At 71.3% G+C, this 46323-nt stretch carries 40 protein-coding genes and 1 tRNA gene; 23 read left to right on the top strand and 18 right to left on the bottom strand.

The features are described from left to right. Positions 1–85: 85 nt before the first annotated feature. Positions 86–2833, bottom strand: coding sequence for a pyruvate dehydrogenase (acetyl-transferring), homodimeric type (gene aceE / locus ABZT74_RS33180; RefSeq protein ID WP_356175287.1), 2748 nt, complete (start codon positions 2831–2833; stop codon positions 86–88). A 466-nt stretch (positions 2834–3299) separates the two neighbouring features. Between aceE and ABZT74_RS33175 the strand changes: the two genes are divergently transcribed. The 6 genes from ABZT74_RS33175 (at position 3300) to ABZT74_RS33150 (ending at position 7913) form a co-directional block, all read left to right on the top strand. After that, positions 3300–3728 (top strand): DUF3052 domain-containing protein, encoded by a 429-nt coding sequence (locus ABZT74_RS33175; protein WP_081217087.1) that lies wholly within the window; start codon positions 3300–3302, stop codon positions 3726–3728. 217 nt (positions 3729–3945) lie between these two features. Further along, entirely contained in the window at positions 3946–4404 is a 459-nt protein-coding gene (locus ABZT74_RS33170; protein WP_356175290.1) for a peroxiredoxin, read from the top strand. A 115-nt stretch (positions 4405–4519) separates the two neighbouring features. Continuing rightward, on the top strand, positions 4520–5095 hold the full coding sequence (locus ABZT74_RS33165; RefSeq protein WP_351427918.1) for a TerD family protein: 576 nt from the start codon (positions 4520–4522) through the stop codon (positions 5093–5095). A gap of 100 nt (positions 5096–5195) precedes the next feature. Continuing rightward, positions 5196–5771 carry a TerD family protein gene (locus ABZT74_RS33160; RefSeq protein WP_081217084.1) on the top strand — a complete coding sequence of 192 codons (576 nt, stop codon included), beginning with the start codon at positions 5196–5198 and terminating at the stop codon, positions 5769–5771. 134 nt (positions 5772–5905) lie between these two features. Then, positions 5906–7054, top strand: a complete 1149-nt coding sequence (locus ABZT74_RS33155; RefSeq protein WP_356440973.1) for a DUF475 domain-containing protein — start codon at positions 5906–5908, stop codon at positions 7052–7054. 121 nt (positions 7055–7175) lie between these two features. Continuing rightward, complete coding sequence (locus tag ABZT74_RS33150) at positions 7176–7913, top strand: Tellurium resistance (protein WP_356175293.1); 738 nt, start codon at positions 7176–7178, stop codon at positions 7911–7913. A gap of 43 nt (positions 7914–7956) precedes the next feature. Here the strand turns inward: ABZT74_RS33150 and ABZT74_RS33145 are convergent, their stop codons facing one another. Next, a complete protein-coding gene (locus ABZT74_RS33145; RefSeq protein ID WP_356175296.1) occupies positions 7957–8862 on the bottom strand; it encodes a TerD family protein in 906 nt (301 codons plus the stop codon). Between the two features lie 194 nt (positions 8863–9056). On the opposite strand from ABZT74_RS33145, the gene ABZT74_RS33140 reads away from it, so the two are divergent. Genes ABZT74_RS33140 through ABZT74_RS33130 form a run of 3 tightly spaced genes read left to right on the top strand, consistent with a single transcriptional unit; the run spans position 9057 to position 13626 of the window. After that, on the top strand, positions 9057–10226 hold the full coding sequence (locus tag ABZT74_RS33140) for an HpcH/HpaI aldolase/citrate lyase family protein (RefSeq protein ID WP_356175299.1): 1170 nt from the start codon (positions 9057–9059) through the stop codon (positions 10224–10226). A 44-nt stretch (positions 10227–10270) separates the two neighbouring features. Continuing rightward, positions 10271–12814 carry a phosphoribosyltransferase gene (locus ABZT74_RS33135; RefSeq protein ID WP_356175302.1) on the top strand — a complete coding sequence of 848 codons (2544 nt, stop codon included), beginning with the start codon at positions 10271–10273 and terminating at the stop codon, positions 12812–12814. Beyond that, entirely contained in the window at positions 12814–13626 is an 813-nt protein-coding gene (locus ABZT74_RS33130) for an HAD family hydrolase (RefSeq protein ID WP_356440970.1), read from the top strand. Before ABZT74_RS33135 ends, ABZT74_RS33130 begins: the two co-directional genes overlap by 1 nt. 231 nt (positions 13627–13857) lie before the next feature. Here ABZT74_RS33130 and ABZT74_RS33125 read toward each other — a convergent pair whose 3' ends face one another. Continuing rightward, positions 13858–14085: a zinc ribbon domain-containing protein gene (locus tag ABZT74_RS33125; RefSeq protein ID WP_356175308.1), complete on the bottom strand. Its 228-nt coding sequence runs from the start codon at positions 14083–14085 to the stop codon at positions 13858–13860. 447 nt (positions 14086–14532) lie between these two features. Between ABZT74_RS33125 and ABZT74_RS33120 the strand changes: the two genes are divergently transcribed. Both ABZT74_RS33120 and ABZT74_RS33115 read left to right on the top strand, forming a co-directional pair. Beyond that, a complete protein-coding gene (locus ABZT74_RS33120; RefSeq protein WP_356175343.1) occupies positions 14533–16500 on the top strand; it encodes a transglycosylase domain-containing protein in 1968 nt (655 codons plus the stop codon). A 177-nt stretch (positions 16501–16677) separates the two neighbouring features. Further along, a complete protein-coding gene (locus ABZT74_RS33115; RefSeq protein WP_356175346.1) occupies positions 16678–17895 on the top strand; it encodes a hypothetical protein in 1218 nt (405 codons plus the stop codon). Positions 17896–18262: 367 nt separating this feature from the next. Here ABZT74_RS33115 and ABZT74_RS33110 read toward each other — a convergent pair whose 3' ends face one another. Both ABZT74_RS33110 and ABZT74_RS33105 read right to left on the bottom strand, forming a co-directional pair. After that, entirely contained in the window at positions 18263–19600 is a 1338-nt protein-coding gene (locus ABZT74_RS33110; protein WP_356175311.1) for a hypothetical protein, read from the bottom strand. A gap of 464 nt (positions 19601–20064) precedes the next feature. Then, positions 20065–20853 carry a DUF4097 family beta strand repeat-containing protein gene (locus ABZT74_RS33105; protein ID WP_355877147.1) on the bottom strand — a complete coding sequence of 263 codons (789 nt, stop codon included), beginning with the start codon at positions 20851–20853 and terminating at the stop codon, positions 20065–20067. A 224-nt stretch (positions 20854–21077) separates the two neighbouring features. Between ABZT74_RS33105 and ABZT74_RS33100 the strand changes: the two genes are divergently transcribed. Further along, positions 21078–21152, top strand: a tRNA-Val gene (locus tag ABZT74_RS33100). Positions 21153–21267: 115 nt separating this feature from the next. Here the strand turns inward: ABZT74_RS33100 and ABZT74_RS33095 are convergent. Next, complete coding sequence (locus ABZT74_RS33095; protein ID WP_356175314.1) at positions 21268–21474, bottom strand: hypothetical protein; 207 nt, start codon at positions 21472–21474, stop codon at positions 21268–21270. A 238-nt stretch (positions 21475–21712) separates the two neighbouring features. Further along, entirely contained in the window at positions 21713–22162 is a 450-nt protein-coding gene (locus ABZT74_RS33090; RefSeq protein ID WP_356175317.1) for a hypothetical protein, read from the bottom strand. Between the two features lie 385 nt (positions 22163–22547). On the opposite strand from ABZT74_RS33090, the gene lepB reads away from it, so the two are divergent. Continuing rightward, positions 22548–23264, top strand: a complete 717-nt coding sequence (gene lepB, locus ABZT74_RS33085) for a signal peptidase I (RefSeq protein ID WP_356175319.1) — start codon at positions 22548–22550, stop codon at positions 23262–23264. A gap of 351 nt (positions 23265–23615) precedes the next feature. Here lepB and ABZT74_RS33080 read toward each other — a convergent pair whose 3' ends face one another. After that, entirely contained in the window at positions 23616–24740 is a 1125-nt protein-coding gene (locus tag ABZT74_RS33080) for a lipase (protein ID WP_356175322.1), read from the bottom strand. A 570-nt stretch (positions 24741–25310) separates the two neighbouring features. Next, positions 25311–25649, bottom strand: coding sequence for a hypothetical protein (locus tag ABZT74_RS33075; protein ID WP_355877175.1), 339 nt, complete (start codon positions 25647–25649; stop codon positions 25311–25313). A gap of 172 nt (positions 25650–25821) precedes the next feature. Here ABZT74_RS33075 and ABZT74_RS33070 point away from each other — a divergent pair, with 172 nt between their 5' ends. From ABZT74_RS33070 to ABZT74_RS33060, 3 genes are read left to right on the top strand one after another with little or no spacing between them, the layout of a single operon-like run. Then, entirely contained in the window at positions 25822–26286 is a 465-nt protein-coding gene (locus ABZT74_RS33070) for a MarR family transcriptional regulator (RefSeq protein WP_356440967.1), read from the top strand. After that, positions 26283–27776, top strand: coding sequence for an MFS transporter (locus ABZT74_RS33065; protein ID WP_356440964.1), 1494 nt, complete (start codon positions 26283–26285; stop codon positions 27774–27776). The genes ABZT74_RS33070 and ABZT74_RS33065 overlap by 4 nt, the downstream gene beginning before the upstream one ends. Before the next feature lie 2 nt (positions 27777–27778). After that, complete coding sequence (locus ABZT74_RS33060; protein ID WP_356440961.1) at positions 27779–28366, top strand: hydrolase; 588 nt, start codon at positions 27779–27781, stop codon at positions 28364–28366. An 85-nt stretch (positions 28367–28451) separates the two neighbouring features. On the opposite strand, the gene ABZT74_RS33055 is transcribed toward ABZT74_RS33060, so the two are convergent. Beyond that, positions 28452–29366, bottom strand: a complete 915-nt coding sequence (locus ABZT74_RS33055) for a 2-dehydropantoate 2-reductase (RefSeq protein WP_356440958.1) — start codon at positions 29364–29366, stop codon at positions 28452–28454. Between the two features lie 144 nt (positions 29367–29510). On the opposite strand from ABZT74_RS33055, the gene ABZT74_RS33050 reads away from it, so the two are divergent. Next, on the top strand, positions 29511–29741 hold the full coding sequence (locus tag ABZT74_RS33050; RefSeq protein ID WP_355877186.1) for a DUF2277 domain-containing protein: 231 nt from the start codon (positions 29511–29513) through the stop codon (positions 29739–29741). A 12-nt stretch (positions 29742–29753) separates the two neighbouring features. Here the strand turns inward: ABZT74_RS33050 and ABZT74_RS33045 are convergent, their stop codons facing one another. The 5 genes from ABZT74_RS33045 to ABZT74_RS33025 form a co-directional block, all read right to left on the bottom strand. Next, positions 29754–30386, bottom strand: coding sequence for a VTT domain-containing protein (locus ABZT74_RS33045; protein ID WP_355877188.1), 633 nt, complete (start codon positions 30384–30386; stop codon positions 29754–29756). A 248-nt stretch (positions 30387–30634) separates the two neighbouring features. Next, a complete protein-coding gene (locus tag ABZT74_RS33040; protein WP_356440955.1) occupies positions 30635–31090 on the bottom strand; it encodes a DoxX family protein in 456 nt (151 codons plus the stop codon). Between the two features lie 85 nt (positions 31091–31175). Next, positions 31176–33041 carry an FAD/NAD(P)-binding protein gene (locus tag ABZT74_RS33035; protein ID WP_356440977.1) on the bottom strand — a complete coding sequence of 622 codons (1866 nt, stop codon included), beginning with the start codon at positions 33039–33041 and terminating at the stop codon, positions 31176–31178. A gap of 264 nt (positions 33042–33305) precedes the next feature. Then, entirely contained in the window at positions 33306–34976 is a 1671-nt protein-coding gene (locus ABZT74_RS33030; RefSeq protein ID WP_356440952.1) for an alkaline phosphatase D family protein, read from the bottom strand. 147 nt (positions 34977–35123) lie between these two features. Beyond that, complete coding sequence (locus ABZT74_RS33025) at positions 35124–35768, bottom strand: HNH endonuclease family protein (protein WP_355877195.1); 645 nt, start codon at positions 35766–35768, stop codon at positions 35124–35126. Positions 35769–36405: 637 nt separating this feature from the next. Between ABZT74_RS33025 and ABZT74_RS33020 the strand changes: the two genes are divergently transcribed. Continuing rightward, positions 36406–36987 (top strand): TMEM165/GDT1 family protein, encoded by a 582-nt coding sequence (locus tag ABZT74_RS33020; protein ID WP_355877198.1) that lies wholly within the window; start codon positions 36406–36408, stop codon positions 36985–36987. A gap of 832 nt (positions 36988–37819) precedes the next feature. Beyond that, entirely contained in the window at positions 37820–38482 is a 663-nt protein-coding gene (locus ABZT74_RS33015) for an HAD-IA family hydrolase (protein WP_356166120.1), read from the top strand. Positions 38483–38646: 164 nt separating this feature from the next. Here ABZT74_RS33015 and ABZT74_RS33010 read toward each other — a convergent pair whose 3' ends face one another. Next, entirely contained in the window at positions 38647–39846 is a 1200-nt protein-coding gene (locus tag ABZT74_RS33010; protein ID WP_356440949.1) for a peptidoglycan-binding domain-containing protein, read from the bottom strand. A 166-nt stretch (positions 39847–40012) separates the two neighbouring features. Between ABZT74_RS33010 and ABZT74_RS33005 the strand changes: the two genes are divergently transcribed. The 3 genes from ABZT74_RS33005 to ABZT74_RS32995 all read left to right on the top strand — a co-directional run bounded on the left by ABZT74_RS33005 (position 40013) and on the right by ABZT74_RS32995 (position 44292). After that, positions 40013–42250, top strand: a complete 2238-nt coding sequence (locus ABZT74_RS33005) for an MFS transporter (protein WP_356440946.1) — start codon at positions 40013–40015, stop codon at positions 42248–42250. A 223-nt stretch (positions 42251–42473) separates the two neighbouring features. Further along, complete coding sequence (locus ABZT74_RS33000; RefSeq protein ID WP_355877210.1) at positions 42474–43169, top strand: hypothetical protein; 696 nt, start codon at positions 42474–42476, stop codon at positions 43167–43169. 163 nt (positions 43170–43332) lie between these two features. Beyond that, positions 43333–44292 carry a hypothetical protein gene (locus ABZT74_RS32995; RefSeq protein WP_356440943.1) on the top strand — a complete coding sequence of 320 codons (960 nt, stop codon included), beginning with the start codon at positions 43333–43335 and terminating at the stop codon, positions 44290–44292. A gap of 119 nt (positions 44293–44411) precedes the next feature. Here the strand turns inward: ABZT74_RS32995 and ABZT74_RS32990 are convergent, their stop codons facing one another. Further along, the gene (locus ABZT74_RS32990) at positions 44412–44858 is read right to left on the bottom strand and encodes a DUF1992 domain-containing protein (protein WP_356166109.1); all 447 of its coding nucleotides are present in this window, start codon (positions 44856–44858) and stop codon (positions 44412–44414) included. A gap of 121 nt (positions 44859–44979) precedes the next feature. On the opposite strand from ABZT74_RS32990, the gene ABZT74_RS32985 reads away from it, so the two are divergent. Then, a complete protein-coding gene (locus ABZT74_RS32985) occupies positions 44980–45375 on the top strand; it encodes a hypothetical protein (RefSeq protein ID WP_355877219.1) in 396 nt (131 codons plus the stop codon). Between the two features lie 81 nt (positions 45376–45456). On the opposite strand, the gene ABZT74_RS32980 is transcribed toward ABZT74_RS32985, so the two are convergent. Next, the gene (locus ABZT74_RS32980; RefSeq protein ID WP_356166106.1) at positions 45457–46128 is read right to left on the bottom strand and encodes an O-methyltransferase; all 672 of its coding nucleotides are present in this window, start codon (positions 46126–46128) and stop codon (positions 45457–45459) included. Between the last annotated feature and the right edge of the window lie 195 nt (positions 46129–46323).

Here is a 46323-nt window from a genome sequence, read left to right as displayed (position 1 = left end):
GTCGTGCCCTCCCGTATGTTTGTAATATCTGGGTGGGGGGGGCGGCGGCCCCCCCCCCCCCCGCCCCTCCCGTGCCTACGGACGCCTACGCGTCCCCGCCCGCCGCCCCCGGGTCCGCCGCGGAGACGTCGAGGAGCTGGTAGCGGTCGACGGCCTGCTTCAGGACCGACCGGTCCACCTTGCCCTCACGGGCCAGCTCGGTCAGCACCGCGACCACGATCGACTGCGCGTCGATGTGGAAGAACCGCCGGGCCGCGCCGCGCGTGTCCGCGAAGCCGAAGCCGTCCGCGCCGAGGGACTGGTAGGTGCCGGGCACCCAGCGCGCGATCTGGTCCGGAACCGAGCGCATCCAGTCCGAGACGGCCACGAACGGGCCCTGGGAGTCGGACAGCTTGCGCGTCACGTACGGGACGCGCTGTTCCTCCTCGGGGTGCAGCAGGTTGTGCCGCTCCACGTCGACGGCCTCGCGCCGCAGCTCGTTCCAGGAGGTCGCCGACCACACGTCCGCCCGGACGTTCCACTCCTCGGCGAGGATCCGCTGGGCCTCGACGGCCCACGGGACGGCGACACCGGAGGCGAGGATCTGCGCCGGGATGGTGCCCGACGTGCCCGCGGCGTAGCGGTGGATGCCCTTGAGGATGCCCTCGGCGTCCACGTTCTCCGGCTCGGCCGGGTGCTGGATCGGCTCGTTGTAGACGGTGAGGTAGTAGAAGACGTCCTCGCCGTGCGGTCGCTCCTCGGTCGATCCGTACATGCGGCGCAGGCCGTCCTGCACGATGTGCGCGATCTCGAATCCGAACGCCGGGTCGTAGGCGACACAGCCCGGGTTCGTCGAGGCGAGCAGCTGCGAGTGGCCGTCCGCGTGCTGCAGGCCCTCACCGGTCAGGGTCGTACGCCCGGCGGTCGCGCCCAGGACGAAACCGCGCGCCAACTGGTCGGCCATCTGCCAGAACTGGTCACCGGTGCGCTGGAAACCGAACATCGAGTAGAAGACGTAGACCGGGATGAGCGGCTCGCCGTGGGTCGCGTACGCCGAGCCCGCCGCGATCAGCGAGGCCGTGCAGCCGGCCTCCGAGATGCCGTCGTGCAGCATCTGGCCGGTCGGTGACTCCTTGTAGGCGAGCAGCAGTTCACGGTCCACCGACTCGTACTGCTGGCCGAGCGGGTTGTAGATCTTCGCACTCGGGAAGAACGAGTCCATGCCGAAGGTGCGGTACTCGTCGGGCGCGATCAGCACGAAGCGCTTGCCGATCTCCTTGTCCCGCATGAGGTCCTTGAGCAACCGCACAAAGGCCATGGTCGTCGCGATGGACTGCTGACCCGAGCCCTTCTTCACGCTCGCGTACGTCTTGTCCTCGGGCAGCGCCAGTGGCTTCGACCGCACGACACGCGTCGGGACGTACCCGCCGAGCCCCTTGCGCCGGTCGTGCATGTACTGGATCTCCTCCGAGTTCCGGCCCGGGTGGTAGTACGGCGGCGCGCCGTCCTCCAGCTCCTTGTCGGAGATCGGCAGGTGCAGCCGGTCGCGGAAGCCCTTGAGGTCGGCGACCGTCAGCTTCTTCATCTGGTGCGTGGCGTTGCGGCCCTCGAAGTTCGGCCCGAGCGTCCAGCCCTTGACCGTCTGCGCGAGGATCACCGTCGGCTGGCCCGCGTGCGTCTTGGCCGCCGAGAACGCCGCGTAGATCTTCTTGTGGTCGTGCCCGCCGCGGCCCAGGTGCAGGATCTGGTCGTCGGTCATGTTCTCGACCATGGCGCGCAGCCGGTGGTCGTCGCCGAAGAAGTGGTCGCGGATGTACGCGCCCGTCTCCGTGGCGTACGTCTGGAACTGGCCGTCCGGCGTGGTGTTCAGCCGGTTGACCAGCACGCCGTCGCGGTCCTGCGCGAGCAGCGGGTCCCAGGTGCGGTCCCAGACCAGCTTGATCACGTTCCAGCCGGCGCCGCGGAACTGCGACTCCAGCTCCTGGACGATCTTGCCGTTGCCGCGCACCGGGCCGTCGAGGCGCTGGAGGTTGCAGTTGACGACGAAGGTCAGGTTGTCCAGGCCCTCGCGTGCCGCGATCGACAGCTGGCCGAGCGACTCCGGCTCGTCCATCTCGCCGTCGCCGAGGAACGCCCAGACGTGCGACTTGGAGGTGTCGGCGATGCCGCGCGCCTCCATGTAGCGGTTCATCCGCGCCTGGAAGATCGCGCCGAGCGGGCCGAGGCCCATCGAGACGGTCGGGAACTCCCAGAAGTCCGGCATCAGCCGCGGGTGCGGGTACGAGGACAGCCCGTAGGGCGCCTTCGACTTCTCCTGGCGGAACGCGTCGAGCTGCTGCCCGGAGAGCCGGTCCAGGAGGAACGCGCGGGCGTAGATGCCCGGCGAGGCGTGCCCCTGGAAGAAGATCTGGTCGCCGCCGTCGCCCTCGTCCTTGCCGCGGAAGAAGTGGTTGAAGCCGACGTCGTAGAGCGACGCGGAGGAGGCGAAGGTCGCGATGTGGCCACCCACGCCGATCCCGGGGCGCTGGGCGCGGGAGACCATCACGGCCGCGTTCCAGCGGGTCGCGTTCAGGACCTTGCGCTCGATCTCCTCGTTGCCGGGGAAGAACGGCTCGTCCTTGGTGGCGATCGTGTTGACGTAGTCCGTGCTGCGCATCTCGGGCACGGCCACGCGCTTCTCGCGGGCCCGCTCGATCAGCCGAAGCATCAGATAGCGGGCGCGCTCACGGCCGCGCTGGTCGACGGCGGCGTCGAGGGAGTCGAGCCACTCCTGAGTCTCCTCAGGGTCGAAGTCCGGGACCTGGCTGGGAAGGCCGCCAATGATGACCGGGTTGCGATCGGATCCGGAAGCCACGCTGTTCCTTCGCTGTCGGAGGGCTGTCTGCGGTGGGTTTCCCCTGTATCCGCACCGTTCCCCATCGTGTACCTCGGGAACGCGTACGTCATCTCTACTTAGGGGTAACCGAGACGCTCGTGCGGACCGCGGGACGGGCTCGACCAAAACAGAACGATACGCTCAGTACGTGACGCGTTCCGCAAAGCCGTTCGGTTCTCGTAGGCTCCAAGGGTTCCGAAGTTCATAAAAGGGGCAGAAGGGTGTGGTGCGCGTCACGCGGCCTGATGAAGGCCCACCGGGAGTTGCGTCGGCACTGCCAGGATCGTCACCGTTTCGGCGGTCTCGACGGCCGGGTACTTGCGCGATCCGCTCCGCCCGTGTGGACTACGGCCAATGCTTCGCGCACGCGCGTGGCTGAGACTCCCCCGAGCTCTGGACGAGCGGGGGGAGACCCCAATCCCGAAACATGATCAGGAGGCAAGCCGTGAGCGCGACCGCGGACCACGCGGAGGAGCGGACCAACCCGGCCGCCAGGCTGGGGTTCGAGCCCGGACAGGTGGTCCAGGAGATCGGCTTCGACGACGACGTTGACCACGAGCTCCGTGAAGGCATCGAATCGCTGATCGGCCAGGATCTGGTCGACGAGGACTACGACGACGTCGCTGACGTGGTGCTGTTGTGGTTCCGGGACGAGGACGGCGATCTCACGGACGCACTGGTGGACGTCATCGGTCTCCTTGAGGACGGCGGCATGATCTGGCTGCTGACTCCGAAGACCGGCAGGGACGGTTACGTCGAGCCCAGCGACATCAGCGATGCCGCACAGACAGCCGGCCTCTCCCAGACGAAGAGCATCTCCGTCGGCAAGGAATGGTCGGGCACCCGCCTGGCCACCCCCAAGTCGAAGCGCTGAGCTGCAGCCCCGTCTGCAAGCAGAGCATCCGTGAGGCCCCCGCCGAGCCACCTCGGCGGGGGCCTCACGCTTGCCCCGGACCACCCGGGCGGCCGCCGACCGTCCGCGCCGCCGGCCGTCCCGAGGGTCACCCCGCGGGCCGCACCGGGGCCGCGCGGCGATCACTGCGTAGGCTGGTCGTCACCCGAACGGACCCTTGGAAGGGAAGCGAGTGAGCATGAGCGTCGACGTCGGCACCAAGGCCCCGGACTTCGAGCTGAAGGACAACCACGGCGCCACCGTGAGGCTCTCCGACTTCCGTGGCGAGAAGAACGTGGTGCTGCTCTTCTACCCCTTCGCCTTCACCGGGGTGTGCACCGGCGAGCTGTGCTCCCTGCGTGACAACCTGCCGCAGTTCACGGAGCGCGACACCCAGCTGCTCGCCGTGTCCAACGACTCCATCCACACCCTGCGCGTCTTCGCCGAGCAGGAGGGACTGGAGTACCCGCTGCTGTCGGACTTCTGGCCGCACGGCAACGTCTCGCGCGCGTACGGCGTCTTCGACGAGGACAAGGGCTGCGCGGTGCGCGGCACGTTCGTCATCGACAAGGAGGGCGTGGTCCGCTGGACGGTCGTCAACGCCCTGCCCGACGCGCGGGACCTGAACGAGTACGTCAAGGCGCTCGACACCCTGTGATTCTTCGGTTCCAAGCCCTGCGGCGCACGGGAACCCGTCACTAGGATCGAATCGTTGATCCGATACCGACGCATCTACGGGGCATCACCGCCCCCGAACACCATTGGGAGGACTCGTGGGAGTCAGCCTCAGCAAGGGCGGCAATGTCTCGCTGTCGAAGGAAGCCCCAGGACTGACCGCGGTCATCGTGGGTCTGGGATGGGACGCCAGGACCACCACCGGCGTCGACTTCGACCTCGACGCCAGCGCCATCCTGACGAACGATGACGGCAAGGTCAGCAGTGACCAGAACTTCGTCTTCTTCAACAACCTGAAGAGCCCGGACGGCTCGGTCGAGCACACCGGCGACAACACCACCGGCGAGGGCGAGGGGGACGACGAGCAGATCAAGGTCAACCTCGCCACCGTCCCGGCCGAGGTCCAGAAGGTCGTGTTCCCGGTCTCGATCTACGACGCCGAGAACCGCCAGCAGTCCTTCGGCCAGGTCCGCAACGCCTACATCCGCGTGGTGAACCAGGCGGGCGGCGCGGAGATCGCGCGCTACGACCTCTCCGAGGACGCCTCGACGGAGACCGCGATGGTCTTCGGCGAGCTCTACCGCAACGGCGCGGAGTGGAAGTTCCGCGCCATCGGCCAGGGCTACGCCTCGGGCCTGCGCGGCATCGCGCAGGACTTCGGCGTCAACGTCTGAGCCCTCGGGCCTCAGCCGTACGGCCCGGCGCCGCACCTCTTCGGTGCGGCGCCGGGCCTGCTGTACCAAGTGAAGATCGACCTCGGGGAGGACCAGCATCATGGGTGTCACGCTCGCCAAGGGGGGCAATGTCTCCCTCTCGAAGGCCGCGCCGAACCTCACACAGGTGATGATCGGGCTCGGCTGGGACGCACGCTCCACTACCGGAGCCGACTTCGACCTCGACGCCAGCGCCCTGCTGTGCAACGGCGGCCGGGTGCTCGGGGACGAATGGTTCATCTTCTACAACCAGCTCAAGAGCCCGGACGGCTCGGTCGAGCACACCGGTGACAACCTCACGGGTGAGGGCGAGGGCGACGACGAGTCGATCCTGATCGACCTCTCCAAGGTCCCGGCCAACGTCGACAAGATCGTCTTCCCGGTCTCCATCCACGACGCGGACAACCGCGGCCAGACGTTCGGCCAGGTCAGCAACGCCTTCATCCGCGTCGTCAACCAGGCCGACGGCCAGGAGCTCGCCCGCTACGACCTGTCCGAGGACGCCTCGACGGAGACGGCGATGATCTTCGGCGAGGTCTACCGCTACAACGCCGAGTGGAAGTTCCGCGCGGTCGGCCAGGGGTACGCGTCGGGGCTGCGGGGCATCGCCCTCGACTTCGGGGTGAATGTTTCCTAGGCCCACCTGCGTCGGTCGAAGGCGGCCCTCTACACTTCGTGGTCAACAGTAGGTAAAGACGAGTGCGGCGCGGGGGAAGCCCTCCTCCGAGCGACCGCTGGGGGTGCCCCCACGACACGATGATTGGGTAGCCAGTGCTTCTGAAAACCTTCGGCTGGTCGTTCGCGATTACCGCGCTCGGTCTGGTCGCAGCGGCCTTCTACGGGGGGTGGACCGCCTTCGGGATCGTGGCGATCCTGGCCGTCCTGGAGATCTCGCTGTCCTTCGACAACGCGGTGGTCAACGCCGGAATCCTGAAGAAGATGAGTGCCTTCTGGCAGAAGATCTTCCTCACGATCGGTGTCCTGATCGCCGTCTTCGGCATGCGCCTGGTGTTCCCCGTCGTCATCGTCGCCATCAGCGCCAAGATCGGCCCGATCGACGCGGTCGATCTCGCGCTGAACGACAAGGACCAGTACCAGCAGCTGGTGACCGACGCGCACCCGTCGATCGCCGCCTTCGGTGGCATGTTCCTGTTGATGATCTTCCTCGACTTCATCTTCGAGGACCGGGACATCCAGTGGCTGCGCTGGATCGAGCGGCCGCTGGCCAAGCTCGGCAAGGTCGACATGCTGTCGGTCTGCATCGCGCTGATCGTCCTGCTCATCACCTCCTTCACCTTCGCGGTCCACGCCCACCAGCACGGCGGCGGTCACGTCGACAAGGCGCAGACGGTGCTGATCTCCGGCATCGCCGGCCTGATCACGTACATGGTCGTCGGCGGCCTCTCCGGCTACTTCGAGGACCGTCTCGAAGACGAGGAGGAGCGCGCCCACGAGGAGGAGGAGCAGGCCGAGCGGAGCGGCAAGAAGAAGCCGGCCGTCGTCCTCGCCGGCCAAGCGGCGTTCTTCATGTTCCTGTACCTGGAAGTGCTGGACGCGTCCTTCTCCTTCGACGGTGTCATCGGCGCCTTCGCCATCACCAACGACATCGTGCTGATGGCGCTCGGTCTCGGTATCGGCGCCATGTACGTCCGGTCGCTCACCGTCTACCTGGTCCGCCAGGGCACCCTCGACGACTACGTCTACCTGGAGCACGGCGCGCACTACGCGATCGGCGCGCTCTCGGTGATCCTCCTCGTCACCATCCAGTACCAGATCAACGAGGTCATCACCGGCCTCGTCGGCGTCGTCCTCATCGCGCTGTCGTTCTGGTCGTCCGTGCGCCGCAACAAGGCCCTCGCCGAGGCCGAGGGAAAAGCCCCGGCCTCGGGCGAGAAGACTGAGGTCTCGTCCGGGGTGTGACACCCCTCCGCCATCCGGGGTGTGACAGACCCCCGGTTGAGGAACGCTCTGAGCGGGGCGGCCGTAGAGGACAGGTCCTCACGGCCGCCCCGTGGCACACCGAGGAACGTGGGGGGCGGAAATGGGCATCTGGCAGGACCTGTGGCGGGGGCGCTCGGCGGACTTCGACTCCGGCAGCGCGGCCACCAACTCCATCGAGCTGACCAAGCGCAACCACACGGTCTCGCTCACCAAGCAGGGCGCGGCCACCGGCAACCTGCGCATCAACCTCTCCTGGCGGATGCGCACCTCCGACATCGGCGGGCCGCACCGCGAGAGCCTGCTGCGCCACCCCTTCCGCACCTTCAAGCCGGAAGTGGTCCAGGCACACACCCAGAGCATGGTGAACGTCGACCTCGACCTCGGGGTCATGTACGAGCTGACGGACGGCACCAAGGGCGTCGTCCAGCCGCTCGGCGGCTTCTTCGGCGAGCTCAACGGCCCGCCGTTCGTCAAGCTCAGCGGCGACGACCGCTTCGGCTCCGGCTCGGGCGAGACGGCCTTCGTCAACCTCGACCACCGCGACGACATCAAGCGGCTGCTGGTCTTCGTCTACATCTACGACCAGACCCCGGCCTTCGACCGCACCCACGCCATCATCACGCTCTACCCGAGCAACGGCCCGCGTATCGAGATCGGCCTCGACGAACGGCATCCGCAGGCCCGCTCCTGCGCCGTCGTCATGATCGAGAACAACAAGGGCGAGGTGACCGTGCGCCGCGAGGTGAAGTTCGTGTACGGCTTCCAGGCCGAACTCGACCGTCTCTACGGCTGGGGCCTCCAGTGGGGCCGCGGCTACAAGTCGAAGGTCGAGCGTTAGGGCGCTCCGAGCCCCCTGCGGAGCCCGGCGGGCCGTGCCGGGCTCAGCGGCCGATGAACTGCGGTCCCTGCGGGGGCAGCCGGAAGTCCGGGTCCGGCCCCGCGCCCACGGCCTGCGGGAAGCCGTACGCGGGCGGCGCGGCGGGCGCGGTCTGGGGCTGCGGATACCCGTAGGCGGACTGGCCGCCCTGCTGTCCCGCAGGCTGCGGGTAGCCGTACGCCGGCTCCGTCAGGGCCGCCGCGGCCGGCTGCGGATAGCCGTACGCGGGCTGCTGCGGCACCGGGGCCGGCTGCTGGGGGAGCGGCGGGACCTGCTCCGGCGGCAGCGGCACCGAGGTCTCCGGCGTGCCGGCGGGCGTCGCCCACGTACTGGCCTCCGGGGCGGAACCGGCAGCGGCCGCCGCCTCGGACTCGTCCACCGAGATCCCGAAGTCGGTCGCGAGACCGACCAGACCGTTCGAGTAGCCCTCACCGAGCGCGCGGAACTTCCAGCCCTCGCCACGCCGGTACAGCTCGCCGCAGATCAGCGCGGTCTCCGCGCCCGTCTCCGGCCTGACATCGAAGTACGCCAGCGGTTCACCGTCCGTGACGGCGGCGTCGTACAGCAGAATGCGCAGATCACGTACGCGATCGAAGGTGACGTCATCCGCCGATGCGACCAGGAGAATCTGTCCGACTCCGGACTCGACACCCGCCAGATCTGTCTGGATCGTGTCGGTGAGGCCCTCGACGCCACGCTTCTTGCCGAGCCGCCACACCTTGCCCCCCGGATGGCGGGGCTGGTTGTAGAAGACGAAGTCCTCGTCGGATCGCACACGACCGTCGGGGCCGAGGAGCAGCGCCGAGACATCGACATCGGGGACGCCCTGCCCGGGCGTCCAGCACAGCACGGCGCGCACCGCTGTGGCGTCCAGCGGGACGTTCGACCCCTTCGGCATGGCGTGCGTCATACGGCCATCCTGCCCTCTCGGTCCTGGTCACGACAATGCGGGGTCGACCCGGAACCGGCGAGTGTTGGACACGGCCGAGTTACCTGAACTTCACGCCGGGTGGGAACCCCTGACATTGATCCATACGTACTATTACCGGCCACATCACATCCGGCCCAGCAGCCGCAGCCCACGAGCCGCCACGGGGGAGTCTCATGCGTCATTTCGGTCACATCACCCCGGAAGAGCGGCAGCGCCTCTTCCACCGGGAGCCCGGCGTCTTCACGGCCGACTCGCCGGCCCGCGTGCTCGCCACCGCCCTCGGGGCGACGCTGTACAGCCCGGCCACCCGGCCGCAGCTCGCCGACGACATCGTCAAGCAGACCGCGCGGGGCGTGGTCTCGATGGTGCTGTGCCTGGAGGACTCGATCGACGACTCCGAGGTCGTGGGCGCCGAGGAGAACCTGGTCCGCCAGTTCACCGACCTCGCCGCGCGCCCCGACGCCGGAGAGACCCCGCTGCTGTTCGTGCGGGTCCGCCACCCCGAACAGATCCCCGATCTCGTGCAGCGCCTCGGGCCCGCAGTCCGGCTGCTGTCCGGATTCGTGATGCCGAAGTTCACCGAGGAACGCGGCATGCCGTTCCTGGAGGCCCTCGCCTCCGCCGAGGCGTCCAGCGGCCGGCGGCTCTTCGCCATGCCGGTCCTGGAGTCCCCCGAGCTGCTCTACCGGGAGTCGCGGGTGGAGACCCTGGAGGGCATCTCCCGCGCCGTCGACAAGTACCGCGACCGCGTCCTCGCCCTGCGCCTCGGCGTCACGGACTTCTGCTCCTCGTACGGACTGCGCCGGGCCCCCGACATGACGGCGTACGACGTGCAGGTGGTCGCCTCTGTGATCGCCGACGTGGTGAACATGCTGGGCCGGGCCGACGGCACCGGCTTCACGGTGACCGGACCGGTGTGGGAGTACTTCCGGGTCCAGGAGCGCATGTTCAAGCCGCAGCTGCGCCGCAGTCCCTTCCTGGAGGGGCAGGCCGAGGAGCTGCGCGCGACACTGATCGAGCACGCCATGGACGGTCTGCTGCGCGAGATCGCTCTCGACCAGGCCAACGGCCTGATGGGCAAGACCTGCATCCATCCGTCGCACGTGCTTCCCGTGCACGCGCTGTCCGTGGTCAGTCACGAGGAGTTCAGTGACGCGCAGGACATCCTGCGGCCGGAGCGCGGCGGCGGAGGCGTCCTGAGGTCGGCGTACACGAACAAGATGAACGAGGTGAAGCCGCATCGCGCCTGGGCGGAGCGCACCCTGCTGCGCGCCGAGGTCTTCGGGGTCGCCCACGAGGACATCGGCTTCGTCGAGCTGCTCACCGCCGGACTGCCGGAGTGAGGTCGCCCGGCCGGGCGACGCGGAAACCGATCACCGAGGACTCGATGAACACCCCTGAGCAGGACCCGAACGACCCCGCACGCCCGAACGACCCGGACGTGCCGCCGTCCGGGGCGAGCGCCCCGGACGGCACACCGGGCCCGGGCGCCGCGCCCGACGCGCCCTGGACGGGCTCCTGGGTCGCCGAGCGGCTCGGTGTCGAGCTGGTCGGCGACGAGAGGCTGAGCGGGCTGCTCGGCCTCGCGCTGCGGCGCAACCCCAAGCGCGCCCATCTGCTCGTGTCGAACGTGCTGGGCAAGCACGTGCCGCAGTCACCCTCCGTCGTGCACGGTCAGGGCGTCGCCCTGGGCCGGCGCGTACGCGACCTGCTCGGCACCGAGGAGGCCCGCGAGGCCGTCGTCCTCGGGTACGCCGAGACGGCCACCGGGCTCGGCCACTCGGTCGCCGACGGGGTGGGCGTCGCCCCCTACCTCCACTCCACCCGCCGCCCCGTCCCGGGCGTCGCGCGGGCCGGCGGTTTCGAGGAGGCCCACTCGCACGCCACCTCGCACCTGCTCCTTCCCGAGCACCCGGACCTGCTCGCGGGCCCCGGACCGCTGATCCTCGTCGACGACGAGTTCTCCACCGGCAACACCGTCCTGAACACGATCCGCGATCTCCACGAGCGCTACCCGCGCGAGCGCTACGTCGTCGTCGCGCTCGTCGACATGCGCTCGCAGGCCGATCTGGCCCGCTTCGAGCGGTTCGCCGCCGAGATCGGCGCCCGCGTCGACCTGATCGCGGCCGCGTCGGGCACGGTGCGCCTGCCCGAGGGCGTCCTGGAGAAGGGGCAGGCCCTGGTCGCCGAGCACGAGCGGAAGGCGTCGGACGCCCCCGCCGCGGAGAGCGCCGGCCGGGCCGTGCGCGTCGAGCTGGGCTGGCCCCGCGGACTCCCGGACGGCGGACGGCACGGATTCACGCCGGGACAGCGAATACGCCTGGACGGCGCCCTGCCCGCCATGGCCGCCCGGCTCGCCGAAGCCCTGCCGGGCGATGCCCGCCGCGTGCTGGTGCTCGGCTTCGAGGAACTGATGTACGCGCCGCTGCGCCTCGCCCGTGAGCTGGAGCAGGTGGTGCCCGCCGACGTGCGCTTCTCCACGACGACCCGGTCCCCGGTCCTCGCGCTCGACGACCCCGGCTACGCGATCCGCAGCCGCATCGTCTTCCCGGCGCACGACCACCCGGACGACGGGCCCGGCCCACGCTTCGCCTACAACGTCGCAGGCGGCGGCTTCGACGCCGTCGTGGCGGTCGTCGACTCCACGGCCGACACCCCCGAACTGCACGCCCCCGACGGCCTGCTGGCCCGGCTCGCGGCGCACACTCCGAGCGTCCTGCTCGCCGTCGTCCCGTCGTACGTCCCCGCACGGCCGTCCACCGAAAGGCCCTCCATGCTGCCCGAGCCCCTCCGCGGCCCCGCCTTCTCCTCGTACGCCCCCGACGAGGTCGGCTGGCTGCTCCAGGACCTGTCGGACGTGACGCTGGAGGCGCCGACCGAGGAGCGCGAGGAGGCCATCCAGAGCGGCGGCGCCCACTACGCGGAGTCGCTGCCGGTGGAGTACCAGCCCAGCACCGGGTACCAGGAGTTGTTCCACGCGGCCCTCACCACCTCGGCCGCCCGGATCGCCGAGGCCGTCGGCGCGGTCACCGAGGTCGTCCTCGCCGAGCGCACCCCGAGGCCCGTCCTCGTCTCGCTGGCCCGCGCCGGCACGCCCGTCGGTGTCCTGATGCGCCGCTGGGCCCAGCACCAGCACGGCCTGGACCTGCCGCACTACGCCGTCTCCATCGTCCGTGGCCGCGGCATCGACGCCAACGCGCTGCGCTGGCTCGCCGCCCACCACGACCCGGCCGACGTCGTGTTCGTCGACGGCTGGACGGGCAAGGGCGCCATCACCCGCGAACTCGCGGACGCCGTCCGGGAGTTCGAGCAGGCCGAGGGGGTATCCGGCTTCGACCCGGAGATCGCGGTGCTCGCCGACCCCGGTTCGTGCGTCCGGACGTACGGCACCCGCGAGGACTTCCTCATCCCCTCCGCCTGCCTCAACTCCACGGTCTCCGGGCTCATATCGCGAACGGTGCTGCGCTCCGACCTGGTCGGCGAACACGACTTCCACGGCGCGAAGTTCTACCGCGAACTCGCCGGATCCGACGTCTCCGTCGAGTTCCTGGACGTCGTCGCCGCCCACTTTCCCGACGTCGCCGAGTCGGCCCGCGACCGGGCGAAGGAACTGCTCGCCGCCGACCGCACCCCCACCTGGGAGGGCTGGGCCGCGGTCGAGCGCATCAGTGAGGAGTACGGCATCCACGACGTGAACCTCGTCAAGCCGGGCGTCGGCGAGACCACCCGGGTCCTGCTGCGCCGGGTGCCCTGGAAGATCCTGGCGCGCGCCGGAGCGGGCGCCGACCTCGACCACGTCCGGCTGCTCGCCGGACAGCGCGGGGTGCCCGTCGAGGAGGTCGGCGAACTCCCGTACACCTGCGTGGGGTTGATCCACCCGAAGTTCACGCGCGGCGCGACCGGTGCCGACGGCAAGGCGGTGACCGCCTGATGTCCGCGCCCAAGGTGCTCGTCGCCAGCGACCTCGACCGCACGCTCATCTACTCCTCGGCCGCCCTCGCGCTGACCATGCCGGACGCGCGGGCGCCCCGGCTGCTCTGCGTCGAGGTGCACGAGAGCAAGCCGCTGTCCTACATGACGGAGACGGCCGCCGGGCTGCTCACCGAACTCGGCGACCTCGCGCACTTCGTGCCCGCCACGACCCGCACCCGCAAGCAGTACCAGCGCATCAACCTGCCCGGCCCGGCACCCGAGTACGCGATCTGCGCCAACGGCGGACACCTGCTCGTCGACGGGGTCTCCGATCCCGACTGGCACCGGAGCGTCACCGACCGGCTCGCCTCCGAGTGCGCGCCGCTCGCGGAGATCCGGGAGCACCTCGAGAACACCGCGGACCCGGTCTGGGTGCGCAAGCACCGGATCGCCGAGGACCTGTTCGCCTACCTGGTGGTCGAGCGGGAACTGCTCCCCGAGCAGTGGGTGAAGGACCTGGCCGTCTGGGCGGAGAACCGCGGCTGGACGGTCTCGCTGCAGGGCCGCAAGATCTACGCCGTGCCGAAGCCGCTCACCAAGAGCGCGGCCGTGCGCGAGGTCGCCCGCCGCACCGGCGCCGTCCTCACCCTGGCCGCCGGTGACTCGCTCCTCGACGCGGACCTGCTGCTCGTCGCGGACCGCGGCTGGCGCCCGGGCCACGGCGAACTCGCCGAGGCGGACTGGACCGCCCCGGCGATCACCGCGCTGCCCGAGCGGGGCGTCGCGGCGGGGGAGCGGATCCTCCGCGAGTTCGTGCACGCCTGCGTGTAACCCGAATTCGCCTGATACGTACCTGACGCGACAGGGGTGTGCCCCGGACCGTCCGGTCCGGGGCACACCCCTGTCGTCGTCGGCGTTCCCGGGGGGCCGTCGGTGTCCGGACCGTCGACAGTGTCCGGATCGCCCTGCTCCGGCAGGTTTCTCGCATCCGAACGTGCCGCGTCTCACACCATGGCGCACGCTTCGGGCATACCTGAAGATCTCCTGAGAAATCTCCCCGGATCAGCCGCAGCAACCTCCCCCGCAACAACCGCCTCCGCCGCCGCCCGCACTGGGCGAGGGAGCCGGCGCGGACGCCGAACCGCCGGTGGCGACGGAGACCGTCGACAGGAGTTTGACGGTGTCGTCGTGACCGGCCGGGCAGTCCGCCGGAGCGGCCGATTCGGCCATCGGACGGCTGAGTTCGAAGGTGTCGCCGCAGGTCCGGCAGCGGTACTCGTAGCGAGGCATGCCGACAGATTAGCCGGAAGCGGTCCGCTTCCGGGGTGTCTCGCGGCCCTGGTTCCGCGCGATCGCGCGGGCCCGCGACCGGCCGTCCGCGACCGGAACCGAGTCGATTCGTGCCCCGTCCGTCACTTGGCTCCGTTGGCCCTTGCGTTTTTTTGTCTGGTCGCTGATCGAAGCGATCCCTGAGGTCGCTGATAATTTAATAGTGCCGCGACGAGCCGCAAGGTCGGGGATGGGGGGCTCGCAGCCGCGTGAGCGGCCGCTGCATCTACCCGCGCGCGCAATTCAGAAGTGCGGAGGGAGACGCAGTCGTGACCCAGACTTGGCATCGCAACGATGCCCGGCATCCCTTGTCCTCGGGCCGGCCTCGCACCGGAGCGCGCCGTGGTTGACCCGATCGGAGCGCACCGTGCCGGCGGCACCCGCCGCAAGCCCCCGCAGCCCACCAAGGTGTCCCGGCTGGCCGGCCGTCTCGCACCCCTGGGCCGCCGCCTCAGGCCCGCCTACCCGCGACCGGGCCGGGCGGGCTGGCGACGCTGGCTGCCCTCCTGGCGCCAGTGGCTCGGCGCCCTCGCGCTCTCCATCGGCCTGAGCGGCTCGCTGCTGGTCATCGCCTACGCCGCGACGGACATCCCGCAGAACCTGAACACGTACGCGACCCAGCAGGACAACGTCTACTTCTGGGCCGACGGCACCCCCATGGCCCGTACCGGCTGGGTGCGCCGCCAGGCCATGCCGCTCAAGGACATCCCCCCGGACGTCCGCTCGGCCGTCCTCGCCGCGGAGAACGAGAGTTTCTACTCCGACCCCGGAATCTCCGCCAAGGGCATCACCCGCGCCCTGGTGCGCACGGTCGGCCAGGGCGACACCCAGGGCGGCTCCACGATCACCCAGCAGTACGTCAAGAACGTCTACCTGAACCAGAACCGTTCGGTGAGCCGCAAGTTCACCGAGGCCATGATCTCCCTCAAGCTCGACAACAAGATGAGCAAGGACAAGATCCTGGAGGGCTACCTCAACACGAGCTGGTTCGGGCGCGGCACCTACGGCCTCCAGCGGGCCTCCCAGGCCTACTACGGCAAGGACGTGAGCCGCCTCAACGCGAGCGAGGGCGCCTTCCTCGCCTCGCTCCTCAAGGGCGCGGGCCTCTACGACCCCACCCTGAGCACCGCCAACCACAAGCGGGCCGTGGAGCGCTGGTCCTGGATCCTCGACCGGATGGTCAAGACGGGCAAGCTGTCGGCCTCCGAGCGGGCCACGTACACGAAGTTCCCCGAACCGCTCAAGCAGGGCCGGGCGTTCGACACCGGAAAGCAGAGCGACTACCTCGTCGAGCTGGCGACGCAGTACGCGAAGAAGTCCGGGCACATCTCCGACCGGGACTTCGACCTCGGCGGCTATCAGATCTACACGACCTTCGACCGCAAGCGGGAGAAGGCACTCACCGACACCGTCACGACGGCCCGCGCCAAGGCGAAGGAGGACGACCCGGACAGCGCCAAGAACGCCCACTACGGCGCCGCCTCGATCGCCACCGACGGAAGGATCCTCGCCGTCTACGGCGGACCCGACCACCGTACGCAGGGCTACAACGAGTCCAACGCGACCACCGTGCCCGCCGGTTCGGCCTTCCTGCCGTTCGTCTACGCGGCGGGTCTCGAGCACGGTGTCCACAAGACCCGCGAGGGACCGGCCACACCGGTCACCCCCGCGTCGGTGTACGACGGCAACGACGGCGTCCCGGTCAGCACCCCGGAGGGCCCCTACTGGGACCGCAGCGGCAAGAAGGTCGCCGCCCACAACGACGGCAACAAGGACTACGGGCAGGTCACGCTGCGCCAGGCACTCGCCTCGTCCGTGAACACCCCCTTCATGCAGCTCGGCATGGACACCGGCCTGGACAAGCTGCGCGCGACCGCCGAGGCGTCGGGCCTGCTCTCCTCCAGCATCGGACCGCAGGTGCCCACGCTGTCCCTGGGCAACTCCACTCCCAGCGCGATCCGCATGGCCAACTCGTACGCCACCTTCGCCGCGGGCGGGACGCACACCGAGCCGTACTCCGTGCGCCGCATCACCCGCAACGGCTACCGCGTCACCCTGGACACCCCGGCGCCCCATCGCGCGATGCGCGCGGAGGTGGCCCGCGAGGTCACGGAGGCGCTCTCCGACTCCTTCCGCACCGCCCACCCGGGCGCGGCACCCGCGACGGCACAGGTGGCGGGCAAGAAGGGCACCACACAGGACGACAAGGCGGCCTGGTATGTCGGCACGAACCGCTCGGTCTCGACCGCGGTGGTCCTCTACCGCATCGACCTGTCCAAGAGCCTCGAACCGCTTCCCCTCGAAGGGATCGCCGGCACACCCGAGACCGACGTCCCGTACGGCATCTGGTCCGGCGCGATGAGCCCGCTGCGCTGACCCCGTCGGCCGGCCGTCCGGACCGGCCCCCTCCGACGGCCGCCGTCCGGCCGCGCCCCCTTCCTCAGACCCCCCTCGCAGAATGTGCCCCGTATGAACTCGAAGCACAGCCGGCGCCGACGCCGGGAGCCCGAACAGCCTTCTGCCGCCGCCTCGGCACGCCAGGGCTTCGCGGCCATGACGGCGTTCCTCGTCGTCACGTCCCTGACCGCCACCTACCTGGCCCTGAACACCGACAGCACCACACCGGCCGGCTCCACCCGCGCGCACGCCTCCGACGACGCCTCCAAGGCGAAGAAGGAGCCGGTGTGGGACGGCAGGACGAAGATCCTCGGCGACGGATCCACGTCCTACACCGGCCCGCAGAAGGGCGAGTTGAAGGCCGTACCGCTCAAGCCCGGTGAGAAGCCTCCCCAGTTCGTCGTGTTCTCCTGGGACGGCGCCCTCCAGGGCGACGACAAGCTCTTCTCGCACTACCGGGAGATGGCCGAGCAGTACAACGCCCACATGACGTTCTTCCTGACCGGCATCTACCTGCTGCCCAAGGACAAGAAGACGTTCTACGAGCCTCCGATGCACGATCCGGGCGCGGCGGCGATCAGCTACCCGACCGACGAGCACATCCGCACCACGCTCGCCGAACTCGGCAAGGCGTGGAAGGAGGGCAACGAGATCGGCACCCACTTCAACGGCCACTTCTGCGGCGACAAGGGCGGCGGGGACTGGAGCGTCGAGGAGTGGGAGAGCGAGATCAACCAGTTCTTCTCCTTCGTCGAGAAGTGGAAGACCAACACCGGCTACAGCGATCTGCCGGCGCTCCCCTTCGACCCGGCGAAAGCCATCAGCGGCGGGCGCGCGCCCTGCCTCGAAGGCCAGAAGAACCTGCTCAAGGCGATGAAGGCCACGGCGAAGAAGTACGACTGGCGCTACGACGCCAGCTCGGCCGGGGACTTCCAGATATGGCCCGCCAAGAAGGAGGGCGTCTGGGACTTCCCGCTCCAGATGCTCCCCTACGAGAACGGCAAGTACCAAGGCCTGTCCATGGACTTCAACTTCCTCTACAACCAGTCCGACGGCGAGACCGACGGAGATCCGGCCCAGTACCCGCAGTGGGAGCAGGAGACCGTCAAGTCGTACATGGCGGGTTTCGACCGCGTCTACTACGGCAGCCGGGCACCGCTGTTCATCGGCAACCACTTCGAGGACTGGAACGGCAGCATCTACATGAAGTCCATCGACCAGGTCATCAAGAACGTGTGCCCGAAGAAGGGCGTTCGCTGTGTGTCCTTCCGTGAACTGACCGACTGGCTCGACGTGCAGAAGCCGGAGACCCTGGAGCGCCTGCGCAGCCTCGACCCGGCTCAGTCACCGGACTGGTCGACGGTCGTGAAGTAGCTGGTCGCAACGGCATCCGCGGGGTCGCCGTGGCGATGTGAACATCAACTTACCTCGGACATAAGGGACTCGGTTGCACTGCAGCCCAAGTCTTCGCCAACCCGACACAGTTGCGGAGAATGTGTAAAGGGACACGTGGGGGTGACCCGTCGAGGAACGGGTGCGGGCCCCCACGGCGGGCGGTCGGGGAGCATCCCGCGCGCGGCGGGCCGAGGGCCTACGGAGTCACGGGTGGGGCCAGGGGCGGGGTGAGGATCGCCCCCGTGAGGACTGCCCCCGCCCACAACAGGGGCGGGCAGCGGTGCGGGGGCATCGGGCTGCCCGCAGGATGCGACCGGTGTCCCGGGACTGACCGGTCCCGGCTTCCTCAGACGCCGCCGCGCTCCTCACGGATCTGGGAGACGACCCCCGCCACCGTCTGCCGCACGGCCTCCGTCTCGGTCAGGAAGTGCCAGTAGTCGGGGTGCCGCCCCTCCAGCGTGGCGACGGCCCGGTCGAGCCGGGCGACGGACTCGTCCAGCGGGCGCGCCTGCCGCGGATCCGGCGTGCTGCGCCCCGCCATCGCCAGCCGCTGCGCGTCCCGGATCGCGAAACGGGTCCGGTCGATCTCCGCCTGCGGATCCTTCTGCACGGCGTTCAGCCGCCGCAGCCGGTCACCCGCCGCCGAAACGGCCTCGTCCGTGTTGTTCAGCAGCGCGCGCACCGTCGCCAGCAACGCCGTCGCGTCCGGCCAGCGCTGCGCGTCCCGCGCCGCCCGGGCCTCCTTCAGCTTCGCCTCGGCCTGCCGTACGTTCTCCTCGGCCGCGTCCGGCACATGCTGGAGGTCCTGCCAGCAGGCCGCCGAGAACCGCCGCCGCAGCTCGCTCAGTACCGGTTCCACCTGGCCCGCGCGGGTCGTCAGCGACTGGGCGCGGGTCCGCAGCGACACGAGCCGGTGGTCGATCTCCGCGGCCCGCTCCGGCAGCCGCTCCGCCTCCGCTCGTACCGCTCCGGCCTCCCGGGAGACCCGCTCAGCGCGTTCCAGCGTCTCCGGCACACCGTGCTGCCCCGCACCCTGGTTGAGCCGGGTCAGCTCGGGGCCGAGCGTGGCGAGCCGGGCGGCGAGATCGTCGGCCCTGAGCCCCGACTGCCGTACCGCGTCCAGGGCGTTCGACGCGGCGAGGAGGGACTGCCGGGCGCGCTCGACGGCCGGGGCGAGCCGGGCGAGCTGGGTCTCGGCCTTGCCGAGCAGCGGCCCGAGACCCTGCTCGAACCGGTCGAGTTCGGTCTTCACCCGGCCCAGCTCGTCCTTGGCGGCCGTCAGCTCGGTGCGGGCCCGGGCGGCGACCGACGCCTCCAGCTCGTCCCGGTCCAGATCGTGGGCGTCGACGGCGGTGATGTACTTCTGGCTCGCGTCGTCGATGCGCCGCCCCAGCGCCTCGAAGTCCGAGACCACGCGCCGGGCTGCCGGGGAGTCGTCCACGGCCGTGATCGTCTCGATCGAGATGCGCAGGTCGCGCTGGGCCGTGTCGAGCTCGTAGAACGCGGCGGCGGCGGCGTCCTTGGCCGCCTGCGCCTCGGCCCGCTGCCCCTCGGACCGCCCGCCGAACCACCGCCGCGTCCCGCCCCCGGCGAAGGCCGCGGGCAGCACCAGGGCGGCGAGCAGGGGGAGGGCGACGAGGGTGAGCACGTCACGGGCGACGGCGTACGGACGCGGAGAGCCCACGTGGCGCCGCGAAGCGGGGCTCCTCCGGAGGGGAGGGAGGCGACGCGAGGAGACCGCCGTGCGGCGGCCGGGCCGCCGGAGGGGCGCGGAGGCGTCCACCCGCGCACTGTCGTCGAGGCCGGCCGCGGAGCCCTCCGCCGGCGCGCTGTCGTGCGTGCCCGGCAGGGAGCCGGCCGTCGAGGCGCCGGGCTGCCGTCCGAGCGCAGCGCGGACGTCCTCTGGGCGGCCTGCGACGACGTCCTCTGGACGGCCGCAGCCGGCGTCCTCCGCGCGGTCGCGCTGCGCGGGCACCGGCCCGCTCGGCGCGGGGCCCTGCCTGACGGGAAGGGGGTGGGCCGGCCGCGCTGATCGCGCGAACGGCGCGTACGGCTGCGAAGGTGTCGCCGTCACATCCCTCTCCCGTGCTGTCATCCGCTTGCCCGGCTGTCATTCTCCCACCGGTTAGGGACGAACACACGGGCCGGTCAGTTCGCGGTTCGCACCGTGATCTTTCCATCACCCGTGTGAGCCGAGACACGGTGCGTGCTGGAGGCGTCACGCGGCACGTCCACGTGGACCGAGCCGTCACCGCTCCCCGTCGCCACGCGGTAGCCCGCGCGGGGCAGCACGATCGACACGGAACCGTCGGCGGTCCGGGACTCCACCAGGTCCGGCACGGTGCCGAGTTCGAGCCGTACGGAGCCGTCCTCGGTACGGGCGCGCACGTTCCGCGCGTCCACGCCGAGCGCCTGGATGGAGCCGTCGGCGCTGCGCAGGTCGAGGGGCCCCGAGGAGTCGCTGACCCGCACCGATCCGTCGGCCGTACGGATGGTCAGTGCCTCGGCGAAGCCCCGGGCGCTCACACCGCCGTCCCCGTCCCGCACCGTCACGGCGACGCCGCGCGGCACGACGATCCGGTGGCGGGCGGAACAGTCGGCGATCACGCCCGAGCACTTCATCCGCAGGACCAGCCGGTCGTCGTCCTTCATCGCCCAGGTCACCTTCGGGTCCCCGCCGACGGTGACGTGGCCCTGGAACCAGCGGGTGACCTGGACCTCGTCCGACTTCGCGGAGTCCGACACGACGAGATCGAGCGCCGAGTCGTCCGAGTCGACGGTCAGCGTCCGGCCGTGCAGTCCGAAGGAACGGTGCTCGGGGTCCTTGTCGTCCCCGGCGGACGCGCCGCACGCGGTGGCGACGGCGACGACCGCCAGCACGACACCCCCGACGCCGGCGGCACGAAGGGTCCGGGCACGGGCAGGTGTACGAGCCATGATGATCTCCCCCTGAAACGGTCTGCGAGTCGCTCCGCACCCTCGACCGGACCCGGTCCACGAAGCCACTTCGAAGGTAGGCGGGCCCGTGTCCAGGGCCCATCCGGGCCGCTCCCGGATGCGGGGTGGGGATAACCCCCCGGCCCGGAACACCTCCGCCGCGTGCCCCCCGATACGGGTTTGCGGGCCAGGCCCCCCGGCAATGTAGGCTGTCGACTCGTTCTGGGCGCGTAGCTCAGGGGTAGAGCGCCGCCCTTACAAGGCGGATGTCGGCGGTTCGAAACCGTCCGCGCCCACCAGACGAAAGACCCCCAGCCGATCATGGCTGGGGGTCTTTGACATCCAGATCTGATATCAGGTGGGCGGGGCCTGCTCGCGCATCCGGTGCGTCGGCTCTTCCGGGTACAACTCAGATCAGCCTTCGGCGTCATGGAAGTAGACGGTGAGACTCGGCCTGTCGCCGTCCGCGGTGATCTCCGTATGCATGACGAGATCCTGAACCTCGACCGAGCCGAGGCTTTCGATGGTGTCTGCGACTCTTCGGAGCAGCGCGGGCACGTTGGCCTGCCCGGCTCCCTCCGGGTTCGCCTGGGAGAAGTGTTTGATCGTCCACGAATCCATGTGCTCATGATCGCTCGGGGGCCGGCCCTCATGCCGTCCCGTCCGGGCAGACCTGTCTGGGGTGCTGTGCAGGCCCACCCGTCCCAGGACGTGAAGAGGCCCAGGTCAGCCGGTGTTCGATCGGATGCCTGGGCCTTGGTCTTTCTAGTTGCCGGGGGCAGTCGTGCCCCTCACGTGCCGGACGGGTCGGGCAGAGGCCGCTTCGCCTTCTTGATCCGGCCGGCTGGGTGGTCGTCGATCAGGACTGGACCGGGCCTCCGGAGCCGTTGAAGGGCAGGGACGTGCTGCCCATGTCCGGAGGGCCGTTCCGGCGAATCGCGGAGGCGATCGCGTTCACGGCGGCGGTCACGCCGAGGGTTCCCAGCATGACCAGCACCACGCCGACCATGAAGAGGCCGCTGGAGTCGTCCGACCAGTCGATGTAGGCCGCGACGGTGAGCCCGGCCGTGGTGCCGATCATGACGCCCGCGGTGTAGTTCCGGGACGCCGCCCAGTACACCGGTGCCAGGAGAGTCAGCACCAGCCCGATCACCTGCCATGCCTCGTACGGACCGGTCGTCGAGCCGTCGGGGTGCACGTCACGATGCTGGTCCCAGCCCAGCCAGGCGGCCCACAGTGCTGCCGACACCGCCGCCAGCAGGAGGGCCGACACCAGTTGGGGAACAAGTTTCCGTGGTCTTTGAGGCATGACCCAAGAGTCGTCGCTCACCCGATCAGCGACCAGAGCGCACGTACTCACCTCCGCCCGAGTACATCAGCCATGGTCAGGTCGAGTACGCGGAGGAAGTCCATGAGATCGGGTTGGGCCGATCGCAGTTGTGTGTGGGTCGGAGTCGTAGTACGTCTCGTTCGTCCCGCAGCTCTACGGCGCCCGTGGGAAGGCATCCCGCATGACCGCCTGCATGCCCGATCCCGCCACGCGCGCAGGGAGTGCCCAGCGCGGCCCAGAGGCGAGGCGTTAGCTCCCGCCATCCGGGAACTCCCGCTCGTTGTGCCTGTGGTGGCCCCGGGGTGTGCAGCCGAGGGACCACTTCGGACACGGTCGCCCGGCGTCGGGCGCAGGGGTGGGAGGCGTGGTTGTGGGAGATCTTGTCGCCGGAGCACAGGCGAGATCCGGGGATGACGACACCGACGGTGAAAAGGAGGTCGAGGGCCGGCGGAAGGCGCGCTCCTTCTGGAAGGAGTTGCCGATCCTCATGGGCATCGCGTTGCTGCTCGCGTTGGTCATCAAGACGTTCTTCGTGCAGGCGTTCTCGATCCCTTCCGACTCGATGCAGGACACGTTGCAGACGGGCGACCGCGTACTGGTCGACAAGCTGACGCCGTGGTTCGGATCCGTGCCGCAGCGCGGAGAGGTCGTCGTCTTCCACGACCCGGGAGGCTGGCTTCCGGGGAAGGCCGAGGAGCCGAACGCGGCGCAGAAGGTCCTCAGCTTCGTCGGCCTGATGCCGTCGGCGGACGAGAAGGACCTGATCAAGCGGGTGATCGCGGTCGGCGGCGACACCGTGGAATGCTCGGGGAACGGCCCGGTGAAGGTCAACGGGAAGGCGATGGACGAACCGTTCATCTACCCGGGTAACACCCCGTGCGGGGACAACCCGTTCGGGCCGATCAAGGTGCCGGAAGGGAAGCTCTGGGTGATGGGTGACCACCGCCAGGACTCCTCGGACTCCCGGTACCACCAGGACCGGCCCGGCGGTGGCACCGTCGACGAGGACCAGGTCATCGGCCGGGCCTTCGTCGTCGCGTGGCCGGTCGGCCGGTGGTCGTCGCTGCCGGTGTCGGGGTAGGGGCGTCGCGTGAGTGGAGAGGGGCCGCCCTGCCGGTGCCAGGGCTGTTCCGCTGATGTCCGACGTCGGACTCAATGGCTGCTGCCGCACGCGGTGTTGAGCGCCGCGATAGGTCACCCGTGCTGTCAACCAGGCTCTCTCGATGTCCAGTTGGAGCGAACCCGTCAGGCCGGCGGCGGTGCTTTTCGGGGGCGTTCGCGTCTGTCGGGGGACGAACGCGATGAAGGCCCAGGTCGACCGGTGTGATGCCGGGACCTGGGCCTTGTTCTCTGTCCGCGCTCCGGGCGCACCCGGCCCTCGTGTGGACCCTCGTGGTGAGGGACGGAGGGGGCCGGCGGACGCCCTGGGTTGCTAGGCGATACGGGTCACGTCGGGCAGGGCCGGTGTCGGGTTGTCGAGCAGGGGGCGGCTGCGGTGCTTCAGGGTCCGGTCGAAGAAGGCGGTGAGGTAGGCGCGGCGCTCGCCGGTGTAGCCGTCCGGGTCGACGTCTCCGATCATGCCGGCCACGACGGCGGCCGGCGGTGTGCCGAAGCGGGCGGCCAGTTGGGGGATGAGTATCTCGAAGTCGCTGTAGGACTGGTGACGTGCCCGGGCGGTCCAGAAGTCGCGCTTCCAGCCCGGCGAGTTCTTCCACAGGGTGTGCCAGGCGGGCACGTGCGCGTGGGTGAAACGTAGCTCGGGAGTGTAGGAGCTGCCTGCCAGGAGGAAGGGCTGCCGCAGCCCCGTACGGGTGACGGGTGCGAACAGGGCCGGGTCGTCCGGGCCGTAGCCGAGTGGACCCTCAAGGACCGCGCCGGCGCTGAACCGACGGTCCAGGCGCATCGCCTCGGCCGCGGCCGTGCCGCCCAGCGAGTGCCCGTAGACACCGACCGACGAGAGGTCGAGCGCCGCTCCGAGACCTGTCGGAAGGGCGCGGCCCTCGGCGTCGGGGTTGCCGCCCCGGGCGAGCAGGCGCAACCGGTCCAGTACGAAGCGCAGGTCCGCCACCCGGCAGTCCACGGCGGCCTTCGTGACCTCCGGTGACAGGTCGCCGGCCAGGATGGGGGCGGGGGTGATGACACGGCCGTCCGGGAACTCGACGGCGAGCGCTTCGTAGGTGTGGTCGACGGCCACAACGGCGTAGCCGTGACTGGCCAGTTCGGCGGCGATGGTGGTGTCGAGGAAGCGCGGGTTGAGGCGCCCGGGTGTGTAGAGCACGACCGGCAGCCGCTCGGCCGAGAGCGCGGTCAGGGCCCCCACCGTCGTGTGCGCGCTGATCCGGGTCCAGTCGACCGAGCCCGAAGGGACGCCGAGGGACCCCGCGAAGGCGTCGAACGCCGGAACAAGTCCTTTTGTGGCGTAGGGCGTTGCCGGTGCGTCGGCGTTCCGGCGCGCGGGATACCAGACGGTGATCATCAGTTCGCGTGGCTGGGCTTCACCCTCGGCCCAGGGGTCGTCGCGCCGGGTGTCGACGAGGTGGAGGTCCACCGTGCTCACGGGGTGCGGACCTGTGGGGGCGGGGAGGGCGCAGCGGAAGAGACCACTGTCCGGTCCCGCCGCGGCGTTCGCGACGGAGGGCAGAGCGAGAGCGGCAACCGCGCCCGTGAGGCCGCCGATGATCAAGCGGCGGGAAACGGGGCGACCTTGGGAGTCTGCGGAAGTCTGGATCATGAGCCGATCTTGTCAGGAGTGGTCACCTGTGATCAGGAAAATCCCGATCGATGGCGATGGGAGGCAGCATGAGATGACTCGATTCGATCTGGACAGACAGGGGTTGGGTGTGCGGTAGCTGCGCGGTCAGGCGTGCGGCGCTTCTGTCGGGGTGTGTGCCGTGCGGTCGCGCTCGACGAGGGCGACGGTGCGAGGGTGCAAGGGCGGCGGTGCGAGGGTGACGGTGCACGGGGATGCGTGCGTGAGGGTCGTGTTGGAGCTGTCCTCGGCGATCCGGAGGAGCGGCCGTCGTGCCCGCCTGCGTTGCCCGCCTGGGTTGCCCCGGAGGCGGTGGGGTCCGGATCGGCCGACTGTGCGGTCAGGGCCCGGGCCTGCGCCGAGAGGCGGGCGGGCGGGTCAGATCTGTGCCACTTCGTCCCGCGCGTGCTTCAGGCTCATCCGCGCCTCCACCTTCTCGGGAGCCGCGACCTCCGACCAGTAGCGGTGGCCGGAGACGAACACGGCGAGTTCGTGTTCGCGTTGGCGGAGCTTCTCGACCTCGGCCTGTTCGTCGGGGCTCCAGCCGGGGGAGGCGGGGCGTTCCACCTTGCGCCAGCCGCCGGTGTCGCTGAAGCCGTCCAGCGGTTCGACCGACCAGGGGAGTCGTTTCAGCAGGGCCAGCAGCTCGGCCCGGACCTGATGCAGCTCCTCCTGACCGGCCAGGAGGTCACTCGGAAACTCGTAGGTCTCAGCCACGCGCCAATGATACGTCTGTTCGATTTCATGGGGCGAGTTTCTTACGGGAGTTCACGCGAACGGGTGTTCCGAACTCCTCTGACCTGCGGGAAGAGGGGGAGGTGGCAGGGTGCACAGGCTGACTGTGCAGGTGAAACTGGACAGTCTTGACTGATTAATTTACGGTGGCGGAATGGCTCAGGACAGCACTCCTCCGTACGACCCGGGCGTCTCGGACTCCGCCGCCCGCGCCGCGCAGGATCTGCGGGTCGCGTTCAGCCTTCTCCGGCGGCGGATCCGGGAGGTGTCCGAGAAGCAGGACCTCACGCCCTCCCAGGTGTCCGCGCTCACCCTGGTGAGCAAGAGCGGTGCCGCCACCGCCAGCGCGCTCGCGGCCACGGAGGGGGTCCGGCCCCAGTCGATGGCCGCCACGCTCGCCGCCCTCGACCAGTACGGCCTCATCCAGCGCAACCCCGACCCCGGTGACGGCCGACGCCAGCTCATCACCCTCACGGAGGCGGGCCGCGAGCGTGTCGAGGGCACTCGGGAGGCCCGCTCCGCGTGGCTCGCCCACGCCTTCGAGGAGCGCTGCACCGAGCAGGAGCGGCAGACGGTCATCGAGGCGATGGCCCTGCTGGCGCGGCTGACCCGCCCGTGATACCCACGCTCCGCACGCGCTTCCAGCAGCGTTTCACCCCGACCGGCGACGGCCGGCCGGCCGACCGGTTCGACCGGTTCGACCGCCGGCTGATCGCGCCGATGGTCCTCGGTTCCGTACTGAACCCGGTCAATTCCTCGATGATCGCGGTGGCGTTGGTGCCGATCGGCAGCGCGCTCGGCGCGCCGCCCTCGCAGACCGCGTGGCTGGTCTCCGGCCTCTACCTCGCCACCGCCGTCGGGCAGCCCGTCATCGGACGGCTCGTCGACATGTTCGGGCCGCGCCGCCTCTACCTCATCGGTACGGCCATGGTGGGCGTCGCCGGGCTGCTCGGCTCCCTCGCCCCGAGCCTCGGCGCGCTGGTCGCCGCCCGGGTCCTGCTCGGATTCGGCACCTCGGCCGCGTATCCCGCCGCGATGCACCTCACCCGCAGCGAGGCCGAACGCACCGGACGGGACAGCCCGGCCGGTGTGCTCACCGCGCTCGCCGTCTCCGCGCAGACCGTCTCCGTGATCGGCCCCACCCTCGGCGGACTGCTCATCGGCCTGGGCGGCTGGCGCACCATCTTCCTCGTCAACGTCCCGCTGTCGCTGGCCTGTCTGGTCCTCGGCGCCCTCCGGCTGCCCAAGGCCCCCAAGGTCGCCAGAGCCCCCAAGAGCGTCAGGGCCGCCGAGGCCACGGACGGTAGGGGGGACGGCACGGGTGACGTGCCCGCTCCCGTCGCGCGCGGCATCGACCTCCCGGGCATGGCCCTCTTCGCGGCCCTGCTCGTCGCGCTCATGGTGTTCCTGATGAAACCGCGGGCGGAGGACTGGTACCTGCCCGTGCTCGCCCTCCTCGCCGGCGCCGCCTTCGCGCGGCGCGAACTCCGGGTCCCCGAACCGTTCATCGACCTGCGGGTCCTCGGCGGCAACAGACCCCTGCTGGCCACCTTCCTGCGCCAGTTCCTCAACTACACCACCGCGTACGCCTTCCTGTACGGGTTCACGCAGTGGCTGGAGGAGGGGCGCGGACTGCACGCGGCCGCCGCCGGGCTCGTCCTGCTGCCACTGTCGCTCAGCGGCCTGCTCGTCTCGGCGATCACAGGGCGACGGGAGGCCGTCCGGGGCAAGCTGGTCGTCGGAAGCCTCGTCCAGATCGCCGGCTGCGCGGCGATGCTGACCCTCCAGGCGGGCAGCGCGATGTGGCTGCTGGCAGCGGTCGGCGCCCTCATGGGCGTGCCGCAGGGCCTCAACGGCCTGGCCAACCAGAACGCCCTCTACCGGCAGGCCGACCCCGCCCGGATCGCCTCCGCGGCCGGCCTGCTGCGGACCTTCATGTACCTCGGCGCGATGGCCGCCTCCGCGGCCGACGCCGCCTTCTTCACGCACGGCGCCGACACCGGCGGCCTGCACCACCTGTCCCTCTTCATGCTCGCCGGAGCAGTGCTGCTCCTGGCGGTCACCGTGATCGACCGGTCACTTGGCACCCTCACCCCCCGAAAGGCCTGACCATGGCAGTCACCACAATCGACCCCCGGACCGCGCTCGTCGTCATCGACCTCCAGCACGGCATCGTCGGCAACCCGGGCGTCGCCCCGCACCCCGCCGCCGACGTCGTCGAGCGCTCCGCCCGCCTCGCGGACGCCTTCCGCGGCCACAGTCTCCCGGTCGTCCTCGTCCGGGTCACCGCCGCCGCCGACGGTTCGGACGCGGTGAGCGGTCGCACCGACGGAGCGAGCCGCGGCCGCAGCTTCCCCGAGGGCTGGGACGTCATCGTCGACGACCTGGCCGGGCACCCCGAGGACATCACCGTCACCAAGCGGAACTGGGGCGCCTTCTACGGCACCGACCTCGACCTCCAGCTGCGCCGCCGCGGGATCACCCAGATCGTGCTGACCGGCATCGCCACCAGCATCGGCGTGGAGTCCTCCGCCCGTGCCGCGCACGAGCACGGCTACCACGTCACCCTGGCCACCGACGCGATGACCGACCTCGACGCCGAGACGCACCGCAACAGCGTCGAGCGGATCTTCCCGCGCCTCGGCGAGACCGGCACCACCGACGAGATCCTCGAGGTCCTCGCGAAGTCCCGCGTCTGAGCGGGGAGACCCGACAAGAACCGGGGCCGGGGCGGGAGTTCGTGAACTCCCGCCCCGGCCCGGGCATTTGAGGAAGGGGCGCGGCTCAACCGGCCGAGCCGGAGGGCCGCGTCAGGTCCCGTACGAGACCGGACGCCACCGGCACCGGTACCCCGGCGCGCTCCGCCGCCCGCAGCAACGCGCCGCCGATGGCGTCGAGTTCGAGGGTACGGCCCGACTCCGCGTCGCGCTGCATCGACGACTTGGCGCCCGGCGGGAACGCGTCGTAGCGGGCCAGGGCGGCCGCCGCATCGGCCGGGGCGCCGGACGCCCGGCTGACCGCCGCCGTCTCCTCGACCAGGGCGGTCAACTCCTCGCGGTGCAGCGTGCGCACGTCACCCAGGGGCAGCCCGTAGCGCGTCGTCAGCAGCGCGAACGGCGCGAGGAACGACATCTTCGCCCACAGCGTCGCCGCCTCCTCGTCCTCGACCCGGACACCCGCCCCGGCCTCCGCCAGAGCGGCGGCGAGCGCGTCGACCCGGGAGCGGGGCGCCGTCTCGGCGGTCAGGTCGACGTCGGCGAACGGACTGCCGTGCTCGATGACTCCCGGCGCGGTCCGGGTCGACTCCACGCGGATCACCGCGGGGGCGACCTGCTCGGGGCGATAGCGCTCGCGCAGCAGGGCGGGGTGCTCGACGCCGTTCAGGAACGGGACGATCAGTCCCTGCTCACCCAGCACCTTCGCCGGGACCCGCTCCAGAGCGGCGTCCAGGGCCGTCGCCTTGACCGCGATCAGCAGCGCGTCGACCGGCTCCCGCAGCTCGGTGTCCGCCGACACTCGGGCCGTGAAGTCACCGAACAGGGCGCTGCGCACCTTGATGCCGCCGTCTGCCAGGGCGTGCGCGGTGTCCTCCCCGGCCAGGCAGATCACCCGGTGGCCCGCGCGGGCCAGCAGCGCGGCGAGGAGTCCGCCGACTCCGCCCGGACCCAGTACCGCCACGGTCAGCCGGTCGTTCGCCATACGTCCTCGATCCTCCGAACGGGACCCGAGGAGAGCCGCCGGGTCATGATCAGCACAATCCGCCGGACCGGCGGCGCTATTCCCCGGGCCTGCGGGTTTCCGCGGGGGTCCCCACGATCGCACCGCGCGCGCGACACTGGACTCATGTGCCGCAGCATCAAGACACTCCGTCCGCCGTCGATCCCCGAGGAAGCGACCGACGAGGAGATCCGCGCCGCCGCTCTGCAGTACGTGCGCAAGGTCTCCGGGTTCCGCGCCCCGGCCGCCCACAACCAGGAGGCCTTCGACCGTGCCGTCGAGGCGGTCGCCGCCGCGACCACCGACCTCCTGGACAGCCTGGAGGTACGGGGCGTGCCGGCCCGGCGCGCCGGATAGCGCGCCGGACGCTCAGGCGCCGGTGCCCTGCTCGCGTACGGCGGGCTTGCGCACGAGGTAGGCCGCGCCCGCCCCGGCGACGAAGAGCGCCCCGAACGAGACGCCCGTCGCCAGCCAGGTGGCGCCCAGCCACTGGCCGCCGAAGTAGCCGAGGCCCACGCTGTACCCGGCCCAGGCGACGCCCGCGAGCACCGACCAGGGCAGGAACTCGCGGATCCGGCGGTGTGCCGCGCCCGCGCCCAGCGAGACGACCGAGCGCCCGGCCGGTGCGAAACGGGCGACGACCACGAGCACACCGCGCGCCCCGCCGCCGCGGGCCAGCACGTCGCCGAGACGTTCCTGCGCCTGCGTGAGGCGGCGCGAGCGGGCGATGGCGCGGTCCAGGCGTTCGCCGCCGCGCCAGGCGAGGCGGAACGCCACGACGTCGCCGAGCACCGAGGCCGTGGCGGCGCAGAGGGTCAGCACGAGCAGGTCGGGGACGGCGTGCGGAACGGCGCCGGTGGCGGAGCCCGCCGCGGCCGTGGCCGCGGTGATCACCAGCACCCCGCTCGGCAGGACCGGCAGGAACACATCAAGGACGACGGACACGGCGACCGCCGCGTAGATCCATGGGCTGCCCGTCAGCGACCCCACACTCTCCAGCACCGAAACACTCCCCCGGAATCCCCCGTAGGCACGGACCTTGCCGCGACGTCGCGGGGAGCGGCAGGGGCGGCCAGTAACAGCCATACAGCGTACGCCGCGGGTGGGGCCGGAGATCCACGGGGGCCGCATGTGTCGGTCACATCACGTTCACCTTCCCGCACGCTCCGGTCACGGCCGGACACGGCGGCGCCCGCCTCCCGTGACCGGGGGCGGGCGCTGTCGTGCGGTGCGGGCGCGGTGCCCGTGGGTCAGGCCGTGACCGGCTCCGCGGAACGCTGGTCCTCGACGGGTGCGGAGGCGCGGCCGGTGAGCAGCCGGTCGAGGCCGAGCGCGCCGGAGCCGGTGAAGACGAGCAGGAGCATGGCCCAGCAGAACAGCGCGGAGAGTTCGCCGCCGTTCTGGATCGGCCACAGAGCGGCCGACTGGTGCACGTCGAAGTAGGCGAAGGCCATCGAGCCCGAGGCGACGAACGCGGCGGCGCGGGTGCCGAGGCCGAGGAGGACGAGAGCGCCGGCGACGAGCTGGATGACGGCGGCGTACCAGCCGGGCCAGGTGCCCGCGTCGACGGTGCCGCCGTCGGTGCCCGCGGCGCCGCCGAGCACGCCGAAGAGCGAGGCGGTGCCGTGCACGGCGAACAGCAGGCCGACGACGACGCGGAACAGGGCTATGGCGTACGGCTGGGCGCTGTTGAGGCGTCCGGTCATGTGGGGAACTCCTTCGGTCGGATCCGGACCGCAGCGGGCCGGACCGTGGGGACGGAACCGAGTGAGTCACCTACGTTAGGTGAGCCTAATCTATGCTTGCAAGTTCAACATTCGGCCACGACGGGGTCTCCGTTTGCGGTTCCGCTTCGGCCGTCGCCGCACGTAGGGCGGCTCGCGCCACCGCGTCGGCGTCCGAGAGCGTGACCGAATCCACTCCGGGTCTCGCACCCGCAGCCGTCACCCAGTGCACGCCCTCCGTGGGCACCCCGAACGCGAACCGCCGTGCGTGCGACCGTCCCTGACGATCCATCAGGTGGTACGGCCGTTCGGTCACGTCCAGGCCGCCGGTCTCGTAGCCGTCCACGGTGTGCGGGCGGCACTCTCCCGTCTTCAGCAGCCGGGCCAGCAGCTCGTCGCCCGTCCGCCGCACATCCGGTTCCGGTAGCCGTGCCTCCACGAGCGCCGTGGCGCGGACGACGGAGCCCGGAACGTCGGGTGAGTGCGCCACCCACGCGCCGTCCTCGGCCCGTACATCGAGCCGCGGGCCGAGCACCTCCACCACGCCCGCCTCGATCAGCGCGGCCAGCTCCTCGACCCGGCGACGGGGCGGGCCGATGGAGAGGAACGCGTTCAACGGCGTGTACCAGCGGTCCAGATGGGACCGGCGCGACTCTCCCGGCAGACCGCCGTGGTCCACGATCCGCCGCAGCTCGTTGCGCAGGTCCCGCAGTACGTCCAGCGCCGCCTTCAGCGGGCCGGCGACGTTCCCGAGCGCGGCCTGCGCCGCGTCCTCGCGCAGATGGCCGAGCAGCCACTCCCGCCAGTCCGCGCGATCGCCGAAGTCCCGTCCCGCGTACGGGCGCGACACCTGGTCCCAGGACCAGCGCTCCGCCTCGCCCAGCCCGAACTCGTCGAGGACGCGGGCCTCGTCGTCCGTGCCGTGCGGGACGGCCAGGAAACGGCCCCGGAACGCGGCGGCCCGGCCGGAGGGCGCCAACAGCCGCTCGTAGTAGACCGTCTCGACCTCCTTGGCCACCAGCGGCCATATCTCCCGCAGGAAGTCCGGCGCGTCACCGGAGTCCGCCCGCTTGCGGAACCCGCCGATCACGTCGTCGGTCAGGACGAGCGGAACGTGCCGCCCGTACGGGCCCTTCGCGTTGTCGCCGCGCGCCTGGTACGGAATGCCGCGCCGCGAACCGGCGTACACCCGCGGCTCGTCACCCGACGGCACGTAGCGCAGCCCTCCGCCCGCCCGCACGAAGCGCCCGCCGCGGCCCTCCGTCAACAGGGCCATGTGATCGAAGAAGTTGAGCCCGAGACCGCGCAGCAGGACCGGCTCGCCCGGCGCGACCGTGGAGAGGTCGACGTCCGCGGGGTTGGCCGGCGGGACGTGCAGCAGGCCGTGCTGCGCCGCATCGGCGGAGAGCCGCTGCTGCGACGCGTCCGGGAGTGCCGGCAGATGTCCCTGGGCGAGCACCACGGCGGCGAGGTCCGTGAGCGTGCGGCCGCCGGAGAGGGCCAGTGTCTGACGACCGCCCGGGCCGTCGGTGAGGCGCAGCGCCCGGGCCGCGTGCACCTCGACCCGTACCTCGGGCGGCGCCCCGCGCACCACCTCGCCGAACACCCACTCCAGATAGCGCCCGTACTGCGTGCGGGTCGGATACACGTCCGGGCCCAGCTCGCCGCCCGCCCAGGTGTGCAGGCTCGGCCCCGGCCGGATCGGCCCCGAACAGTCCACGCTCTCGTCGGTGAACAGGGTCACCTGCGAGGCCACGGTGTTCATCAGCAGATGCGGGGACTGCCCGGTGCGCCAGACGCGGCCGGGGCCGGGCGGGCACGGGTCGACGACATGGACCGTCAGCCGCGCGCCCGGCGCGAGGAGCTCGGGGGCGGACGCGCAGAGGCGCTCCAGGACGCTCGTGCCGCGCGGGCCCGCGCCGACGACGGCCACGGAGACCCGCGGGGACCCGGCGGGCGCCGGGAACCCCGCCGCGACGGGCGCGGCGGAGCACTGGGGGGAGGGCTCTGCAGACAAGGGTGTGACTCCCGGGCGTGGGGGCGCAGGACGGCGGACCGCCCACTGGAAGCGGACGGTCCGCCTCATCATGCCGCCGGGCACTGTGCGAACCGAGCCCCGGGGCGAAGGATCGGCGCCCGGTGTGGGATGCGTCACGATCATCGGGGACAAACGGCACAACAACCGTGTGAAAAGGCCCTATTGCGGGGCGAGTACGGACTCCCGCACCGTCCGCAGCCGGACACCCCCGGCTGTCCCGCCGTCGCTGCCGCCGCGCGTCTGCACCGCCTTCTCGAGACGCAGCGACGCCGAACGTCCCCGCAGGGTCAGGGTCATCAGCTGGTTGCCGAACCAAGGGCCGCCCGACCGGTTCCAGTCGACCGACGGGGGCGCGCAGCGGCCGTGCCGGGCAAGGCGGTTGCCGAGCCCCCGCGCGAGACGGCTCCAGCCGAAGCGGAAACCGAGCCGTATCTGCGGCGGGACGGAGTTGTGCACGGGGGAGCAGGTCAGCTGGACCACCCGGGCCGCCGGCTGCCGGGCGGAATCGGCCCAGACCGGCTCGGCGACATAGGCGTGGTGCACGTCCCCCGACAGTACGCACACGGTCGCGGGAGCGTGCTCCCCCGACCCCACGTCGGCGATCAGGTCCGCCAACTCCTCGAAGGAGTCGGGGAACGCGGCCCAGTGCTCCAGGTCCGCCGTGCGTCGCAGCCGCTCGCCGAACCGTGCCCAGCGAGCGCCCCGCTCCCCGCGGCACAGCGCGGCGTCCCACGCCTCCGCCTGGTGGATCAGTGGCGGCAGCAGCCAGGGCAGCGACGTGCCGATCAGCAGGTGGTCGCAGTTCTCCGGGGCGTCCAGGGCCTGTTCGCGCAGCCACGCCGACTCACCGGGGTCGAGCATTGCCCGGTCCTGCTCGTCCAGGACGCGGGCCGCGCGGCTGTCGACCATCAGGACCCGGGTCCGGCCGAAGTCGCGGCGGTAGCTCCAGCGGACCGAGGCCGGATCGGCGTCGGCCTGCGCGGCGAAGGCCCGCAGCACGTCGGTGCCGTCGGGCGTCTCGCGCACCGCCGCGTACAGCAGGTTCTCGGCGAGTTCGTCGGGGGAGAGGTTGCCGAGGTGCTGGTGGACCCAGTACGACATCAGGCCGCTCAGGATCCGCTCGCGCCACCAAGGGGTCGCGCGGATGTCCTTGAGCCAGGCGTCGCTGGTGTTCCAGTCGTCGATGACGTCGTGGTCGTCGAAGATCATGCAACTGGGCACGGTGGACAGCAGCCAGCGGATCTCGGGATCGAGCCAGGACTCGTAGTAGAGCCGGGTGTACTCCTCGTAGTCCGCGACCTGATGGCCCGGGGGGTCCGCCAGACCCCTGCGGGAGGCTATCCACGCGCGGGTCGCGTCCGAGACCTCGTCCGCGTACACCTGGTCACCCAACAGCAGCAGTACGTCCGGGCGTTCGCCGTCCGGGGAAGCGGCGATGCGGGCCGCGAGGGTGTCCAGCGCGTCGGGCCCGACCGGGTCCTTCTCGTCCGCCGGCGGCGCCGCCCAGCGGCAGGAGCCGAAGGTGACACGGACCGCCGCCTCGTCTCCCGCGGAGGTGCGGACGACGGAGGGAGGGAAGGCGGAATCAGGCAGCGGCCAGACGGTCACGTCGTCGAGCAGCACCTCGTACGCGGTCACGGTGCCGGGCGTCAGCCCGCTCACCGGCACCAGCGCGTAGTGGTGCCCCGCGACCTGGAACGTCGGGGCCGACCCCGACGTCCCGTCCGCGCAGCGCACCTCGGCGGTGCACGGGCGGCTCGCCTCGACCCAGAAGGTCGCGGACGAGCCGTCGACGTACCTCAGCAGCGGCCCCAGGCACAGCTCGGCCATGATGATCACCCTCCTCCGTCGCCCCGTACGGTACGGAACGACGGAGGCCGGTGGCGAGCCTCCGGGCACCGCGGCGATGCCGTGGGGGGAGCGGTGCCCGGAGTTCTCGGGGGAGGCGGGCGGCGCGGGCGCCCCTGCCGGTACGGGTCAGCAGCCGCTCAGGACCGAGCTCAGCTTGGACTTCTCCGCGGAGTCGACCTTGAGGTTGTAGTAGTACTTCACCTGCACCCAGGCCCGGACGTACGTGCAGGCGTACGAGCTGAGCGGGGGCATCCACTCGGCCGGGTCCTTGTCACCCTTCGACTGGTTCACGTTGTCCGTGACGGCCAGGAGCTGCGGGCGGGTGACGTCGTTGGCGAAACCCTGGCGCTGCGCGGTGGTCCAGGCACTGGCGCCCGAGTCCCAGGCCTCGGCGAGCGGTACGAGGTGGTCGATGTCGAGGTCGGACGCGGCGGTCCAGTTGGCGCCGTCGTAGACGGAGTGCCACGACCCGCTGGTCGCCGTACAGGCCGAGTTGGTGACGACGCTCGTGCCGTCGCGCTTGAGGACGTACTCACGGGTGTCGCAGGTGCCGCTGATGGTGATCCAGGTCGGGAACAGATCGCGGTTGTAGCCGGTGCGGTTCTCCGTCGCGACGGTGAGGGACGCGAGGTAGGTGCGCGCGGTGGCCGCGCTGACCGGGGTGGGGAGGGCGGCTGAGGCGGTCGGGCCGTTGAAGACACCGGCCAGGGCTATCAGTCCGGTGGCGGCCGCGAGTATGCTCAGCCGTCGACGCGCGTAGACCTTTGGCATGCGAACTCCCTTGGGGTGTGGGGGCGTTGGAGTGCGAGCGAACGAATGCTCGCGGGGGTGTGTTGCCGGGAGGTGAGTACGCGGTTAGAAGTTAGTGACGCGTGCATGACATAACAAGGTCCGCGGCGGAACTTTCGGCGGGGGCCGGGTGCGGGCGCTCGCGTTTTCCTGCGGGTTCGGGGGGCTTGGTCTTCTCTCGCGGTGCGTGTGGTGCGTGTGGTGCGTGTGGTGCGTGCGGTGCCTGCGGCGCTTGCAGTGCTCGCGGTGCTTGCGGTGCCTCCCTTTTCGGGAGCTTCCCCGGGGAGGTTCCGGGGCGCGGGACCTTCGGCCCTGCGGGGTCCGTGCGCACGTCGCGTACTATGAACGGCGCAGAAGGGGAGTAGCTCTTCGCCGGACCGTCGACATACTGCTCAGCTCGTCTGAGCCGGCGCCCGGAGGCAGACCTCGTTCACGAGGCCGGCCAGCGAGACCTTCGGCAAGCAGTGCACATGCCCGAGCCGGGCTTTCCGGCTGGGGCTCTTCCGGTCGCGCCTCTCGGTGCGGGCGCAGCTGTGCGCTGCCGTGCCGAGGTGTCGCGCAGTCACAGCACGCGCAGTCGCAACACTCTCGGCGGGGCAGCCCGACCGATTGAGGAATTTTGATCAGCTTCAGCGTGATGGCGCTCGTCTTCGGCGTCGTCTTCCTTGCCGAGCTGCCGGACAAGACCGCTCTCGCCGGCCTCGTCCTCGGCACGCGCTACCGCGCCTCGTACGTCTTCGCCGGTGTCGCCGCCGCGTTCGCCGTCCATGTGGCCCTCGCCGTCGCGGCGGGCAGCGTGCTGACGCTGCTGCCGCAGCAGATAGTCCACGCGGTCACCGGTGTGCTGTTCCTCGGCGGCGCGGCCGTGCTGCTGATGAAGAAGGGCGAGGACGAGGAGGAGGTCCGCGAGCCGGCGAACCAGGGCTTCTGGAAGGTCTCCGGGGTGGGCTTCATGCTCATCCTCGTCGCCGAGTTCGGCGACCTCACCCAGATCATGACCGCGAACCTCGCGGCGCGTTACGACGACCCGCTGTCGGTGGGCCTCGGCGCCGTGCTGGCGCTGTGGGCGGTCGCGGGGCTGGGCATCGTGGGCGGCAAGGCGCTGATGAAGCGGGTGCCGTTGTCGTTGATCACCAAGGTGGCCGCGTTGCTGATGCTGGGGTTGGGGATCTGGAGCCTGTACGAGGCCGTGGCGGGCTGAGGTCCGCTGCGCGCGGGGCGGTACGTCGGGCGGTACGTGGTGGTGTTCGGCTGTGCCGGGTGCCGGGTGCCGGGTGCCGGGTGCCGGGTGCCGGGTGCCGGGTGCCGGGCCCCGGGCGGTGGGCGGCGGCGGTGTCTTCGGCTGCGTGCCGGGCGGTGCGGGTGCCTTCGGCCGGGCTGCGGTGGGTGGGGCGGCTGCGGGCCGGTGCGTGCATCCGGCCGGGCTCCGGTGGGTGGGGCGGGGCCGTGCCGGTACATCCGCCCGTCGCCGCTGAATCAGACGTCGGTCGAGAGGCGGGAGCTGCTCGATCCGGGCGTAAGCGACGGGCATGTGATGTACCGGCACGGCCCCTTCCGCCGCATGCCGACTGCGGGCCGAGGGGGGGCGAGGGGGCTGAGGGGGCCGAGGGGGACCCCTTCCGCCGGGGTCCCGAGGGGGATCCCTTGCGCCGGGGTCCCGGGCGAGACCCCTTCCGCCGGGTCCCGGGCGCGGGGTTCCCCTCCCCGGTCCCGGGCGCGGATCCCCTGGCCGCCACTCCGGTGTTCTATCGCTGGGCCCGGGTGGGCTCCTGGGGTGGGGGGCGGAGGGGGCGAGAGGTGCTTTTGAGGTCGTGGCCGGTGGGTGGCCGGGGGGTGTCTTTTTGGGGAGTTGGGGGTTGACCTTGCGGGTCGGATGACATAGGGGCAGGTCAGGGGCGGTGGCGCCGAGGGGGGATCGTTTTGTATCGTGTAGGAACAAAGTGGCTCCCGCCCGCGACTCCCTGACCGGTGGGCGGGGCCGCCTTGTTCCCGGGGGAATCCTGAACCCCCTACCCGCACTTTGGAGCATGCCGATGACGACGGCCACGACCGTTCTGACCGCCCGCGCCCTCCTGCTCGACATGGACGGCACCCTCGTCAACTCGGACGTCGTCGTCGAGCGCTGCTGGCGTGGCTGGGCCGACCGGCACGGGCTGGACGGGGACGAGGTCATGAAGGTCGTCCACGGCCGACAGGGCTACGCCTCGATGGCCGTACTCCTGCCGAACCGCCCCATGGAACAGAACTACGCGGACAACACGCGGATGCTGGCCGAGGAGACCGCCGACATGGACGGCGTCGTCGAGATCCCGGGCGCCACCGAGTTCCTCGCCTCGCTCGCCGGCGTCCCCCACGCGCTCGTCACCTCCGCGGACGTGGCCCTCTCCAGCGGGCGGATGGCCGCCGCCGGTCTCGGACTTCCCGACGTGCGGATCACCGCCGAGTCGGTCGGGGCCAGCAAGCCGGACCCCGAGGGCTTCCTCAAGGGGGCGGCCGAGCTGGGTGTCGCGCCCGAGGACTGCATCGTGTTCGAGGACTCCGGGGCGGGGATCGCCGCGGGACGGGCCGCCGGGATGCGGGTTGTCGGGATCGGGCCCCGAGCCGGGTTCCACGCGCCGGACGTGCTCGTCCGTGACCTCACCCAGGTGCGGGTCGAGTCCCTCGGAGACGGGACCCTCCGCCTTCACATCGGCTGAGGCCGTCGGGGGAGAGGGTGTGTTGGGTGGCCGGGGCGGCCTTTGCGCCCCCTGCGCCCCGACCCGTTGCTCCGCCCCGCATCCCGCTCCTCAAGCGCCGGAGGGGCTGATCCGTCCCGTCGCCATTCGGCGGACCGCACCCGGCGCCGACGGCGAGCCCCGGTTCACGGCTGGGACGTCTCCGACTCCAGGCTCGTGCGCGTCGCCGCGCCGTAGACGCCCGACGGGTCCGACGTGATGCCCCGCGCCCACTGGTACCAGCGCACGGCGTCCTCGAGATGGCGGTCGAAGTGGCCGTCCGCGTCGCCCATGTACATCCTCAACTGGCTCATGCGCAACTGGAGTTCGGTCACCTCGGGGCCGTCGTCGCCGCGTTGCAGGGTTGGTGCGGGGCCCAGGCCCTGCTGACCCCCGGTGTCCGCGGCCGACCCCGTCGCGGTGGCCGTCGCGGTCGGAGGAGCGGACGCGGGGGACGACGAGGCCGACGGCGACGGGGACGCCGAAGCGCTCGCCCCGGACGTCGAGGGCGATGGGCTCGCGCTCAGGGACGACGCCGGAGCCGCCGGTGCCGACACCGTGGGCGACGCGCTCGCCGACGGGGCCGCCGACGCCGCCTTCGGCGACACGTCCGGCACGCTCGCCCTTACGTCCTCCGGCAGCGCCCCGTCCCGCGCGGGAGTGTCGTACGAGAGCAGGCCGCCCGCGAACCCCGCGGCCGCCACCATCGTCACCACGACCCCGGCCGCGGCCAGGATCCCGTTGCGCCGCCTGCGTCCCGGCCGCCCGGCCGCGGAGCCGGACGCGCCCGGCTCCGCCGGACGCTCCTGGAACAGGCGTACGTCGGCGGCCCGCGGCTCCGACGGCAGCGCCTGCAGTCGCATGGTCGCGTCGGCCGGCAGGGCCGCGTCGGCCGGTACGGCCGCGAGGCGCATGGTGGACGCCGAGGGGTCCTCTCCCACGAGGGGCGGCATGATCCCGGACCCACCGTGCTGCCCGGACCGATCCGCGGCGGCGTCCGTCGGCCGGGGCTGCGCACCGGCGCCGTTCACCGGTCCGGCGCCCCCGCCCGCCGCCATGTCCCCGGTGCCGGTCCCGGCCCCGGTCGTCGCGGCACCCGCCGTTGTCGTTCCGGTCGGCTCCGGCCCCGGTGCGCCCCCCGGCACACCTCCGGCCGCACCGTCCTGACTCAGCTCCACGTAAGGGCGTATGCGCAGCGGGTCGAAGTCCTCCGCGGCCGCGGCCTCCGCCGTGCGGGCGTCACGGAGGGCGTCGGACGCGCGGCGGGTGCAGGCGCAGGACGGGGTGCCGTCCGGTGCGCGATGGGCCGCGCACCGGGGGCAGACATGTCCGGTCTCTTCAGTCACGTGTGGGTCCCTCCCCCTGAGAACTCCAGAGATTATCCGGAGGTCCTTCACGCAACCTTCAACGAGCCCCCCGGAATCCCGGATTCCGGACGCCTCGACAGGCCATAACCGGACACACCGATCAGGATGGAGGGTGATCGAGACCCTCGGGGCGCAGGGAGGCCGAATGACCGGGGACGCGCAGGGTTCGCAGACGCCCGCCGACCGCGGCACGGACGGGCCGGACGCGCCGACCGGGGGCACCGGCACGGGCGCCGGTGGCACCGGCGGGAGCAACAGCGGCGGACAGGACGGCCGGACCGACTTCGCCGGTCCGATCGACCCGCACGAGTCCGTCGCGGTCAGCGAGTCCGCCGTGCGCCGCCGTACGGCGGCGGCCACGGACGCCCGCGACAGCGTGCACGGCAGTGTCGTCGTCTCCATCGGCGCGCTGCTGCTCGGCATGCTGCTCGCCGCGCTGGACCAGACGATCGTGTCGACCGCGCTGCCGACCATCGTCAGCGACCTCGGCGGCCTGGAGCACCTGTCCTGGGTGGTCACGGCCTATCTGCTCGCGTCGACGGCGGCCACTCCGCTGTGGGGCAAACTGGGCGACCAGTACGGCCGTAAAAGGCTGTTCCAGACGGCGATCGTGATCTTCCTGATCGGCTCGGCGCTGTGCGGCATGTCGCAGAACATGGGCGAGTTGATCGGGTTCCGGGCGTTGCAGGGACTCGGTGGCGGCGGCCTGATGGTGCTGTCGATGGCGATCGTCGGCGACCTCGTCCCGCCGCGCGAACGGGGCAAGTACCAGGGGCTGTTCGGCGCGGTCTTCGGTACGACGAGTGTGCTCGGACCGCTGCTCGGCGGGGTGTTCACCCAGCACCTGAGCTGGCGCTGGGTCTTCTACATCAACCTGCCCGTCGGCGTCGTCGCGCTTGTGGTGATCGCGGCGGTGCTGCACATCCCGAAGAAGTCGGCCCGTCATGTCATCGACTACCTCGGCACGTTCCTGATCGCGGCGGTCGCCACCTGTCTGGTCCTGGTGGCCTCGCTGGGCGGCACCACCTGGGACTGGAACTCGCCGCAGATCATCGGCCTCGCGGTGGTCGGCGTGGTCCTCGGTTTCGCGTTCGTCTCGGTGGAGCGGCGGGCCGCCGAACCCGTCCTTCCGCTCAAGCTCTTCCGCGTCCACACCTTCACGCTGTCGGCGATCATCAGCTTCATCGTCGGCTTCGCGATGTTCGGCGCGCTGACCTATCTGCCGACGTTCCTCCAGGTCGTGCAGGGTGTCACGCCCACGCTCTCGGGTGTGCACATGCTGCCGATGGTCTTCGGACTGCTGCTGTCGTCCACGGTCTCCGGGCAGATCGTCAGCCGCACCGGCCGCTGGAAGGTGTTCCCGGTGGCGGGCACCGGCATCACCGCCATCGGTCTGCTCCTGCTGCATCAGATGGACGAGAACAGCAGCACGGGCGAGATGAGCGCGTACTTCTTCGTCTTCGGCCTGGGCCTCGGCCTGGTCATGCAGGTTCTGGTGCTGATCGTGCAGAACGCGGTGTCCTACGAGGACCTGGGCGTGGCCACCTCCGGCGCGACGTTCTTCCGGTCCATCGGTGCCTCGTTCGGCGTGGCCATCTTCGGCACGGTCTTCGCGAGCCGTCTCGGCGACAACCTGACGAAGGCGCTGGCGGGGCAGAAGCTGCCCCCGGGCATCACGACGGACTCGCTGAAGGCCGACCCGAAGGGGATCGGCGCCCTGCCCCCCGACGTGCGGCCACCGGTCCTGCACGCGTTCGCGACGTCGATCACCGACGTCTTCCTTTACGCCGCCCCGGTCGCCGTGCTCGGATTCGCGCTGGCCTGGTTCCTGCGCGAGGACAAACTGCGCGGCTCGGTCACGGCGCCCGACGTCACGGAGACGCTCGCCAGCAATCCGGTCGAGCGGTCGTCGTACGACGAGGTGTGCCGGGCGCTGTCCGTGCTCGGCACCCGGGAGGGGCGGCGCCAGATCTACCAGGAGATCACCGAACGGGCGGGCTACGACCTGCTGCCGGCGGCGAGCTGGCTGCTGCTGCGGATCAAGAAGTACGGGTGGGCGGAGCCCGCCCTGCTCGCCGAGAAGAGCACCGTGCCGCTGGGTGTCGTACTCGCCGCCACGCGTCAGATCGAGGAGCGCGGGCTGGCCCGGCGCGAGGGCCTGGACCTGGTGCTGACCGACGAGGGACGCGCCGCCGCCAGGAAGCTGTCGCTGGCCCGCGAGGAGTCGCTCGCCGCGCTGCTCGGCGACTGGTGGAGCCCGGACCGGCCGACCGACCTCACCCAGTTGGTGGTGGAGCTGAACGACGAGATGTGCGGCTCCGACGCGGAACGTCCGCACGAGGGCGGGACGACATCCGTCCGGCGCCTGGGAGAACCTGCCTGAGACGCCGGTCCGGGCGCGGCGGACTCTCCGCGACGCCGGAGCCGGTGAGGGGAGCGGCGTACGAGGCGGTGACGGCCCCGAGGGGTGTGGGCACGGAGGGCGGGCGGGAGTGCGGGTGGAGGCCCGGGCCCTACGCGCCGTGACCGCCGCCGTTTGAGGAACGACTTCCGGGCAACCCGGGTGAAGAACCGGCCCGTTGGGTCGAGAACCCCGGAAGGCATCCATGTCCACAGGCGTGATCATCGCTCTGATCGTGATCGTGGTGGCCGTTGCCGTCGTCGCGGCCGCCCTGACCCTCCTCAACCGACGGCCGCCCGGCGGCCGTACCCTTCGGCGGCGCTTCGGACCGGAGTACGACCGTGCCGTCGACCGGCACGACGGTGACACCAAGGCCGCCGAGGCCGAACTCGCCGAGCGCGTGAAGCTGCACGGCGGACTGCGCGAGAAGGCCCTCGACCCCGCGGACCGCGACCGGTTCACGGCCGGCTGGGCCGCCGCGCAGGAGCGCTTCGTCGACTCCCCGAGCGAGGCGGTGGCCGAGGCCGACCGGCTGCTCGGCGACCTGGCCGGAGCACGCGGGTTCCCCGGCGTGGAGCAGTACGAGGAGCAGGTCTCCGCTCTCTCCGTGCACCACGGACACCGCGTCCACGGCTACCGCACGGTGCACCGGGCCGCGCAGGCCGGCACGGGCCGGGACGGCACCGTCGACACCGAGCAGATGCGCGAGGCGATGCTGGAGGCCCGCGCCCTGTTCGAGGACCTGATGAGTTCGAACCGCGAGGAGAAGTCCTCCGGTCACCTGCGTGACACGGACCGCTCGGACGGCACGGACGCCGTGGACGAGTCCCCGGACGCCCGCCCCGAGCGCACCCGACGGTTCGGCATGACCAAGGACGACCGGCACACCGAGCCCGCGTAGCCCGTCGGCGACGACGCGAACGCGCGACCACGCAGAGCACCGGGAGCGCGGCGGACCCGCCGCGCACCGACAGCCCCGAGACTTCCAACCACGACACTCGCTCCCACCTGCCCTGGTTCTTCACCAGGCGTCAGGCGAAGGGGAGTCGAGGAAGGTGAACGCGATGAAGCCCGAGCAGGACCCTGAGCGCAACCCGTCCGGCGAAGCGGCCATGAAGGGCCGTGTCACCCCGGTGCCCCCCGAGCGTCCCGTGGACGACCGTGCCAAGGCGGCCGACAGCGCCTCCGACGAGGACGTGTCGCGCCGTGAGGCACTGAAGGGCCACCTGGACCCCGCGGCCGACGAGCAGACCCCGGGCGACCGGGCGAAGACCGGCGACGCCGCCGCGGCCCGGACGGCCACCACGGGCGACGAGGCGAAGGCCCGCACCGGCGCCGGCACCAGCGCCCTCGACGAGGCGAAGGCCCGCGCGACCCGGACCGGCGACGACACCGCCGCCCGGACCACCGGGACCGGCACGCCGGCCCGTGAGAGCGCGGACGTCCGTACCGGTGAGCGCGCCGCCTCGCACGACGACCGCACGAGCCGTACCGGTACGGGCCCGTCCGTCACCTCCCGTGACACGGACCTCGACACCGGCGACGCCAAGCCCGGTTCCGCGTCGCGCGACACCGGCACCGTGCGCGGTGACACCGCGGGAGCGCTCCCCACGAGCCGCACCGCGGACACCGGCAACCGTACGGACGGCAGGTCGGACGGCAAGTCGGACGGCAAGTCCTACGGCAAGGACTCCGCGAAGGACTCCGCGAAGGACTCGGCGAAGGACTCCGTGAAGCACGGGGAGCGGCTGCTCCCGGGTGACGAGTACGACAAGTTCTCGCAGCGGATGCGGCACGCGGTCGGCGGGTTCGTCGACGGGCCGGAGGCGTCCGTCGAGGAGGCCGACCACGTGCTCGAAGAGCTCGCGAGCCGGTTCACGGAGGCCGTGTCCCAGCGCCGCCGTTCCCTGCGCACCGCCTGGCAGTCCGGCGGTGAGGGCAAGGCGTCGGCGTCCGACACCGAGAAGCTGCGGCTCGCCCTCCAGGACTACCGCGAGATGACCGAACGGCTGCTGCACATCTGAGCCGCCTTCGGACACCGCAGGCACCGTGAGGCCGCGTCCCGGACCATGTTCCGGGACGCGGCCTCAGGGCGTTCGCGCGGCCGGGACGGCCGCGCCGTTCCCGCTGTCCGGCCCCGGTCTCAGGCGGCTCCGCCGCTCTCCCGCCGCTCCGTCTCCGCGGCCCGGTCCTCGCGTGCCGCGCGCCACTCGTGGACGATCTTCTCCACGTCGTAGGGCTTGAGCCCGAGGGGCGGACCCGGCGGCGGCTTGAACATGACCTCGCGGATCTTGGCGTTGATGTCCTCGACGATCCGCCGCACGGTCCGCTCCGAGGGGGCCGCGGCCGCCGCGAGGAGAGCGTCCTCCGCCTCCTTGCGCAGGGCCAGCGTGGGCGGCAGCACCGACAGGCCCTCACGGGCCATCTTCCGCTTGATCCACCAGAGTTCGTCGTACGGCGTGTCGGTGACCGCGGGCAACGGCTTTCCCGCGCCAGCGAGTTCGGCGAACTCGCCGCGGGACTCCGCCTCGCGGATCTGCCGGTCGACCCAGGACTCGAAGCTGACACCGGGTGGCTTGCGCTCCGTCATGGGTCCATTGTGCCGGAGGCCGCACCAGGACGGGAATGGTCGAATTATCATGCGGCGGCGGCGTGGGAACCACGCTCCGCGTCAGGACAATGGGACCAGCACCCTTCACGAAGGAGCGCGCGTGCTCGAACTCACCATGGCCACGATGTCCGGCGGGGACGCTGGCGCGACGGCCGGGATGCTGATGGCCGACGCGCCGAGCGACCCCGGGGCCATGCTGCGGGTGGGCCGGGACCGGGCCGTGTGCCGGCTCGCCACCCCGGACGACTGGCTGTTCGTCTCCCGGGTCCACCTGGAGTTCCTGTGCGGACCCGACGGCTCCTGGCAGGTCACCTGGCTGCAGGGCTCCCACCCGGAGCCGTCCTCCGAGGTCCGGCTGGCCCTGGTGGGACTACAGCCGCAGCCGCTGCCGTACGGGGGCACGGCCAAGCTGCCCGCGGGCGGCTCGGGCGAGCTCGTCATCCAGGACCGCACCGGCCCCCGCACCGTGAACGTGGGGTTCTACCACGAGCCGTAGAGCGGATCCGCGACGCCGCGGTGTCCGCCTGTAGAGAGGGACCGGCGCGGCCGTCAGCCGTGTGCCGGGCGGCCGGGCGGCTCAGGCGTGCACGCGGGCCAGCGCGAAGCCGTCGTAGCCCTTGCTGCCCACCGTCTGGACCGCCGTGCCGTCCAGCCGGGGGTGCGAGGCGATGAGTTCGAGCGCGGCCCGGGTGCCCCGCACGCTCGGGTCGGTGCTCGTGGCGTCGGTGACCGCGCCGCCGCGGACGACGTTGTCGAGGACGATCACGCTGCCGGGCCGGGTGAGGCGGACCGCCCAGTCCAGGTAGTGCGCGTTGTTCACCTTGTCCGCGTCGATGAAGACGAAGTCGAAGGGCTCGGGGTTCTCGTCCGCCAGTTTCGGCAGCGACTCCAGGGCGGGGCCGACCCGCACCTCGGCGACCTCGGCCAGGCCGGCCCGGGCGAGATTGCCGCGGGCCACCTCGGCGTGCCGGGGGTCGTACTCCAGGGTGACCAGCCGGCCGTCGGCGGGCAGGGCGCGGCCCAGCCAGATCGTGCTGTAGCCGCCGAGGGTGCCGATCTCCAGGATGCGGCGGGCGCCCTGGATCTCGGCGAGCAGCCGGAGCAGCTTGCCCTGGTTGGGGGCGACGGCGATGGGGGGCAGTCCGGCCGCGTCGCTGTCGCGCAGCGCGGCGGCCAGCGCCTCGTCGGCGGGGGCCAGGAGGGTGGTGAAGTGGTCGTCGACGTCGTTCCAGACCTGCGACTCGCTCATGCACCGAGCCTTTCGTATGCCTAGTTAGATGCGCTAAGTATCTCAGGGAAAACCTAGTCGTCCGAACCGGTGCCTGCCAGCGGGCTCCGGTCCCGGCGGCTCGGTGTCGCCGGCTCGGTGTCGGCCGGCCGGGGGCGGGCCGCGGCGTCCGGCACGGCGAAGGCCGCGGGGCGGGGGGGGGGGGGGCCGCCGCCC

This window comes from Streptomyces sp. NPDC005302, assembly GCF_040607345.1.
Classification (GTDB): Bacteria; Actinomycetota; Actinomycetes; order Streptomycetales; family Streptomycetaceae; genus Streptomyces.
The sequence above is the reverse complement of the archived record's forward strand: the minus strand, read 5'-3'. Positions and strand labels throughout refer to the sequence as shown.

Bases quoted from the DNA above. Each gene is read 5' to 3' on its own strand.
- ABZT74_RS33105 (WP_355877147.1), bottom strand. From the start codon at position 20,853: ATGGCTCGTACACCTGCCCGTGCCCGGACCCTTCGTGCCGCCGGCGTC.
- ABZT74_RS33005 (WP_356440946.1), top strand. From the start codon at position 40,013: ATGACCGGGGACGCGCAGGGTTCGCAGACGCCCGCCGACCGCGGCACG.
- ABZT74_RS33000 (WP_355877210.1), top strand. From the start codon at position 42,474: ATGTCCACAGGCGTGATCATCGCTCTGATCGTGATCGTGGTGGCCGTT.
- ABZT74_RS33130 (WP_356440970.1), top strand. From the start codon at position 12,814: ATGTCCGCGCCCAAGGTGCTCGTCGCCAGCGACCTCGACCGCACGCTC.
- ABZT74_RS33150 (WP_356175293.1), top strand. From the start codon at position 7,176: ATGGGCATCTGGCAGGACCTGTGGCGGGGGCGCTCGGCGGACTTCGAC.
- ABZT74_RS33095 (WP_356175314.1), bottom strand. From the start codon at position 21,474: ATGGATTCGTGGACGATCAAACACTTCTCCCAGGCGAACCCGGAGGGA.
- ABZT74_RS33145 (WP_356175296.1), bottom strand. From the start codon at position 8,862: ATGACGCACGCCATGCCGAAGGGGTCGAACGTCCCGCTGGACGCCACA.
- ABZT74_RS33055 (WP_356440958.1), bottom strand. From the start codon at position 29,366: ATGGCGAACGACCGGCTGACCGTGGCGGTACTGGGTCCGGGCGGAGTC.
- ABZT74_RS33025 (WP_355877195.1), bottom strand. From the start codon at position 35,768: ATGCCAAAGGTCTACGCGCGTCGACGGCTGAGCATACTCGCGGCCGCC.
- ABZT74_RS33030 (WP_356440952.1), bottom strand. From the start codon at position 34,976: ATGGCCGAGCTGTGCCTGGGGCCGCTGCTGAGGTACGTCGACGGCTCG.
- ABZT74_RS33050 (WP_355877186.1), top strand. From the start codon at position 29,511: ATGTGCCGCAGCATCAAGACACTCCGTCCGCCGTCGATCCCCGAGGAA.
- ABZT74_RS33040 (WP_356440955.1), bottom strand. From the start codon at position 31,090: ATGACCGGACGCCTCAACAGCGCCCAGCCGTACGCCATAGCCCTGTTC.
- ABZT74_RS33070 (WP_356440967.1), top strand. From the start codon at position 25,822: ATGGCTCAGGACAGCACTCCTCCGTACGACCCGGGCGTCTCGGACTCC.
- ABZT74_RS33135 (WP_356175302.1), top strand. From the start codon at position 10,271: ATGAACACCCCTGAGCAGGACCCGAACGACCCCGCACGCCCGAACGAC.
- ABZT74_RS32995 (WP_356440943.1), top strand. From the start codon at position 43,333: ATGAAGCCCGAGCAGGACCCTGAGCGCAACCCGTCCGGCGAAGCGGCC.
- ABZT74_RS33090 (WP_356175317.1), bottom strand. From the start codon at position 22,162: ATGCCTCAAAGACCACGGAAACTTGTTCCCCAACTGGTGTCGGCCCTC.
- ABZT74_RS33160 (WP_081217084.1), top strand. From the start codon at position 5,196: ATGGGTGTCACGCTCGCCAAGGGGGGCAATGTCTCCCTCTCGAAGGCC.
- ABZT74_RS32980 (WP_356166106.1), bottom strand. From the start codon at position 46,128: ATGAGCGAGTCGCAGGTCTGGAACGACGTCGACGACCACTTCACCACC.
- ABZT74_RS33140 (WP_356175299.1), top strand. From the start codon at position 9,057: ATGCGTCATTTCGGTCACATCACCCCGGAAGAGCGGCAGCGCCTCTTC.
- ABZT74_RS33115 (WP_356175346.1), top strand. From the start codon at position 16,678: ATGACGGCGTTCCTCGTCGTCACGTCCCTGACCGCCACCTACCTGGCC.
- ABZT74_RS33170 (WP_356175290.1), top strand. From the start codon at position 3,946: ATGAGCGTCGACGTCGGCACCAAGGCCCCGGACTTCGAGCTGAAGGAC.
- ABZT74_RS33060 (WP_356440961.1), top strand. From the start codon at position 27,779: ATGGCAGTCACCACAATCGACCCCCGGACCGCGCTCGTCGTCATCGAC.
- ABZT74_RS32990 (WP_356166109.1), bottom strand. From the start codon at position 44,858: ATGACGGAGCGCAAGCCACCCGGTGTCAGCTTCGAGTCCTGGGTCGAC.
- ABZT74_RS33125 (WP_356175308.1), bottom strand. From the start codon at position 14,085: ATGCCTCGCTACGAGTACCGCTGCCGGACCTGCGGCGACACCTTCGAA.
- ABZT74_RS33015 (WP_356166120.1), top strand. From the start codon at position 37,820: ATGACGACGGCCACGACCGTTCTGACCGCCCGCGCCCTCCTGCTCGAC.